Source organism: Erwinia sp. MYb416 (assembly GCF_037479575.1).
GTDB classification, from domain to species: domain Bacteria; phylum Pseudomonadota; class Gammaproteobacteria; order Enterobacterales; family Enterobacteriaceae; genus Erwinia; species Erwinia rhapontici.
In genome coordinates, this window is the sequence record NZ_JBBGYT010000441.1 from 362,200 (window position 1) to 419,870 (window position 57,671).

At 51.8% G+C, this 57,671-nt stretch carries 53 protein-coding genes (2 of these 53 only partly in view); 27 read left to right on the forward strand and 26 right to left on the reverse strand.

Annotated elements, in window-relative coordinates; genetic code table 11:
* The 3 genes in view from thrA to thrC are tightly spaced (at most 3 nt apart) and all read left to right on the forward strand, a layout consistent with a single transcriptional unit that may run on beyond the window.
* On the forward strand, positions 1 to 1,012 hold the end of the coding sequence (gene thrA, locus WH277_RS25150) for a bifunctional aspartate kinase/homoserine dehydrogenase I (protein WP_133842372.1). 1,451 nt of this gene lie to the left of the window's left edge; 1,012 of the gene's 2,463 nt are visible here — the last part of the coding sequence; its start codon lies beyond the left edge, outside the window; its stop codon occupies positions 1,010 to 1,012.
* Between the two features lie 2 nt (positions 1,013 to 1,014).
* Positions 1,015 to 1,944, forward strand: coding sequence for a homoserine kinase (gene thrB, locus WH277_RS25155; RefSeq protein WP_133842371.1), 930 nt, complete (start codon positions 1,015 to 1,017; stop codon positions 1,942 to 1,944).
* Between the two features lie 3 nt (positions 1,945 to 1,947).
* Complete coding sequence (thrC, locus tag WH277_RS25160) at positions 1,948 to 3,234, forward strand: threonine synthase (RefSeq protein WP_339507306.1); 1,287 nt, start codon at positions 1,948 to 1,950, stop codon at positions 3,232 to 3,234.
* Positions 3,235 to 3,286: 52 nt separating this feature from the next.
* Here the strand turns inward: thrC and yaaA are convergent, their stop codons facing one another.
* Complete coding sequence (gene yaaA, locus WH277_RS25165) at positions 3,287 to 4,057, reverse strand: peroxide stress protein YaaA (protein WP_339507307.1); 771 nt, start codon at positions 4,055 to 4,057, stop codon at positions 3,287 to 3,289.
* Positions 4,058 to 4,316: 259 nt separating this feature from the next.
* On the opposite strand from yaaA, the gene tal reads away from it, so the two are divergent.
* On the forward strand, positions 4,317 to 5,270 hold the full coding sequence (gene tal, locus WH277_RS25170) for a transaldolase (RefSeq protein ID WP_133842368.1): 954 nt from the start codon (positions 4,317 to 4,319) through the stop codon (positions 5,268 to 5,270).
* A 118-nt stretch (positions 5,271 to 5,388) separates the two neighbouring features.
* On the opposite strand, the gene WH277_RS25175 is transcribed toward tal, so the two are convergent.
* The 11 genes from WH277_RS25175 to WH277_RS25225 form a co-directional block, all read right to left on the reverse strand.
* Entirely contained in the window at positions 5,389 to 5,658 is a 270-nt protein-coding gene (locus tag WH277_RS25175; protein ID WP_227536418.1) for a colicin immunity domain-containing protein, read from the reverse strand.
* A 491-nt stretch (positions 5,659 to 6,149) separates the two neighbouring features.
* Positions 6,150 to 6,650 carry a YrhA family protein gene (locus WH277_RS25180; RefSeq protein WP_339507308.1) on the reverse strand — a complete coding sequence of 167 codons (501 nt, stop codon included), beginning with the start codon at positions 6,648 to 6,650 and terminating at the stop codon, positions 6,150 to 6,152.
* A 10-nt stretch (positions 6,651 to 6,660) separates the two neighbouring features.
* Positions 6,661 to 7,695, reverse strand: a complete 1,035-nt coding sequence (locus WH277_RS25185) for an HNH endonuclease (protein WP_339507309.1) — start codon at positions 7,693 to 7,695, stop codon at positions 6,661 to 6,663.
* A gap of 358 nt (positions 7,696 to 8,053) precedes the next feature.
* Positions 8,054 to 8,542, reverse strand: coding sequence for a hypothetical protein (locus tag WH277_RS25190; RefSeq protein WP_159336870.1), 489 nt, complete (start codon positions 8,540 to 8,542; stop codon positions 8,054 to 8,056).
* Positions 8,539 to 9,315, reverse strand: a complete 777-nt coding sequence (locus WH277_RS25195; RefSeq protein WP_339507310.1) for a hypothetical protein — start codon at positions 9,313 to 9,315, stop codon at positions 8,539 to 8,541. Before WH277_RS25195 ends, WH277_RS25190 begins: the two co-directional genes overlap by 4 nt.
* A gap of 988 nt (positions 9,316 to 10,303) precedes the next feature.
* Positions 10,304 to 10,552, reverse strand: a complete 249-nt coding sequence (locus WH277_RS25200) for a hypothetical protein (protein WP_133842365.1) — start codon at positions 10,550 to 10,552, stop codon at positions 10,304 to 10,306.
* A gap of 2 nt (positions 10,553 to 10,554) precedes the next feature.
* On the reverse strand, positions 10,555 to 11,151 hold the full coding sequence (locus WH277_RS25205) for a hypothetical protein (RefSeq protein WP_238337034.1): 597 nt from the start codon (positions 11,149 to 11,151) through the stop codon (positions 10,555 to 10,557).
* A gap of 708 nt (positions 11,152 to 11,859) precedes the next feature.
* Positions 11,860 to 12,741, reverse strand: coding sequence for a fimbrial protein (locus tag WH277_RS25210; protein WP_166653705.1), 882 nt, complete (start codon positions 12,739 to 12,741; stop codon positions 11,860 to 11,862).
* A 387-nt stretch (positions 12,742 to 13,128) separates the two neighbouring features.
* Complete coding sequence (locus WH277_RS25215) at positions 13,129 to 15,429, reverse strand: fimbria/pilus outer membrane usher protein (protein WP_339507311.1); 2,301 nt, start codon at positions 15,427 to 15,429, stop codon at positions 13,129 to 13,131.
* Positions 15,430 to 15,431: 2 nt separating this feature from the next.
* The gene (locus tag WH277_RS25220) at positions 15,432 to 16,121 is read right to left on the reverse strand and encodes a fimbrial biogenesis chaperone (protein WP_339507312.1); all 690 of its coding nucleotides are present in this window, start codon (positions 16,119 to 16,121) and stop codon (positions 15,432 to 15,434) included.
* A 34-nt stretch (positions 16,122 to 16,155) separates the two neighbouring features.
* A complete protein-coding gene (locus WH277_RS25225; RefSeq protein WP_133842358.1) occupies positions 16,156 to 16,752 on the reverse strand; it encodes a fimbrial protein in 597 nt (198 codons plus the stop codon).
* Positions 16,753 to 17,186: 434 nt separating this feature from the next.
* On the opposite strand from WH277_RS25225, the gene mog reads away from it, so the two are divergent.
* The 6 genes from mog to nhaA all read left to right on the forward strand — a co-directional run bounded on the left by mog (position 17,187) and on the right by nhaA (position 24,497).
* Positions 17,187 to 17,774 carry a molybdopterin adenylyltransferase gene (gene mog / locus WH277_RS25230; RefSeq protein ID WP_133842723.1) on the forward strand — a complete coding sequence of 196 codons (588 nt, stop codon included), beginning with the start codon at positions 17,187 to 17,189 and terminating at the stop codon, positions 17,772 to 17,774.
* A gap of 128 nt (positions 17,775 to 17,902) precedes the next feature.
* Positions 17,903 to 19,207, forward strand: coding sequence for an MFS transporter (locus WH277_RS25235; protein ID WP_133842357.1), 1,305 nt, complete (start codon positions 17,903 to 17,905; stop codon positions 19,205 to 19,207).
* 237 nt (positions 19,208 to 19,444) lie between these two features.
* Positions 19,445 to 21,358: a molecular chaperone DnaK gene (gene dnaK, locus WH277_RS25240; protein WP_133842356.1), complete on the forward strand. Its 1,914-nt coding sequence runs from the start codon at positions 19,445 to 19,447 to the stop codon at positions 21,356 to 21,358.
* A 107-nt stretch (positions 21,359 to 21,465) separates the two neighbouring features.
* Positions 21,466 to 22,608 (forward strand): molecular chaperone DnaJ, encoded by a 1,143-nt coding sequence (gene dnaJ / locus WH277_RS25245; RefSeq protein ID WP_339507313.1) that lies wholly within the window; start codon positions 21,466 to 21,468, stop codon positions 22,606 to 22,608.
* A 201-nt stretch (positions 22,609 to 22,809) separates the two neighbouring features.
* Positions 22,810 to 23,100, forward strand: coding sequence for a Bor family protein (locus WH277_RS25250; protein WP_133842354.1), 291 nt, complete (start codon positions 22,810 to 22,812; stop codon positions 23,098 to 23,100).
* A 221-nt stretch (positions 23,101 to 23,321) separates the two neighbouring features.
* Entirely contained in the window at positions 23,322 to 24,497 is a 1,176-nt protein-coding gene (gene nhaA, locus WH277_RS25255; protein WP_159336873.1) for a Na+/H+ antiporter NhaA, read from the forward strand.
* Positions 24,498 to 24,632: 135 nt separating this feature from the next.
* On the opposite strand, the gene rpsT is transcribed toward nhaA, so the two are convergent.
* Entirely contained in the window at positions 24,633 to 24,896 is a 264-nt protein-coding gene (gene rpsT / locus WH277_RS25260; RefSeq protein ID WP_133842352.1) for a 30S ribosomal protein S20, read from the reverse strand.
* Between the two features lie 316 nt (positions 24,897 to 25,212).
* Between rpsT and ribF the strand changes: the two genes are divergently transcribed.
* The 5 genes from ribF to ispH are packed head-to-tail and all read left to right on the forward strand — an operon-like array spanning position 25,213 to position 30,918.
* Positions 25,213 to 26,151 carry a bifunctional riboflavin kinase/FAD synthetase gene (gene ribF / locus WH277_RS25265; protein WP_133842351.1) on the forward strand — a complete coding sequence of 313 codons (939 nt, stop codon included), beginning with the start codon at positions 25,213 to 25,215 and terminating at the stop codon, positions 26,149 to 26,151.
* A gap of 36 nt (positions 26,152 to 26,187) precedes the next feature.
* Positions 26,188 to 29,004: an isoleucine--tRNA ligase gene (ileS, locus tag WH277_RS25270; RefSeq protein WP_167863353.1), complete on the forward strand. Its 2,817-nt coding sequence runs from the start codon at positions 26,188 to 26,190 to the stop codon at positions 29,002 to 29,004.
* The gene (gene lspA, locus WH277_RS25275) at positions 29,004 to 29,510 is read left to right on the forward strand and encodes a signal peptidase II (protein ID WP_171149331.1); all 507 of its coding nucleotides are present in this window, start codon (positions 29,004 to 29,006) and stop codon (positions 29,508 to 29,510) included. Before ileS ends, lspA begins: the two co-directional genes overlap by 1 nt.
* A 3-nt stretch (positions 29,511 to 29,513) precedes the next feature.
* Positions 29,514 to 29,984 (forward strand): FKBP-type peptidyl-prolyl cis-trans isomerase, encoded by a 471-nt coding sequence (fkpB, locus tag WH277_RS25280; RefSeq protein WP_159336875.1) that lies wholly within the window; start codon positions 29,514 to 29,516, stop codon positions 29,982 to 29,984.
* Positions 29,965 to 30,918, forward strand: a complete 954-nt coding sequence (ispH, locus tag WH277_RS25285) for a 4-hydroxy-3-methylbut-2-enyl diphosphate reductase (RefSeq protein WP_133842347.1) — start codon at positions 29,965 to 29,967, stop codon at positions 30,916 to 30,918. The genes fkpB and ispH overlap by 20 nt, the downstream gene beginning before the upstream one ends.
* Positions 30,919 to 30,998: 80 nt before the next feature.
* Here the strand turns inward: ispH and WH277_RS25290 are convergent, their stop codons facing one another.
* Entirely contained in the window at positions 30,999 to 31,418 is a 420-nt protein-coding gene (locus tag WH277_RS25290) for a hypothetical protein (RefSeq protein WP_133842346.1), read from the reverse strand.
* On the reverse strand, positions 31,412 to 32,032 hold the full coding sequence (locus WH277_RS25295) for a peptidoglycan recognition protein family protein (protein WP_259151819.1): 621 nt from the start codon (positions 32,030 to 32,032) through the stop codon (positions 31,412 to 31,414). Before WH277_RS25295 ends, WH277_RS25290 begins: the two co-directional genes overlap by 7 nt.
* A 269-nt stretch (positions 32,033 to 32,301) precedes the next feature.
* Between WH277_RS25295 and dapB the strand changes: the two genes are divergently transcribed.
* From dapB to WH277_RS25315, 4 genes are all read left to right on the forward strand, one after another.
* On the forward strand, positions 32,302 to 33,123 hold the full coding sequence (gene dapB / locus WH277_RS25300; RefSeq protein WP_133842345.1) for a 4-hydroxy-tetrahydrodipicolinate reductase: 822 nt from the start codon (positions 32,302 to 32,304) through the stop codon (positions 33,121 to 33,123).
* A 467-nt stretch (positions 33,124 to 33,590) separates the two neighbouring features.
* A complete protein-coding gene (carA, locus tag WH277_RS25305) occupies positions 33,591 to 34,727 on the forward strand; it encodes a glutamine-hydrolyzing carbamoyl-phosphate synthase small subunit (RefSeq protein WP_339507314.1) in 1,137 nt (378 codons plus the stop codon).
* Positions 34,728 to 34,745: 18 nt separating this feature from the next.
* On the forward strand, positions 34,746 to 37,970 hold the full coding sequence (carB, locus tag WH277_RS25310; RefSeq protein ID WP_167863355.1) for a carbamoyl-phosphate synthase large subunit: 3,225 nt from the start codon (positions 34,746 to 34,748) through the stop codon (positions 37,968 to 37,970).
* 205 nt (positions 37,971 to 38,175) lie between these two features.
* Positions 38,176 to 38,919, forward strand: coding sequence for an acid phosphatase (locus tag WH277_RS25315; RefSeq protein WP_133842342.1), 744 nt, complete (start codon positions 38,176 to 38,178; stop codon positions 38,917 to 38,919).
* Positions 38,920 to 38,993: 74 nt separating this feature from the next.
* On the opposite strand, the gene WH277_RS25320 is transcribed toward WH277_RS25315, so the two are convergent.
* Together WH277_RS25320 and WH277_RS25325 are read right to left on the reverse strand one after the other, a co-directional pair.
* On the reverse strand, positions 38,994 to 39,311 hold the full coding sequence (locus WH277_RS25320) for a helix-turn-helix domain-containing protein (protein WP_159336876.1): 318 nt from the start codon (positions 39,309 to 39,311) through the stop codon (positions 38,994 to 38,996).
* Between the two features lie 4 nt (positions 39,312 to 39,315).
* Positions 39,316 to 39,651, reverse strand: coding sequence for a toxin (locus tag WH277_RS25325; protein WP_339507315.1), 336 nt, complete (start codon positions 39,649 to 39,651; stop codon positions 39,316 to 39,318).
* 280 nt (positions 39,652 to 39,931) lie between these two features.
* On the opposite strand from WH277_RS25325, the gene WH277_RS25330 reads away from it, so the two are divergent.
* The 6 genes from WH277_RS25330 (at position 39,932) to WH277_RS25355 (ending at position 46,007) form a co-directional block, all read left to right on the forward strand.
* Positions 39,932 to 40,651, forward strand: a complete 720-nt coding sequence (locus WH277_RS25330) for a FadR/GntR family transcriptional regulator (RefSeq protein WP_133842339.1) — start codon at positions 39,932 to 39,934, stop codon at positions 40,649 to 40,651.
* Complete coding sequence (locus WH277_RS25335; protein ID WP_159336877.1) at positions 40,632 to 41,789, forward strand: PLP-dependent transferase; 1,158 nt, start codon at positions 40,632 to 40,634, stop codon at positions 41,787 to 41,789. Before WH277_RS25330 ends, WH277_RS25335 begins: the two co-directional genes overlap by 20 nt.
* A gap of 22 nt (positions 41,790 to 41,811) precedes the next feature.
* Complete coding sequence (locus WH277_RS25340) at positions 41,812 to 43,098, forward strand: ABC transporter substrate-binding protein (protein ID WP_244290449.1); 1,287 nt, start codon at positions 41,812 to 41,814, stop codon at positions 43,096 to 43,098.
* A 65-nt stretch (positions 43,099 to 43,163) separates the two neighbouring features.
* Positions 43,164 to 44,087 carry a carbohydrate ABC transporter permease gene (locus tag WH277_RS25345; RefSeq protein WP_133842337.1) on the forward strand — a complete coding sequence of 308 codons (924 nt, stop codon included), beginning with the start codon at positions 43,164 to 43,166 and terminating at the stop codon, positions 44,085 to 44,087.
* A gap of 10 nt (positions 44,088 to 44,097) precedes the next feature.
* Positions 44,098 to 44,925 (forward strand): carbohydrate ABC transporter permease, encoded by an 828-nt coding sequence (locus WH277_RS25350; protein WP_133842336.1) that lies wholly within the window; start codon positions 44,098 to 44,100, stop codon positions 44,923 to 44,925.
* Between the two features lie 5 nt (positions 44,926 to 44,930).
* Entirely contained in the window at positions 44,931 to 46,007 is a 1,077-nt protein-coding gene (locus WH277_RS25355; RefSeq protein WP_133842335.1) for an ABC transporter ATP-binding protein, read from the forward strand.
* A 51-nt stretch (positions 46,008 to 46,058) separates the two neighbouring features.
* Here the strand turns inward: WH277_RS25355 and WH277_RS25360 are convergent, their stop codons facing one another.
* Complete coding sequence (locus WH277_RS25360; protein ID WP_159336879.1) at positions 46,059 to 46,673, reverse strand: LysE family translocator; 615 nt, start codon at positions 46,671 to 46,673, stop codon at positions 46,059 to 46,061.
* A 189-nt stretch (positions 46,674 to 46,862) separates the two neighbouring features.
* Here WH277_RS25360 and folA point away from each other — a divergent pair, with 189 nt between their 5' ends.
* Entirely contained in the window at positions 46,863 to 47,345 is a 483-nt protein-coding gene (gene folA / locus WH277_RS25365) for a type 3 dihydrofolate reductase (protein WP_171149235.1), read from the forward strand.
* 43 nt (positions 47,346 to 47,388) lie between these two features.
* Here the strand turns inward: folA and apaH are convergent, their stop codons facing one another.
* From apaH to lptD, 6 genes are read right to left on the reverse strand one after another with little or no spacing between them, the layout of a single operon-like run.
* Positions 47,389 to 48,216, reverse strand: coding sequence for a bis(5'-nucleosyl)-tetraphosphatase (symmetrical) ApaH (gene apaH, locus WH277_RS25370; protein WP_133842333.1), 828 nt, complete (start codon positions 48,214 to 48,216; stop codon positions 47,389 to 47,391).
* Positions 48,217 to 48,230: 14 nt separating this feature from the next.
* Positions 48,231 to 48,608: a Co2+/Mg2+ efflux protein ApaG gene (apaG, locus tag WH277_RS25375; RefSeq protein WP_133842332.1), complete on the reverse strand. Its 378-nt coding sequence runs from the start codon at positions 48,606 to 48,608 to the stop codon at positions 48,231 to 48,233.
* Between the two features lie 2 nt (positions 48,609 to 48,610).
* Positions 48,611 to 49,432, reverse strand: coding sequence for a 16S rRNA (adenine(1518)-N(6)/adenine(1519)-N(6))-dimethyltransferase RsmA (gene rsmA / locus WH277_RS25380; RefSeq protein ID WP_133842331.1), 822 nt, complete (start codon positions 49,430 to 49,432; stop codon positions 48,611 to 48,613).
* A complete protein-coding gene (gene pdxA / locus WH277_RS25385; protein ID WP_339507316.1) occupies positions 49,425 to 50,417 on the reverse strand; it encodes a 4-hydroxythreonine-4-phosphate dehydrogenase PdxA in 993 nt (330 codons plus the stop codon). The genes rsmA and pdxA overlap by 8 nt, the downstream gene beginning before the upstream one ends.
* Positions 50,407 to 51,702, reverse strand: a complete 1,296-nt coding sequence (gene surA, locus WH277_RS25390) for a peptidylprolyl isomerase SurA (protein WP_133842329.1) — start codon at positions 51,700 to 51,702, stop codon at positions 50,407 to 50,409. The genes pdxA and surA overlap by 11 nt, the downstream gene beginning before the upstream one ends.
* A gap of 54 nt (positions 51,703 to 51,756) precedes the next feature.
* Positions 51,757 to 54,135, reverse strand: coding sequence for an LPS assembly protein LptD (gene lptD / locus WH277_RS25395; RefSeq protein WP_339507317.1), 2,379 nt, complete (start codon positions 54,133 to 54,135; stop codon positions 51,757 to 51,759).
* A 172-nt stretch (positions 54,136 to 54,307) separates the two neighbouring features.
* Between lptD and djlA the strand changes: the two genes are divergently transcribed.
* Positions 54,308 to 55,129, forward strand: coding sequence for a co-chaperone DjlA (gene djlA, locus WH277_RS25400; RefSeq protein WP_133842327.1), 822 nt, complete (start codon positions 54,308 to 54,310; stop codon positions 55,127 to 55,129).
* 93 nt (positions 55,130 to 55,222) lie between these two features.
* On the opposite strand, the gene rluA is transcribed toward djlA, so the two are convergent.
* Both rluA and rapA read right to left on the reverse strand, forming a co-directional pair.
* The gene (rluA, locus tag WH277_RS25405) at positions 55,223 to 55,876 is read right to left on the reverse strand and encodes a bifunctional tRNA pseudouridine(32) synthase/23S rRNA pseudouridine(746) synthase RluA (protein ID WP_159336881.1); all 654 of its coding nucleotides are present in this window, start codon (positions 55,874 to 55,876) and stop codon (positions 55,223 to 55,225) included.
* 40 nt (positions 55,877 to 55,916) lie between these two features.
* Positions 55,917 to 57,671: the 3' portion of an RNA polymerase-associated protein RapA gene (gene rapA / locus WH277_RS25410; RefSeq protein WP_167863360.1), read on the reverse strand. 1,152 nt of this gene lie beyond the right edge of the window; only the last 1,755 of its 2,907 coding nucleotides appear in the window; its start codon lies beyond the right edge, outside the window — the gene reads right to left on this strand; its stop codon occupies positions 55,917 to 55,919.

The following is a 57,671-nucleotide window of genomic DNA, read 5'->3' on the forward strand; positions in this document are numbered from 1 at the left end:
GCATCGTCAGCAAACCTGGCTGAAGAACAAACATATTGATCTGCGGGTATGCGGCATTGCCAACTCGCGCGCATTGCTGACCAACGTCCACGGCATTCCGCTGGGCAACTGGCAGGATCAGCTAAAAGCTGCGAAAGAGCCGTTTGATCTGGGTCGTCTGAATCGTCTGGTGAAAGAGTATCATCTGCTGAACCCGGTGATCGTTGACTGTACGTCAAGCCAGCAGGTCGCCGATCAATATGCCGATTTCCTGGCTGACGGTTTCCACGTTGTGACGCCGAACAAAAAGGCCAATACCTCGTCTTACAACTATTACCAGCAAATGCGTGCCGCCGCGGCGAAATCGCGTCGTAAGTTCCTCTACGATACCAACGTCGGGGCCGGTTTACCGGTGATCGAGAACTTGCAAAATCTGCTTAACGCCGGCGATGAGCTGATTAGCTTCTCCGGTATTCTGTCCGGTTCACTGTCGTTTATATTCGGCAAACTGGATGAGGGGGTGTCACTGTCCGATGCCACCCACATGGCGCGTGAGATGGGCTTTACCGAGCCGGATCCGCGTGAAGACCTTTCTGGGCTGGACGTGGCACGTAAGCTGCTGATCCTGGCGCGTGAAGCGGGCTATCAGCTGGAGCTGAGCGATATTGAGATCGAAGCCGTATTGCCACCAGAGCTGACGGCGATTGCGGATGTGGAAACGTTTATGGCACGCCTGCCGGAACTGGATGCGGAGTTTGCCGCGCGTGTTGCCAGCGCCCGTGAGGCGGGTAAAGTATTACGCTTCGTGGGAGCGATTGAAGAGGGCGGAGCGTGTAAAGTGAAAATCGATGCCGTTGACGGTAACGATCCGCTGTATAAAGTGAAAAATGGTGAGAATGCGCTGGCGTTCTACAGCCGCTATTACCAGCCGATTCCGCTGGTGTTGCGCGGTTACGGTGCCGGTAATGATGTGACCGCGGCGGGCGTGTTTGCCGATCTGTTACGTACTCTGTCGTGGAAGTTGGGAGTTTAATCATGGTTAAAATTCATGCCCCTGCCTCAATTGGCAACGTCAGCGTTGGCTTTGACGTCCTGGGGGCTGCGGTGTCGCCGGTTGATGGCACCCTGCTGGGCGACTGTGTGACCGTGGAAGCCGCCGACGAATTTAGTCTGCACAATGAAGGCAGTTTTGTTAGCAAGTTGCCGGCAAACCCACAGGATAATATCGTTTATCAGTGCTGGGACCGTTTCTGCGAAGCGATTGGCAAGCGCGTGCCGGTTAAGATGACACTGGAAAAAAATATGCCGATTGGCTCCGGCCTCGGTTCCAGCGCTTGCTCGGTGGTGGCTGGTTTGATGGCGATGAACGAACACTGCGGTAAACCGCTGAATGATACGCAGCTGCTGGCGTTGATGGGCGAGCTGGAAGGGCGTATTTCCGGCAGCGTACATTATGACAATGTGGCCCCTTGCTTCCTGGGCGGCATGCAGTTGATGCTGGAAGAGAACGGCATTATCAGCCAGGAAGTGCCAGGCTTTGATGACTGGTTATGGGTGATGGCTTACCCGGGAATTAAAGTGTCCACCGCCGAAGCCCGTGCGATCCTGCCTGCGCAGTATCGTAAAGAGGACATTATCCGGCACGGTCGCTATCTCGGCGGCTTTATTCACGCCTGCCACACGCAGCAGCCCTTGCTGGCCGCCAAACTGATGCAGGATGTGATTGCGGAACCGTACCGCACCAAATTGTTACCGGGCTTCAGTGAAGCCCGTCAGGCCGCTGCGGATATCGGCGCACTGGCCTGCGGTATTTCTGGCTCTGGCCCAACGCTGTTTGCAGTGTGCAATCAGCTGGATACCGCACAACGTATGGCAGACTGGCTCCGCCAGCACTATCTGCAAAATGATGAAGGCTTCGTCCATATTTGCCGTTTAGACACGGCAGGCGCACGCAAACTGGGATAACGCATGAAACTCTATAATCTTAAGGATCACAATGAGCAGGTCAGCTTCGCCCAGGCGGTGAAGCAGGGGCTGGGTAAACAGCAAGGCCTGTTCTTTCCACTGGAATTACCTGAATTCGAACTGACTGACATCGATGCGATGTTGGAAATGGATTTCGTGACCCGCAGCAGCAAAATCCTGTCGGCTTTTATCGGCGATGAGATCGACGCTCATCAGCTGCATGAGCGCCTGAAAACGGCATTCACCTTCCCGGCACCGGTCGTAGACGTCACTGACGATATTGCCGCGTTGGAGCTGTTCCACGGCCCGACACTGGCGTTCAAAGACTTCGGCGGTCGTTTTATGGCGCAGATGCTCTCTTATGTCAGCGGTGCGGATGAGAAAATCACCATTCTGACGGCAACCTCGGGTGATACCGGCGCTGCTGTGGCTCATGCCTTCTACGGTATGGAAAACGTGCGTGTGGTGATCCTCTATCCTCAAGGCAAAATCAGCCCGTTACAGGAAAAGCTGTTCTGCACCCTGGGCGGCAATATTCAGACCATCGCGATTGACGGCGATTTCGATGCCTGTCAGTCACTGGTTAAGCAGGCATTTGACGATGAAGAGCTGAAGAAGGCCATTGGCCTCAACTCCGCAAACTCCATCAACATCAGCCGTCTGCTGGCGCAGATTTGTTACTACTTTGAAGCCGTGGCGCAACTGCCTCAGGAAAAACGTAATCAGCTGGTGATCTCTGTGCCAAGCGGTAACTTTGGCGACCTGACAGCTGGTCTGCTGGCGAAGTCACTTGGCCTGCCAGTGAAACGTTTTATTGCTGCCACTAATGCCAATGACACCGTGCCACGCTTCCTCGTCAATGGTGAATGGGCGCCGAACATGACCGTTGCCACCTTGTCGAATGCGATGGATGTCAGCCAGCCCAATAACTGGCCGCGAGTGGAAGAGATCTTCCGTCGCAAAATCTGGCGCTTACAGGATCTGGGTTACGGTGCCGTTGATGACGAAACCACCAAAGCCACTATGCGCGAGCTGGCCGACCTTGGCTATCTGTCTGAGCCTCATGCGGCGATTGCTTATCGCCTGCTGCGCGATCAGCTTCAGGACGGTGAGTTTGGTCTGTTCCTGGGGACGGCGCATCCAGCGAAATTTAAAGAGAGCGTGGAAGCGATCCTTGATCAGAAGCTGCCTTTACCGGAAGCGCTGGCCGAGCGCGCGGATCTGCCGCTGTTGTCGCACAACATGAAAGGTGAGTTTGCGGATCTGCGTGAGTTCTTACTGAAGAAATAATTCGATACGCAGGGGCGAGGCATGCCTCGCCCTGGGTCAGGCGTGCCTGACCCTACTCGTGACGTTTAAACACCAGCTCATTCCCTTTGCTCGCATCCGCGTCAAAGGCATATCCGTCCACATCAAACTTCTTCAGCTGTTCAGGCTGGGTCAGCTCATTTTCAATGATGTAACGGCTCATCAGTCCTCGTGCCTTTTTGGCATAGAAGCTGATCACTTTAAACTTGCCGTTCTTCTCATCGAGGAACACGGGTTTGACGATCTCAGCGTTCAGCAGCTTCGGCTTCACGGCTTTGAAGTATTCATCGGATGCGAGGTTAATCAGCACCGAATCCCCTTGCTCTGCCAGTGCGGCATTCAGCGCATGAGTCAGCTTATCGCCCCAGAAGCTGTAGAGGTCTTTGCCTACCGGGTTGGCCAGTTTAATCCCCATTTCCAGACGATAAGCCTGCATCAGGTCCAGCGGGCGCAACAGGCCATACAGGCCGGAGAGCATACGCAGATGCTGCTGGGCAAAATCAAATGCGGCTTCGCTAAAGGTTTCTGCCTGTAATCCGGTATACACGTCACCTTTGAAGGCAAGGATCGCCTGGCGGGCATTGTCCGGGGTGAAGTCAGGCTGCCAGTCATTAAAGCGTTCAGCGTTCAGTACGGCCAGTTTGTCACTGATATGCATCAGCGAGCTGATATCAGCCGGAGAGAGTTGACGCGCCACGGCGATCAGCTTCTGCGACTCGTCCAACAGCATGGGCTGGGTATAACGTGTTGTCGCCAGCGGGCTTTCAAAGTCCAGCGTCTTCGCCGGAGAAATTACCATTAACATGCTCGCGTCCTTGTATTTCATTATCGGAAAAAGAATCTGCGCCTACTGTAGCAAAAAAGTGAGGTCGGGTGACGAATCGCTGCCATTGGTGACTGATGACGACCGGACAATCCCCAGAGAAAAAAGGGCTTTATGACGGCAGTTTTATCCGGTTGTGGCGTGATGATTTACGCCCCTTGCATGGTGAGGTACGCGTGCTATCATCCGGGGCAGACATTTTCAACACCCTGACAAATCAACTTTGATGAGAATGACAACTATGACGGACAAATTATCTTCCCTGCGTCAAGTCACTACCGTTGTTGCTGATACTGGCGACATCGCAGCGATGAAACTCTACAAACCGCAAGATGCAACCACCAACCCTTCTCTGATCCTTAGCGCTGCACAGATTCCTGAATACCGTAAGCTGATCGACGAAGCGGTGGTATGGGCGCGTGAGCAGACCAGCAACAAAGAAGAGCAGGTGTCTTACGCTGCCGATAAGTTGGCTGTGAACATCGGCCTGGAAATTCTGAAACTGGTCCCTGGCCGTATCTCTACCGAAGTGGATGCCCGCCTGTCTTACGACACCGAAGGCAGCATCGCGAAAGCACGTAGCCTGATCAAACTGTATAACGATGCGGGTATCAGCAACGATCGCATCCTGATCAAACTGGCCTCCACCTGGCAGGGGATCCGTGCTGCAGAACAGCTGGAAAAAGAAGGCATCAACTGTAACCTGACGCTGCTGTTCTCCTTCGCTCAGGCGCGTTCTTGTGCCGAAGCGGGTGTGTTCCTGATTTCTCCGTTTGTAGGCCGTATCCTCGACTGGTACAAAGCCAACACCGATAAGAAAGAATATGCGCCTAACGAAGATCCAGGCGTGGTGTCGGTGACCGAGATTTACGAATACTACAAACAGCACGGTTATGAGACTGTGGTGATGGGTGCGAGCTTCCGTAACGTTGGCGAGATCATTGAGCTGGCGGGTTGCGATCGTCTGACCATCTCTCCAGGCCTGCTGAAAGAGCTGGCTGAGACTGAAGGCAGCGTTGAGCGTAAGCTGGCCTACAGCGGTGAAGTTAAAGCCCGTCCGGCTAAAATGACCGAATCTGAGTTCCTGTGGCAGCACAACCAGGACCCAATGGCAGTACAGAAACTGGCTGAAGGCATCCGTAACTTTGCCATCGACCAGGGCAAACTCGATAAGATGATTGCCGATCTGCTGTAATTGATCGCGTGGCCGGGAAACCGGCCACTGTTTTTGTTTTTGATCTCTATATGAATGCTTAACACATCAACCTTAATATTGATGGCGATAACAATTTTTAACCAATATTGATCCCTTATTATGTAATCAAATTTCCTGATTGAAGTTTTAGTCTGGCGACCTCTTCAAGCAATTCTTTTTCAGTTAAATCACCAGCGTCAATAAGTTCGGGATCAGAGCAGTACGCATCTACTGCAGAAAAAACAGAATCAAAATAGCGTTGCGTGTTTTCATCTGATTTTTTAACGTTGTCAGCATCTCTGTAGCATCGCCATTCTTTTAGATAACTCACTTCGAAATCTGATGCTGAAATATTCCTGGAGAGAAAAGAATCAATCAGCGCAATCATCTTCGATTCATATTGATTAAAAAAATTGCTATTTCCTTTAAGGTCAATACGTTGCTGAGTGGATAGCTTCCATCCTGAAATGAATGAGCCATCTGGTTTGTATATAACATCAAGGTTGGTTTCAGTATTATAGTCATAATTCCTTCCCAAATGGGGGGAGAGATTAAGTTTCGAATGAGTTATTAATCGGGGTGTTTTTCAGAAATATATCTTAAAAGAGAAGATGTTTTTTTAGGTTATAATCGGTAAATTTTTCCTTTCTTTTAGCTTTCAATAGTTTCTTATAGTCATCTTCCAACTGGAAAATATATAGCTGTGTTGGTTTATTATATGGGCTGTAAATAGAATCTGATGGAATGTTCCAGTGAAAATTCGCTTCCAAAGGGGAGCTATCTACACCTATTTTTTTAACTCCCCAAGGGTAGTTTTAATAATTTCTTCTAGTTTATAAAATTCTATATTCATGTAATCCATTTCAGATTATTATCTCTCTACTTCACCGTTTCTATAATTTCATTTAGAAAATTATAAAAATTATCATGGCTGCTATAAATGTTTTCTGTCCCGATTCTGTCGCGGATTTGAAATTGATTTTTTGAGGTGTCGTAGGTGAAGACGGAGGTGCCGTCCTCGCCCAGTACTAGTCTTTCCGCAAGATCGGGGTTGATGAAGTCATCATTGTGTCGATAAAAATCATTTATTATAAAAAAATTCTGTGATGAAGGTTCAATATTATTGAAACCATATAAAATCATTCCACTAAATTCAAAACCATCCATTATCTTCAGGAAATCTACAAAGTCAGGATGGGATTTCAGGAGTTCAGCCGCTTCATCAATCAACTTCTTCATTTCTTTTGATAGATGATCGTGAGAGGTATGATTGATTAAATCGTTAAGGAAAATGGGATCAATCGGAGATGCAGCTGGAAAATTAAACTTGGCCATCAGGAGTTGTAAGTTTTTTACTAATGCAGTCGTCTTTTTATTCATGATAGTGTTCTCAATGGTTTAGATATATTATACCCGAAGGTATAACCCAGGAAACGATCTTACTTTCTCCTGGTTTTATCCCTCTTGTGGTAGATGTTTGTAAGTTTGTTAATACCTTATGATAAGGTTCATTTTTAATCAAAATTAAGTTTTCAAAGTTATTGGAACCACTATCATCTAAAGGATACTTATGATGGACTTGCCATCCTTTGGGAACAGTGCCGTTTTTTATTGCTTCAAGTTCAGCACCAGAAAATTTTTTTAATAATTCAGGTCTGCTTGATATTTCGCTGAGGAATTTTTTCCTTATTGTTTGATTGAATTCTTTTCTTAATAACATTGTTTCATCTGGGCTTCTTTTTGTATATTTTATTTCTATTTTGTTTATGTTTTCCAGTACACTGACTTCCCCTCTTAATTTACCTGAGTAACTATTCAGTTTTTCGAGTGTTTGGGAGGTACGTGCCTTTTTAGCTAATAGAACAGACGCAGCTGCAATCATTGAACCTGACGTTTTTTCGTTCAGTATCTGGTCATATCCCTTAACCGCATCGCCCCCCAGCTGCTCTGCCGTTTTCCTGAATCCTGCGACATTTCCATTATACACACCACCGGCGGCCAGCAGTCGCCCGGCTGCTTTGCTGTTGAGCATTTTCCCCGGTGGGGATTGCTGGCCGGAGTCACCGATATAATGCTTTTTCAGGGTGGGGGCGGGTTTTGTGCCGTGATGACGTTTCAGACACTGTTCATAGGCTCTCCTGACTGCCTGCTCGAACGGTGAGTCGCGGAGATCCCTGGAACCGCCATAAACCAGATTGCTCTCTGCATCGAAATAGAATGGATGGTAAAAAGCATCCCAGCGTTCTGAAGTATCAATGCCGATAATACGACCCCTATTGAGGTCGCACTCTGTGGCATTATAAATAGGATCGTAGCCACTTATGCCTGAGTATTTGTCGGAAGGGTTAAAGCGATCGTTATTGGCGGATTTCCGCTGCGGGAGATCGCCTGATACGTCTTGTCTCTCATAGCGCCGATAATCCATTTCATAATAAATCCGGGCATTGTCGAATTCTACACGGGGCGTCTGAACGAACTGAAAATCCCGTGGAGAAAGTCGCCTTCCGGCATCCTGTGCCTGATATAAACAGAACATGCATCCTCGCTTGTTTATCCATAAACAATGCAGGAATGTTCATCTATTTTGTGTACGAAAAGCAATCGCCTTTTATCCATTCTATGTTCCTGCGGCAGCACCACCAGGCCCCAACAGCATTACAGAAACGAGTTAAAGGGATTCGTAATGTCCTTAGCTAAATAGCTGCTCTCTCTAATGAAGATACATAACATTTAAACATCTAATGAAGTTATCGCTCTATCACTTTGCCCATAGCTTTCTTACATTAAAGATCAAGAATAAACAAACCTGATAATTTAATTATGCTGTTTACCTCTTCTAGTAAATGGACTTTGTTTTTTAACATGTAAAAAGAATGTGTTAGGTCATATCCCGTCATAACATATAAACCTAAATTATAAAATAAAAAACCACATAACGGTTTTTCCTTCATAGCATTAGATAATGCTAAATTATATTTTCCATCGGAAACCTCGTCCTGTATCACTCCATCTATCAAAATGGAAATATTTCCGACTGATAAAATATACAACCGATTGTATAACTCAAAAAATTTGCTACTGATACTATTGAACTTTTTTTCTTTCATTGGGTCATTTTTTACATCCGAGTAACAAATGAGATCTTCATTATTATATTCATCAGGAGTCAAATAATGATCGAAATTCGACACGTTAAATGTGAAAAATAACTCTTGTATTGCAATGTTATCATCGAAATCGATTTTTTTAATTACTTCACTTAAATGTCTCATTTTCTTAACACACTCCCATTTTTGTCTAACGTCGCAATTCTGTTACCATTTTTATCTAACAACTTCCAAGAACTTCCGCCGTATGAATTATTACCTGCTCTATCTGGAGATATTTTCCAGCCAGTTTTCGGATCGACAAATTCCCCTTTGCTACCTGAAACAGCCTTACGTTGATTAAACGTACTAAGATCTATCTGGTCACCTTTTTCAAGTTCAGACTTGTAATCTTTTTTAGGTTCTTCTGGCTCAAAACCACCCGGCGTTCCAGTTCTCGAACCACCAATCGCTGCTTTCTCCGCATCAGTCAGATCTTTCGCCACATTCGGGGCTTGGGATTTCTCTGCCTTGTTCCGCGCTTCAACGATTGAAGGGCCATCAGTGATAACATCCGTATCGACCCCAACCTCTGGGCCTTTCAAAGCTTTATCAAGTTCAGACGTTAACTTAGTGTTAGCATCCTGAACAATTTTATCCCCTGGACTTAGCGGCAACCCTCGGGATGGCACCAGGACAGGTTTTTGTAAAAGAAGGCTGTTTTTATCGACTAAAGAGCTGTTTAATTTCCCTCGTGTTAGAGGACTACGGGCCGTTTTAGCTAAAAGGACAGACGCAGTTGCAATCATTGAACCTGAGGTTTTTTCGTTCAGTACCTGGTCATATCCCTTAACCGCATCGCCCCCCAGCTGCTCTGCGGTTTTCCTGAATCCTGCGACATTTCCATTATACACACCACCGGCGGCCAGCAGTCGCCCGGCTGCTTTGCTGTTGAGCATTTTCCCCGGCGGGGCTTGCTGGCCGGAGTCACCGATATAATGCTTTTTCAGGGTGGGAGCGGGTTTTTTGCCGTGATGACGTTTCAGACACTGTTCATAGGCTCTCCTGACTGCCTGCTCGAACGGTGAGTCGCGGAGATCCCTGGAACCGCCATAAACCAGATTGCTCTCTGCATCGAAATAGAATGGATGGTAAAAAGCATCCCAGCGTTCTGAAGTATCAATGCCGATAATCCTGCCCCATTTGAGGTTCCGTTCGGTGGCATCATAAATCGGATATATCCGTCATACTTCAAGTTGCAGGTGCGTTGGCTGCACTCAGTCACCCGAATCACTTACTCGAGTAAGCTCATCGGGATTCCTTCCCTTGCCGCCTTCCTGCAACTCGAATTATTTTGGGTATAGTAGCGACTATTGCCTGAGTACTTATTGGATGGGTTAAAGCGATCGTTATTGGCGGATTTCCGCTGCGGGAGATCGCCTGATACGTCTTGTCTCTCATAGCGCCGATAATCCATTTCATAATAAATCCGGGCATTATCGAACGCTACACGGGGCATCTGAACGAATTGAAAATCCCGTGGATAAAGTCGCCTTCCGGCATCCTGTGCCTGATATAAACAGAACATACATCCTCGCGTGTTTATCCATAAACAACGCAGGGATATTTATCTATTTAGTGTACGAAAAGCAATCGCCTTTTATCCATAACGTTGCTATCTAATCATAAACAAAATTCACTACCGCATTTGTCCTGACGATCCCACAGGAGAGTGCAATTCGGTTATAGATGTAGTACCAGGCATTCATCGGAATCGACAGTTTCTGATCTAATGGCTGATAGACTGGTAAGAAAACAGCGGGGTGGCAGTGCCCTGAGCGGTGGGTCAAAGGCTAAAAGCGTGAAGTTAGTTCCTGTGTCGGCAAACAATTTACTGTAGGCCAGACGGTAGCTCTGGCCACTATTTAAGGATTTTGCAATGTAATTTTACGATGTGGAATCGGATTTATTATACTCATCGCCGACAAGTTTTTGTTCAGCCTTTGATATTGCATCTCGAACCCATTCGACGTCCAGGACCTTTATCGTTGGAGAGAACTCAATTTTGAGCTTATCCTTCCCCTCTTCTTGTTGGACAAGAGCAATATACTCATCATCGCAATATATCTCAGCAATCAGATGCTCGTAGTCAACATCACTGGCAATAATGATTTTCAATCTACTGTTGTTTTCCATGATCATGGCTCCAAAAAACCTCTAAAACTTCCGTTTGAATCGAAGCGGCTTCCCTTCCCATCGGCTGATATAATATCAAAGCCACCAAAGCGATTACCTTCTTTTACAGTTGTACTAGGTGATTTTATGATTGAGTCTAGTATTTTCTTTCCCTGCTCATTCATTTGAGCGGGAGCGCCCCGGGCTACAGGAAATGCGCTATCTGGACGACTTCCGTGCTTCTGAAGTGCTCTACCTGCTACCGTCAGGTTACCCGACTTAACTGATGGATCAATTCGGCTTCCTGATTGAGATAATGCTTCAATAGCGAACTCTTTCCCATTGACCAAATATGCGAGTTTAGACGAGTAATTTTCTGTTTTAACAGCTTTTTCAGTTTTTACTGTTCCTTTTAAAGAATTTAATCTCGCTTTACCCAAGCCCCCTGCAATCGAAGCAACAGCAATCGCAGCGCCTTTGGTCGTCTCGTTCAGTACCTGGTCATATCCCTTAACCGCATCGCCCCCCAGCTGCTCTGCGGTTTTCCTGAATCCTGCGACATTTCCATTATACACACCACCGGCGGCCAGCAGTCGCCCGGCTGCTTTGCTGTTGAGCATTTTCCCCGGCGGGGCTTGCTGACCGGAGTCACCGATATAATGCTTTTTCAGGGTGGGGGCGGGTTTTGTGCCGTGATGACGTTTCAGACACTGTTCATAGGCTCTCCTGACTGCCTGCTCGAATGGTGAATCGTGGAGATCTCTGGAACGTTCATAAACCAGATTGCTGTCTGCATCGAAATAGAATGGATGGTAAAAAGCATCCCAACGTTCTGAAGTATCAATGCCGATAATCCGACCTCTTTTTAGGTCATGCTCGGTGGCATCATAAATGGGATATACCCGTCATACTTCAAGTTGCAGGTGCGTTGGCTGCACTCAGTCACCCGAATCACATACTCGAGTAAGCTCATCGGGATTCCTTCCCTTGCCGCCTTCCTGCAACTCGAATTATTTTGGGTATAGTAGCGACTATTGCCTGAGTACTTATTGGATGGGTTAAAGCGATCGTTATTGGCGGATTTTCGTTGCGGGAGATCGCCTGATACGTCTTGCCTCGCATAGCGCCGATAATCCATTTCATAATAAATCCGGGCATTGTCGAATGCTACACGGGGCGTCTGAACGAACTGAAAATCCCGTGGAGAAAGCCGCCTTCCGGCATCCTGCGTCTGATATAAACAGAACATACATCCTCGCGTGTTTATCCATAAACAACACAGGGATATTTATCTATTTAGTGTACGAAAAGCAATCGCCTTTTATCCATTAGTCATAGACAAAATTCACCACGGCCGTGGTTCTGACGGAACCGCTGGAGAGCATCTGCTTGTTGTAGACGTAGTACCACGCATTCATCGGTAGCGATAGTTGCGAAGGTAATGCCTGGCTGGCGGTGTATGAGAACAGCGTGGTGGCATTTCCCTGCGTGGTTTCCGACGAACTAAAGGTGAGCGGGATATTATCGCTGGCTTTTGCCACCCGGATACCCACCCCTTTTGCACCGCCGGTGACGGGGGAGGTCAGCGTGGTACTATCGGATGCAAGAAGGTTATTGCTGCTCATAAATGCCCGAAGATTACGCCCGGCGATACCATTTTTCATGCCGTCACAGCTGAAATTAAGGGTAAACGCCTTTTTCCCATTCATTGCCCCGCTGGCGAGTGAGGCGATATCGATATTGTTTAGCACCACGGTTTTATTATCATCATCGAAGCTGCAGGTGGTCACGCGCTTCACGAACCTTATCTGCAGGGCTTTGTAGTAAATATCGTAATTATGTTTTGGCCAACTCCAGTGGAAAATAAAATAGGCGAAGTCGCTGAGCATCCGGGCAATATTCTGCAGGAAAGTCAGTCCGGTACTGTCCTGAGCAAGTACAATTGGATTGATAGTGGCGATGTCACCATTAATGACCATCACGTTTTTGGTGGGAATATTGGCCAACAGCTTCAGGTTAACGGTAAAGGTGGAATCAATAGCTGAACCGTTGTTGGTACCCACTTTGGGATGAAACTCTTGCGGTGTGGGCTGCGTGACATTGACGCTGACATAAGCATCGCCGGGAAATTTTAAGTAGAGCGTGTTCTGGGAGTAGGGCGTTGAGTTATCAACCGTGTTCTTGCCACCAATAATCCCCCATGCCGGCATGCTACAGCTAAAAGTACCCGGATAAGCCGTTGTGGATGAAAACGATGCCCTGCCCGAGAGGTTTAACGCGCTGGTAGCATCGTAATACAAAAAGGGAGCATCCACGGGGGCATTCTGTATACAGTTAGCTCCTGCCCAGGAGGGTAAGAACAGTATCAAACTCAGGGTAACCACCTTGCCCGCTCTCTTGATACATCGGATGTGCGGTAGCATTTTCATTATTCTCTTCCCTGATTAGTGACAGTGATTCACATCACTGCCCAGATTGGTTTTCGGCTGGGTAATGCTGCATGTACTGTTGTCTTCCCCGGAAAAATGAACGATTACCCTGTCGGGTAGTTTTTAACTGTGGACAAACACCACGCTGCCCTGCCCGACATAACCAATTTAATTATTTTTGCTATCAGTGACCAGAGCCCCAAAGGGTAGGGGGGCGCTGTTACGATCTACCGCATGGAAAATGAAGCTTTTGCGCTGATCTGTTTCAAATTTCACATAGCTGATGGACCCGGCGTAAGGCACAACATCTTTACGGTTGCCCAGCAGCTGCACGTTATCACCGAGATTGGTGGTATCCAGCGTCATCGCATTCTTACGATAAGGTGACATGTAGGGAACCAGTGCTTTCCCCTGACGGTTAGTGATGATGGTCGCATCGCTATTAACCGCTGCATTGGCCACACCAGGAGCATCAATAATGGCAAAGGTGCTACCAACTTGATTGGCAAACAGCACGCCGCCCTGGTATGCCACCAGACTTCCCGTCATCCCCAGCCCTTCCTGGCTAAAGTTCGACGACTGGCTCCATGAAGCATTCATGGTAGTGGCCGAGGCACGATAGCCGACATTGGCATTGGTTGTGGTATTGCCGCCCCGACTGTTAGCCACGTCAACGTTATAGTTCCACTGGTTGGCCTTACCTGCGGTTCCACTCAACCCGATATCACTGTTGCTATAGTGATTCTGTGTGAAGGATGAGTTAGTCGACAGATAGATAGGGGAGTCGAATACGCTGAAGGGGACGGAGAAACCAAGGTAGTAACGCATCTCTTCACGGTTATCATTATTTCGGGTACGGCTGGCGGAAACGTTGAAGGTGACGTTAGAGAGGGTATTCGAATAGCCTACTTGATACTCCTTGTTGCTGTTTGCCTCTCCCCAATAGTTCCTTAATGTACCAGATAGGAACAGCGATCCTGCCGAGCCACCGAGGTTCTGATTCACATTGAAGTTAAAGCTGTTTTTCTGATTAATGGTACCGCTATTGGTAATCGTGTTTTTCCCGCCGTTACTTTCCCTCTGCGCCGAATCTTCCATAGTCAAAAAGCCGCTGGTTGAGTAACGGTAAGCTGCCAGCGCAAAGTTGGTTCCGGTATCGGTGAAAAATTTGCTATAAGCAAGCCGATAACTCTGCCCGCTACTGCTATCCACGTGTCTGTATGAAGCCTGACGTGCCTGAGTAACATCAAAGGACAGTGCCCCTACAGGCAGGTTCAGCCCGGTCCCTACCAGTACTGAACCGTAGTGGCTGCTCCAGATCCCTCCTGCATAGGCAGTAAAGAGATTTGTCATCCCCCTGCGCCAGGTCCCCTGTATAAAGTCGGGGTGAACGCTGATCTGAGGTATCCGCACCTGGCCCATCGCCAGGTTATAGACGTTAACGCCGGGTTTTAGCATGCCGGGAACGGAGGAATAAGGTACGGTAAAGCGTTGAATGCGCCCATCGGCCTCGTCAACTTCAACGTTAAGATCGCCCCCGGAGCCGGTTGGTAAAATATCATTAATCGCAAAGGGTCCCGGGGAGACGTTTTGCTGATAAATCGTCACGCCATTCTGAATGATTTTAACCAGGGCGTTGGTCTGCGCCACGCCGTGAACGATGGGGGCGAATCCCTGCATCGCGTCAGGAAACATCCGGATATCTGTCCCCATGCTCACGCCACGAAAGCGATAAGAGTCAAAGAGGTCAGAAGGGGTATAGCTGTCGCCGATACGTAACTGGGAGTTGATGGTGCTGATATTTCGTTGCAAATAGCGGGTGTTATTTTGCCAGTCAGACTTACCCGTTCGTGAATAGTTATAGGAGCTGTTATCACGCAGCTGCCAGTTGAGCAGATTCAGTCCGGTATTTAATGAAATATAACCATTATCTTCATTCTGATGATTGTTAGAGGCCGAATGATAGTAGTTTGCCTGATAGGAGAGTGTCAGGCCTGGGATGCCTTCACTCCAGAATTTAGGATCGATATACCCCTGCCATTTTGTGTCCATCTCCTGCTGTGGAACACTCAAATCCAGTCTCATCTGACTGGCATCAAAACTGCTTTTTATTCCCGTTGAAAGAGCATAAACGTTAAGGAATTCATTCTTTACATTTTTCGGGTTATCAATAACTTTTCTTAATCCCATTCGAGTGAATTCCTTAACGTTTATACGGATGTCTGTTAGGCTGCTAACTACTTTTGCATCATACTTCCCCTTCCAGTCGCCATTGACGTAAATGTCAATGTCATAGTTGCCTGACGGTAAATCACTGTTTGTATAAAATCGTGACAAATCAGCATGGCTGGATTTCCCTGCCAAAAAATCAGTGTTAAACGTGAGTGCATAAGAGATGTGTTGCTTTAACAGGAGGGAGCACATTAACATCAAGTGTAATGTGACCCGGTTTATTTTAAATTTAGGCATTTTTACTGAATTTTTTTCCGCGATTCAATGCTGGCGCCATAATCATTGATATAGACGATGGAGACGGAGTTTTCGCTGGAAATAGGTGCGTTTGCTTTCAGTGATTTCTGAGAAAAGGGTTCCATCATCAGACCTTTTTTTAATATATTTCCTCCCTGGTTAACTCGTACGCCTGATAATGTTAAGTAATAGGGGCTGGCATTATGAAGCGTGATGCTATCCTTCTCATGAGTAAATGTCAGTTTATCTATTATGTTTTTAGGCTTTACTTTCAGTCCGGTGGGCCGGAAAAAAAGCTTAATACGGGACCGTATTGCCAGTTGCATTACGCTTTTTCCCTTAAGGTTCTCAGGGACGGGGGTAATATCCATTATATTAATATAAAAAACCGACTCGCGATCGACTGGCAAATTCCCACCCATATAGCGCACCTTTAGCTGTTGCCCGCTATGCGCGGACACCTTTACCACCGGTGGCATTAACAGAAACGGTACTTTTGCTGTCTCAGGGGTTGAGTCAGGATCGCCATTATCAATCCATGCCTGTACCAGTGAGGGGTCAGAACCGTTATTGAGCAATTGAACTGAGATCTCTTTCCTGTCGGAAGGGTAGATCTCACGCGTCGCACTGATAATGACATTCGCGTGACACAAAAAAGGTAATAATGCAGTTAACAGTAAAATTATTCTCATGAAACAATCGCTCAATAATAGGACTTATTGAAAATTAAAGATAAGTGACGCTATACGTTACCATCGTTCTGACCGTGCCGGCCTCCGCAGGCTGAGTTCCTACTTTGTAATATTTAGCATAGAAGTTCAGCGTTTCTGGTGATGATGATGTGCCTCCCAGTTTGGTATCCAGTATCTGATTAAGTGGGATAGGCTGCGTTTCCGTATTTTGTAAAACAATAGCGACACCCACATTTCGAGGATTACCCTGAGGATCATTTTCCTGGTTGATCAGGTATTTCCCATCATTAGATATGGTGTTAGGTGATGAGAACTGCATTTGAAGATTGGGCGTCGTTGGTGTTTCCCCATTGCCCGTATTCACTATATTTGCTGATGAACAGTTGGAGAAGTCCAGTGAAAATGCTTTCTTACCAACATCAATTAACCCTTCTGACGTTCCTGCCTGTTCGGTACTTATCGGATTGAGCACGACGGAAAGGTCGGCAGAATTATTACCATTGATAGTACAGGTTGCATCTGTCACTGCACCTGTAAAATTAATGGTTCCGCCTGAAACGCTGGTTTCGGAATAGCACATTGAACTGAATATTAACGTGGGTAGTACAGTGCCAATAATGACCTTTTTCATTTTTTCCTCTGTAAGTTTTCTATTGATAAATAATCGGGTTTTTTAATTGCACAGGCCGTCCATCCTCGATTTTTCTCGTGGCTGTCGGTTGGCGATAGTTAATGCAGGGGGCGTTTATAGCAGGTGTTTAACGATAATTACTTCCTTGTGCCTGATGAGATTTCGCGAATTCTAGTGGTTTTTACTAGTTATAAATTCACAAAAAAAGCGAAATAAAATGAGTCCTGTTTTTTCTTAAATATGATGAGCCTGTGATTTTTAATCTATAGTGTGTGATTGTTCTGTTTTATTTTTCATTCTATTTCCGTTGTCATCATTAGCAAAATGTCTGTTTGCCTCTTTGCCAATATTCCTGAATTCAGTGTATTCTTGTGAAAACACGCTTACCCCCACCGGCCGTACTGATGTTGCCGGGTATGAATGGCGAGAACATAATGAATACATTACGCATAGGTTTGATTTCCGTTTCGGATCGCGCCGCAAATGGCATCTATCAGGATCAGGGATTACCGGCCCTTGAGGCGTGGCTGTCTGAGGCGTTAACTACGCCATTTGAAATTGAAAAACGTCTGGTGCCTGATGAGCAGCCGATGATTGAGCAGGCGATCTGTGAACTGGTCGATGAGTTGTTCTGCCATTTGGTGCTTACCACCGGGGGAACCGGCCCGGCCCGGCGCGATGTCACACCGGATGCGACGCTGGCGATTGCTGACCGGGAAATGCCGGGGTTTGGTGAACAGATGCGACAGATTAGCCTTAACTTTGTACCCACCGCGATCCTTTCACGCCAGACGGCAGTAATCCGTAAACAGTCGCTGGTGATCAACCTGCCGGGACAACCTAAGTCGATTCAGGAGACGCTGGAAGGTCTGAAAGACAGCGAGGGTAATACGCAGGTACATGGCATCTTTGCCAGTGTCCCGTACTGTATTCAGCTGCTGGAGGGGCCCTACATGGAGACTGATCCGAAGGTCGTAGCAGCATTTCGTCCTAAAAGCGCACGGCGCGAAACAAACAACTAAAAAATCGTTTTTTCAGGCATAAGATCCAGCGTCCACTGCTGTGGCAGAAAATTGACGGTATAGTCATCTCAGCTTTACAAACGTTAACTATACGGCTTTCTTCTGACTCTGGATTTTCGTGAATAATTATGTCCCATGATCATGCGCGTCACCTCAACCGGCACGACTACAAGACGTTAACTCTGGCTGCGCTGGGTGGCGCACTCGAATTTTACGACTTTATTATCTTCATTTTTTTCGCCAGCGTGATCGGCGACCTGTTTTTCCCTTTAGGTCTCCCTGACTGGTTGCGTCAGTTTCAGGCCTATGCGATTTTTGCTGCCGGTTATCTTGCCCGCCCGCTGGGCGGCCTGATTATGGCGCACTTCGGGGATAGCCAGGGACGCAAGAAAATGTTCAGCCTGAGCATCTTGATGATGGCATTGCCCACGCTGGCGATGGGGTTGCTGCCCACCTACGCCTCCATCGGTATTGCTGCGCCGATACTCCTGCTACTGCTGCGTGTGTTGCAGGGGGCTGCCATTGGCGGTGAAGTACCGGGTGCCTGGGTGTTTGTCGCCGAACACGTGCCGGAGAAACGGATTGGTTTTGCCTGCGGAACGCTGACCGCCGGCCTGACCTTCGGTATTCTGTTGGGGTCGCTGGTGGCAACATTGATTACCACCACCATGAGTGCGCAGGCCGTCGCTGAAACCGGCTGGCGTATTCCCTTCCTGCTGGGCGGCGGCTTTGGCCTGCTGGCGATGTACCTGCGCCGCTGGCTGCATGAAACGCCGGTCTTTCTCCAGATGAAGCAGCGTAAAACGCTTTCAGCCGAGCTGCCGTTGATCACGGTGTTATTCCGTCATAGCCATGGCGTGGTGGTGTCGATGCTGCTGACCTGGCTATTGTCGGCCTGTATTGTCGTGGTCTTGCTGATGGCACCCGCATTACTGCAAAAGTTACATGGCCTGCCCGCCGCGTTGACGCTTCAGGCGAACAGCCTGGCAACGGTGATGCTGATTTTTGGCTGTATTATTGCCGGGGCCTTGGTGGACCGTATCGGTGCTGCCACTACCCTGATAGTGGGAAGCCTGTTAATGGCCGCTTCCAGTTGGGCGTTTTTCCATGTGGCTGCGCAGTCGCCGGAATATCTCTTTATTGCCTATGCGGTCGCCGGGTTGTGTGTCGGTGTGGTGGGCGTGGTGCCGTTCGTGATGGTGAGTGCGTTCCCGGCAAAAGTGCGTTTTACCGGTATCTCCTTTTCTTATAATTTCGCCTACGCCTTTTTCGGCGGACTGACGCCGATGGCGCTGACGCTGATGCTGAAGCTGTCACCAATGTCACCTGCTTACTATGTGCTGGCACTGGCGGGGATAGGCGTTCTGGTCGGCTGCTGGCTGCGAGGTGAAGCCGGGCAACAGGCGCTATTAAAGCAGATCAGCGCACAATAACGCGCAATCATAGCGTTTTACGGGTCAGCTCAGGCTGGCCCGTTGTCTTTTTAGGGCAAAGTGAAAATTTTTTTCTCTCTCCCCCTTGATGCCGCGTTGCCCGGCCCCATCTTAGTTGGCATCCGAAGCTACGGACCTGGAAAAAAAAGCGTAGGGCGAGCAGTTGAAACTGTAAAAAATGCCCGCATTAATGGTTCATAAGCTGATTTGAATTGAATTTAAGTGGGAGATGTTTAAATGGGTAAGATTATTGGTATTGACCTGGGCACAACGAACTCTTGTGTAGCTATCATGGATGGCGGCAAAGCGCGTGTACTGGAGAATGCAGAAGGCGATCGTACAACACCTTCGATTATTGCTTACACCCAGGATGGTGAAACGCTGGTAGGTCAGCCTGCTAAACGTCAGGCCGTGACTAACCCGCAGAATACTCTGTTTGCGATTAAGCGCCTGATTGGCCGTCGCTTCCAGGATGAAGAAGTGCAGCGTGACCTGAAAATCATGCCATTCAAAATCGTGGGTTCTGAAAACGGTGATGCATGGCTGGACGTGAAAGGCCAGCGCGTGGCTCCGCCACAGATCTCAGCAGAAGTGCTGAAAAAAATGAAGAAAACGGCTGAAGACTATCTGGGTGAACCAGTGACTGAAGCGGTTATCACTGTACCGGCATACTTCAACGATGCACAGCGTCAGGCAACTAAAGATGCCGGTCGTATCGCTGGTCTGGAAGTAAAACGTATCATCAACGAACCAACCGCAGCGGCTCTGGCCTACGGTCTGGATAAAGGTCAGGGTAACCGCACTATCGCGGTATATGACCTGGGTGGTGGTACTTTCGATATCTCTATCATCGAAATCGATGAAGTTGATGGCGAAAAAACCTTCGAAGTTCTGGCAACCAACGGTGATACCCACCTGGGTGGTGAAGACTTCGACAGCCGTATGATCAACTACCTGGTGGCTGAGTTTAAGAAAGATCAGGGCATCGATCTGCACAACGATCCACTGGCGATGCAGCGTCTGAAAGAAGCGGCAGAAAAAGCGAAGATCGAGCTGTCTTCTGCCCAGCAAACTGACGTAAACCTGCCGTACATCACTGCTGATGCGACAGGTCCTAAACACCTGAACATCAAAGTGACCCGTGCGAAGCTGGAATCACTGGTAGAAGATCTGGTTGCTCGTTCTATCGAGCCGTTGAAAGTTGCTCTGCAAGATGCAGGTCTGTCCGTCTCTGAGATCAACGATGTGATCCTCGTTGGTGGCCAGACACGTATGCCAATGGTTCAGGCGAAAGTGACCGAGTTCTTCGGTAAAGAGCCACGTAAAGACGTGAACCCGGACGAAGCTGTTGCTGTTGGTGCAGCGGTTCAGGGTGGCGTATTGGCGGGTGAAGTAAAAGACGTTCTGCTGCTGGACGTTACCCCGCTGTCGCTGGGTATCGAAACCATGGGCGGTGTGATGACGTCGCTGATCACTAAGAACACCACTATCCCAACCAAGCACAGCCAGGTGTTCTCAACAGCTGAAGACAACCAGTCTGCCGTGACCATCCATGTTGTGCAGGGTGAGCGTAAACGTGCAGCGGATAACAAATCTCTGGGTCAGTTCAACCTGGACGGTATCCAGAGCGCACCACGTGGTATGCCTCAGATCGAAGTGACTTTCGACATCGATGCCGATGGTATCCTGCATGTGTCAGCGAAAGACAAGAACAGCGGTAAAGAGCAGAAAATCACCATCAAGGCCTCTTCCGGTCTGAACGACGAAGAGATCGAAAAAATGGTGCGTGATGCGGAAGCAAATGCTGAATCTGACCGTAAGTTCGAAGAACTGGTTCAGGTACGCAACCAGGGCGATCAGCTGTCACACAGCACACGTAAGCAGCTGGACGAAGCGGGCGACAAACTGCCAGCGGATGACAAAGCGCCTATCGAAGCCGCATTGACCGAACTGAACGCGGCGCTGAAAGGCGAAGATAAAGCGGATATCGAAGCCAAGATCCAGGCTCTGATGGAAGTGTCCAGCAAGCTGATGGAGTTCGCTCAACAGCAGCAGGCCGCTGGCGGCGCAGCAGATGCGACCGATGGTGCGAAGAAAGACGATGATGTTGTCGACGCTGAATTTGAAGAAGTGAAAGACAACAAAAAATAATCGCCCTTGAGCGGGCAAGGTGGCGCGTCATGCGCCATTGATTACCAGCACGGGCGTCGGAGAAATCCTACGCCCGTGCATGCATGTTAAGGGCAGGATCAATAACAATGGCGAAGAGAGACTATTACGAGGTTTTAGGCGTTTCCAAATCAGCGGAAGAGCGTGAAATCAAAAAGGCTTATAAACGCCTGGCAATGAAGTTTCACCCCGATCGTAACCAGGGTGAAGGTGCCGAAGAACAATTTAAAGAGGTCAAAGAAGCCTACGAAATTCTGACCGATGCGCAGAAACGTGCGGCTTACGATCAGTACGGCCATGCAGCCTTTGAACAGGGCGGTATGGGCGGTGGCGGTCATGGCGGCTTCGGCGGCGGTGGCGGTGCTGACTTCAGTGATATCTTTGGCGACGTATTCGGCGATATCTTTGGCGGAGGCCGCCGTCAACAGCGTGCTGCACGCGGCGCAGATTTACGCTACAACATGGAGCTGTCGCTGGAAGAAGCGGTACGCGGCGTGACCAAAGAGATCCGCATTCCAACGCTGGAAGAGTGTGATGTTTGCCACGGTAGTGGCGCGAAAGTCGGTACCAAACCGCAAACCTGTTCAACCTGTCACGGTGCTGGCCAGGTACAGATGCGTCAGGGATTCTTCACCGTACAGCAAGCTTGTCCGACCTGTCATGGTCGTGGCTCGGTGATTAAAGATCCGTGTAACGCCTGCCGCGGTCATGGCCGGGTTGAGCGTTCGAAAACCCTGTCGGTGAAAATTACGGCGGGTGTGGATACCGGTGACCGCATTCGTCTGACCGGCGAAGGGGAGGCGGGTGAGCACGGCGCGCCATCAGGCGATTTGTATGTTCAGGTTCAGGTGCGTAAGCACAATATCTTTGAGCGTGAAGAGAACAATCTGTACTGCGAAGTCCCGATCAACTTTGTGATGGCTGCGCTGGGTGGAGAGATTGAAGTACCGACGCTGGACGGCCGCGTGAAGTTGAAAGTACCTGCGGAAACGCAGACGGGCAAACTGTTCCGTATGCGCGGTAAGGGTGTGAAATCAGTACGTGGTGGTGCGCAGGGTGACCTGTTATGCCGCGTGGTGGTGGAAACGCCAGTCAGCCTGAGTGAGAAGCAGAAATCGCTGTTACGCGAACTGGAAGAGAGCTTCGGCGGCCCATCCGGTGAGAAGAACAGCCCGCGTTCTAAAAGCTTCTTCGATGGCGTGAAGAAGTTCTTTGACGATCTGACCCGTTAATCGCAACGGCTCCCTGGTCATTCAGGGAGCCGAAACATCAATAAATCCCCTGTATTTTTCCACTTTTCAGCTCTTTTATCTCTCTTTCAGGAAAATTTTTGGTGGAATCTCTTTGAAAGTATCAATGTTGTTTCTTAATATTGCATTGAGTATCTGATTGTTATTAGATGTCGCTTCAATTTATCTAATGGAATTGGGTTCATGAAAAAGATTCTGGCAATTGCCGCCTTCGCTGTTCTGCTTTCTGGTTGTGCTCAACAAACTTTCCAACTGAAACATAATCAGGTTGCTGCGCCTAAGCAGGTGACCACTCACCACTTCTTCGTGTCGGGTATCGGTCAGAAAAAAACGCTGGATGCTGCGGCAATTTGTGGCGGTGAGGATAAAGTCGATCGCGTTGAAGTTCAGCAGACTTTCGTCAACGGCCTGCTGGCTGTAGTGACTTTCGGTATTTATACCCCACGTGAAGCACGCGTTTACTGCGCACTGTAAGTTGTTATCAATGTGCCAAGAAAGCCGCTTCGTGCGGCTTTTTTTACGTCCTTAGCCTGCCTGATATTCGCATTTTCCTGCTCCTTATTTTTCATTTCATCTCAATAATTCTTCAATATCGAGGTGTCGGGAGGGCATAAACTGTTTTTTTCCAGCGGTTTAAACACGTATGCTATCGGTCATCTGAAGCTTATTCACTGAGATTAACAGCGGAGTCTGTCATGAACCTCTTTTTCAAAAAACTCTTAAAAAACGATGCCACGGGCGGTGTGGTGCTGATTATCGCCGCTGCCGTCGCTATGTTCCTCGCCAATAATGCCAGTACTCAGCAGGCTTATCAGGCCGTTCTGGCAATGCCGGTGCAGTTCCGTTTCGGTGCCCTGGATATCAATAAAGATCTGCTGTTATGGATCAATGATGCATTAATGGCACTGTTTTTCCTGATGATTGGCCTGGAAGTGAAACGCGAACTGATGATGGGGTCGCTGAAGGGCCGGGAGCGCGCGATGTTCCCGTTGATTGCCGCCTTAGGCGGTATGTTGGCCCCGGGACTGATCTATGCGGCTCTGAATCATAATGACGCGCTGGCGATCCACGGCTGGGCGATACCTGCTGCCACCGATATTGCTTTTGCGCTGGGTATTCTGGCGCTACTGGGTAGCCGCGTGCCACCGGCGTTGAAAATGTTCCTGATGGCATTGGCCGTCATCGATGATTTGGGTGCCATTGTCATTATCGCTTTCTTCTACACCAGCGATCTGTCATTGGTCTCACTGGGGGTTGCTGCAGCGTCTATCGTTGCTCTGGCCCTGTTGAACCTGTGTGGTGTGCGTAAAACCTCAGTCTATCTGCTGGTCGGAATGGTGCTGTGGGTGGCAGTGCTGAAGTCGGGCGTGCATGCCACGTTGGCGGGGGTGATTGTCGGTCTGTTTATTCCGCTGAAAAAACAGGATGGACACTCGCCGTCGATTGAACTGGCGCATGGTCTGCACCCCTGGGTGAGCTGGCTTATCCTGCCGCTGTTTGCCTTTGCCAATGCCGGTGTTTCCCTGACGGGTGTCTCAGTTGAAGGATTGTTCTCGATGGTACCGCTGGGGATTATTCTGGGTCTGCTGGTGGGTAAACCGTTGGGGATCACGCTGATTTGCTGGCTGTCGGTGAAGCTGAAGATTGCCGTGTTGCCGGAAAACACCAAGATGGTGGATATTGCCGCTGTGGGTGTGCTGTGTGGCATCGGCTTTACCATGTCTATCTTTATCGCTTCACTGGCATTTGACGCCGCGCATGAGGAGATGGTCACGCTGGCCAAGCTGGGGATTCTCACCGGATCTGTACTGTCTGCTGTGGTGGGATATAGTCTTCTGCGGGTTAAATTGCCTGCACAATCATCGCATTAATGACGTAGTGATTGATGGAAAGGTAGGGGCGGCCTTTTTCAGGTCGCACCTGCTTGCGGGGTGTACCCTCAAAAAAAAGACATAAAAAAACCGCCGGAGCGGTTTCTTTATCAAAGCTCGATTAACACGCTGACATTAAGCCAGTTTGCTGATCTGTGCAGCCAGATTTGCTTTATGACGTGCAGCTTTGTTTTTGTGGATCAGGCCTTTAGCTGCCTGACGGTCCACAATTGGTTGCATGTCATTAAATGCATTCTGCGCAGCTGCTTTATCGCCAGTAGCGATAGCCGCGTAAACTTTCTTGATGAAAGTACGCAACATTGAGCGACGGCTAGCGTTGTGCTTGCGACGGTTCTCAGATGTTACGGCGCGTTTCTTAGCTGATTTGATATTAGCCAAGGTCCAACTCCCAAATAGTTCTATGAGGACAATTCAAAGGCCGAGGAATATGCCCTTTTCGCCTTCGGTTGTCAATGGATTTGTGCAAATAAGCGCCGGTCAAACAGTGGCACTTGATTACGTTTCGATGGCGCAAGATTCTACCAGCTTCATCCAGGCGAATACAGCTTATTCACAAGAAAAATATCATACCACGCTGGATCAGCACCCTACAGAGCGAAATGGGGAGAAGAAAGCATGAAAGCCCGAATTCGTGGGTTAACCTTCACGGCTGTACAAGGTATAATCCGCCGATTTCCACAAATTTGAGCCAGCCATGAAGTTTATCCGCGGCATACATAACCTTAGAGAGCAGCATCGCGGCTGCGTACTGACTATCGGGAATTTCGATGGCGTACATCGCGGTCATCAGGCGCTGCTAGCGCAACTGTGCAAAGAAGGGCGTCAGCGCAATTTGCCAGTGATGGTCATGCTGTTTGAACCTCAGCCGCTGGAACTGTTTGCGGCGGAAAAAGCCCCTGCGCGGCTGACACGCCTGCGGGAGAAAGTGCGTTACCTCGAACAGGCCGGCGTCGATGCCGTGCTGTGCGTGCGTTTTGATCGCCGTTTTGCGGCCAGGACGGCACAGAGTTTTGTCGCCGATCTTCTGGTTGATAAGCTGGGCGTTGAGTTCCTGGCTGTTGGGGATGATTTCCGCTTTGGCGCTGGTCGCCAGGGCGATTTCCTGTTATTACAGAATGCAGGTGTCGAGTATGGCTTTGATGTCATCAGTACCCAGACATTCTGCGATGACGGAAAACGCATCAGCAGCACGGCGATTCGCCAGGCGCTGGCAGAAGATAACCTGTCGATGGCCAATGCCCTGCTGGGGCGTCCTTTCAGCATTTCTGGCCGTGTAGTGCATGGCGATGCGCTGGGCCGCACCATTGGTTTCCCTACGGCTAACCTGCCGCTGCGGCGCACCGTCTCCCCGGTCAAAGGGGTGTATGCCGTGGAGGTTTTGGGGCTGGGTTCACATCCGTTAGCCGGTGTGGCAAATATCGGCACCCGACCTACCGTTGCAGGGCTGCGTCAGCAGCTGGAAGTACATCTGCTGGATGTCTCTATCGACCTTTACGGGCGCCATATTGAAGTGGTACTGCGTGATAAAATACGTAACGAGCAGCGCTTTGCCTCGCTCGACGCACTGAAAGAACAAATTGCAAACGATGTGGTGACTGCCCGAACTTTTTTTGGGCTGAAGACATCGGTTTAAGTTTACATAGAACCGACATACGGAACCGAGAATCTGATGAGTGACTATAAATCTACCCTGAATTTGCCGGAAACGGGGTTCCCGATGCGTGGCGATCTGGCCAAACGCGAACCGGGCATGCTGCAACGTTGGTATGATGACAAGCTGTACGGCATCATTCGCGAAGCCAAGAAAGGGAAAAAAACCTTTATTCTGCATGATGGCCCTCCCTACGCGAACGGCAGCATTCATATTGGTCACTCCGTTAACAAGATTCTGAAAGACATTATCGTTAAGTCGAAAGGCATGGCGGGCTATGATTCGCCGTACGTTCCAGGCTGGGACTGTCACGGTCTGCCTATCGAGCATAAAGTTGAGCAGATGATCGGTAAGCCGGGCGAGAAAGTCAGCGCATCCGAATTCCGTGCTGCCTGCCGTAAATATGCCGCCGAGCAGGTGGAAGGGCAGAAAGCCGACTTTATCCGCCTCGGAGTGCTGGGTGACTGGGATCGTCCGTATCTGACGATGAACTTCCAAACCGAAGCCAACATCATCCGTGCCCTGGGTAAGATCATCGGCAACGGTCACCTGCACAAGGGCGCAAAGCCGGTGCACTGGTGCCTGGACTGCCGCTCTGCGCTGGCTGAAGCGGAAGTGGAGTATTACGACAAAACCTCCCCGTCTATCGATGTGATGTTCAATGCCGTCGATAAAGACGCGGTGCAGGCGAAATTTGGCGCAGGCCACGTTGATGGCCCGATTGCCCTGGTGATCTGGACTACCACGCCGTGGACGATGCCGGCTAACCGCGCCATCTCTCTGCATCCTGAATTTGACTACCAGCTAGTGCAGATTGAGGGCCGTGCCCTGATCCTCGCTAAAGACATGGTCGAGAGTGTGATGAAGCGTGTTGGCATGGCTGCATGGACCGTGCTGGGTGAAGCGAAAGGCGCTGACCTCGAACTGATGGGCTTCCAGCATCCTTTCCTCAGCCACACCTCTCCGGTGGTGCTGGGTGAGCACGTGACGCTGGAAGCCGGTACCGGTGCCGTTCACACTGCGCCTGGCCACGGCCCGGACGACTATGTGATTGGCCAGAAGTACGGTATTGAAGTCGCTAACCCGGTCGGCCCGGACGGCAGCTTCCTGCCAGGCACATACCCGACGCTGGACGGCGTTAACGTATTTAAAGCCAACGATATGATCGTTGAGTTGCTGCGCGAGAAGGGCGCTCTGCTGCATGTTGAGAAACTGCATCACAGCTACCCACACTGCTGGCGTCACAAAACGCCGATCATCTTCCGTGCAACTCCGCAGTGGTTTATCAGCATGGATCAGAAAGGCCTTCGTGCGCAGTCGCTAAAAGAGATCAAAGGCGTGCAGTGGATCCCGGACTGGGGCCAGGCGCGTATTGAGTCGATGGTGGCTAACCGCCCTGACTGGTGTATCTCCCGTCAGCGTACCTGGGGCGTGCCGATGGCGCTGTTCGTCCACAAAGACACTGAGCAGCTGCACCCGGATTCTCTGGAACTGATGGAGAAGGTAGCGAAGCGGGTTGAGCAGGACGGTATCCAGGCATGGTGGGATCTCGATGCCCACGATCTGATGGGTGCTGATGCTGACAACTACGTTAAAGTGCCGGATACCCTGGACGTATGGTTCGATTCAGGATCGACCAGTTACTCGGTGGTTGATGCGCGCCCTGAGTTTGGCGGTAACGAACCTGATTTATATCTGGAAGGTTCGGATCAGCACCGTGGCTGGTTTATGTCCTCGCTGATGATCTCCACTGCGATGAAAGGCAAAGCGCCATACCGCCAGGTACTGACGCACGGCTTCACCGTTGATGGTCAGGGCCGCAAGATGTCCAAATCCTTGGGCAACACCGTCAGCCCACAGGACGTGATGAACAAGTTGGGTGCCGATATCCTGCGTCTGTGGGTGGCATCGACCGATTACTCCGGTGAAATTGCTGTCTCTGACGAAATCCTTAAGCGTTCTGCCGACAGCTATCGTCGCATCCGTAACACCGCGCGTTTCCTGCTGGCGAACCTCGCCGGTTTCAACCCGGAAACCGATCTGGTGAAACCGGAAGAGATGGTCATCGTTGACCGTTGGGCTGTGGGCCGCGCACTGGCCGCACAGAATGATATCGTCGCTTCTTACGAAGCCTACGATTTCCATGAAGTGGTACAGCGTCTGATGCAGTTCTGCTCGGTTGAGATGGGTTCATTCTATCTGGATATCATCAAAGATCGTCAGTACACCGCGAAGTCAGATGGCCTGGCGCGTCGTAGCTGCCAGACCGCGCTGTGGTACATCGTGGAAGCGCTGGTGCGTTGGATGGCACCAATCATGTCCTTTACCGCCGATGAAATCTGGGGCTATCTGCCGGGCAAACGCAGCCAGTACGTGTTTACCGAGGAGTGGTTCGACGGGTTGTTCAGCCTGGAAGACAACCAGCCAATGAATGACAGCTACTGGGCTGAACTGCTGAAAGTACGCGGTGAAGTCAATAAGGTGATCGAGCAGGCGCGTGCTGATAAGCGTATCGGTGGTTCTCTGGAAGCCAGCGTAACGCTGTACGCTGATGCTGACCTGGCAACCAAGCTGACCAGCCTGGGTGAGGAACTGCGCTTTGTGCTGCTGACCTCAGGGGCTAAGGTCGCTGACTATGCACAGGCAACCGACGATGCGCAGCAGAGTGATGTGGTGAAAGGTCTGAAAATTGCTCTGCAGAAAGCAGAAGGTGAGAAATGCCCACGCTGCTGGCATTACACTAGCGATATCGGCCAGAACGCCGAACACGCTGATGTCTGCGGTCGTTGTGTCTCTAACGTCGCGGGCAGCGGCGAACAGCGTAAGTTTGCATGATGAGCAGACCTGTTCTCTCAACCGGATTGCGCTGGCTGTGGCTGGTGCTGGTGGTGATTGTCATTGATTTCGGCAGCAAGCAGTGGATTATGAATAATCTGATGCTGCACGAATCGATGCCAGTGATGCCGTACTTTAACTTCTTTTATGCTCACAACTACGGCGCGGCGTTCAGCTTCCTCGCCGATAAAGGTGGCTGGCAGCGCTGGTTCTTTGCCGGTATTGCCATTGCCATTGTCGTGGTGCTGCTGGTGATGATGTACCGCACCAGCGCGAGCAATAAACTGAATAACATCGCCTATGCGCTGATTGTGGGTGGCGCAGTGGGCAACCTGTTTGACCGGTCATATCATGGCTTTGTGGTGGACTTCATCGATTTCTATGTCGGTGACTGGCACTTTGCCACGTTTAATATTGCCGACTGCGGTATCTGTATTGGTGCCGCGCTGATCGTGCTGGAAGGGTTCCTGAGCCCGAACGGCAAACAGGCTAAGAATAAAGGGTAAGGCATGACCGATTCTGTACAGCGTGACAGCGAAGTGCTGGTGCATTTCACCTTAAAACTGGCGGATGGTTCCACAGCGGAATCCACGCGCAGTCACGGTAAACCGGCGTTGTTTTGCCTCGGCGATGGTAGCCTGTCAGAAGGGCTGGAAAGTCATCTTCTCGGACTAAAAACGGGTGAAGCGTGTGCTTTTTCGCTGGACGCAGACGATGCGTTCGGCGGTATCAGCCCGGACCTGATCCAGTATTTTTCGCGCCGTGACTTTGTGCAGGCAGGAGAACCGGAAATTGGTGCCATCATGCTGTTCAGCGGCATGGATGGTAACGAGATGCCTGGTGTGATCCGTGAAATCTCTGGTGATTCGATCACCGTTGATTTCAATCACCCACTGGCCGGGCAGACCATTCACTTTGACGTAGAAGTTCTGGAGATTGATCCGGTACGGGAGACGAGCAATGCAGATCCTGTTGGCTAACCCGCGCGGTTTCTGCGCAGGCGTTGATCGCGCTATCAGCATTGTGGAGCGTGCGCTGGAGATGTATGGCGCACCTATCTACGTGCGGCATGAAGTGGTGCATAACCGTTATGTGGTCAACAGCCTGCGCGAGCGCGGGGCGATCTTTATTGAAGAGATTGCTGAAGTGCCGGATGGTTCTATCCTGATCTTCTCTGCACATGGCGTGTCTCAGGCCGTTCGTGCTGAAGCCAAAGCGCGCGAGCTGACCATGCTGTTTGATGCCACCTGTCCGCTGGTCACCAAGGTGCATATGGAAGTGGCGCGTGCCAGTCGAAAAGGAACGGAAGCGATCCTGATTGGTCATGCGGGCCACCCGGAAGTGGAAGGGACAATGGGCCAGTACAACAACCCGAAAGGGGGGATGTATCTGGTGGAAGCGCCAGCAGATGTGTGGAAACTTCAGGTTAAAGATGAAGACAATCTGTGCTTTATGACGCAAACCACGCTGTCCGTCGATGACACCTATGAAGTGATCGATGCGCTGCGTGCCCGTTTCCCCAAAATTGTTGGTCCGCGTAAAGACGACATCTGTTACGCCACCACTAACCGGCAGGAAGCGGTGCGTACGCTGGCCCGTGACGCTGATGTAGTGCTGGTGGTCGGTTCGAAAAACTCTTCGAACTCAAACCGTCTGGCAGAGCTTGCACAGCGTGCCGGCAAGCTGGCACGTCTGATCGACTCCGCTGATGATATTCAGGAAGAGTGGGTCAGAGGTGTGGGATGTGTTGGCGTCACCGCAGGTGCTTCGGCACCGGATATCCTGGTGCAACAGGTGATCGAACGGCTGAACTCACTGGGTGGCGTCGATGCCATCGAGCTGATTGGTCGCGAAGAGAACATTGTGTTTGAAGTACCGAAAGAGCTGCGCGTGGAAGTTCGTCAGGTCGAGTAGGGCGCATTTTCTTCTGTCTGGGGCGACCTTTTTTTCCGGTCGCCTTATTCCCTTAAGTCATGCAATTCCAGTTATTTCAATTACTTATCATCATATCCACCCTCATTCGGATCGTACCATGTGTTGTGTTCATAAAAGAGGTTAACTGAGTTTTCATCGTTCAGAACCAAAGTCGCAATCCCACTTGAATATAACATCCATTTTCCAGGTAGCTGGTCGCCATATTTGATGTCGCCTTGTGCGTAGCAGGATGAGTAGCGGGTATCTATAGCGAAATGATTATCAACCGGATAGGCGTGATTAAAGAAGTTGATCACCTGCTCTGTGGTTGGTGTGAACTTTTTACAGGCCTTAATTTCACTGGGATTGGTGACTGCTTTCAGCGTCTGCCCACTACTGACGATGCTGACGGATGTGACCGGATTGGCGTAGCTGGAGCCGATAAGAAACAATGAGACCAGCAAGATGCCAGTATTTAAGCAAAAGGGTTTGATTACCATTTGGCTGAACTCGCTTCAGTGATATTTTTTCTGGCAATTTCAGGATGCCTGAAGATTTCACTCGTACTAATCTTCAACGTGCTTTTTAATTCTCTGACTAGCCACTCAAGTGATTCTGACTGGTGCTGATTTACGGCCTCAAAAATTCTACCATCAGGATATTCCTTTAAATCCTCTGTCTTGAAAGCCTCTCCAACAATCTCAATACCAATTGCATCCGTGTTTGCCGGAAAGCGGTCGGGCCATGGCTTTTGCCTCTCCCTGTCTGATATTTCTTTGGTGCGCCAGGCGTTTTCCAGTTGAGTGGCTTTTTTGAGTTCAGCGGGTTCACATTTTTGCGTGATCAGGCAGCGCGATTTCATCCTGCCAACATGGTAAGTCATTTTGAACAGCGAGGCCGTCTGATAAATGGTGCCATCTTTATCAATGATAAAATGGGCCCCGTTGGCATTGGCGTGCTGGTAGCTGTTAAAGGTACTTTGTAACGTTGCGGCCCCGGTCTGATGAACGACAATGCCGTTAACATGGCCCATGTCACCGTGATGAAGGGAGTGAAAAATCTTTTTGGTAATCCTGACCGCATCGATATAGCCATTGGCATCGATATACAGCATGGTTCATCCTTGGTTTGATTAACAATCAGCTTTTGTAGGTTATATAGCCAGTTCTGCTTGAGCAAGGATGCCTGCCAATTTTCGTAGTTTATCCACTCAACGGCCATCCCATTTCCCTTCCCCAATCCTTACAAAATCTGTTTTACTGATAATCCTCACGCGCTGGCGTAAAATTCTTATTATCTGGTTTTAATTGTGGCGCAGACGTTAACCGCTGGTTAATCTGTATGCGGCTTGAATGAATAGAAATCTGTCAGGAATGAATAAATATGAGTAATACAGAAATCCGTATCGCCATTGTGGGAGCCGCAGGGCGTATGGGGCGTCAGCTAATTCAGGCAACGGTTCAGTCTGAAGGTGCGCGTTTGGGCGCCGCGCTGGTGCGTTCAGGTTCGTCGCTGACGGGCGCAGATGCCGGAGAGCTGGCTGGTTGTGGCGCACTGGGCATTAAAGTGACGGATAACCTTGATGCGGTGGTGAATGATTTCGATGTGTTGATCGATTTCACCCGCCCGGAAGGCACGCTGCATTATCTGGAATTTTGTCGTCAGCATAAAAAAGCGATGGTTATTGGTACCACCGGATTCGATGAGGACGGTAAAGCCGCCATCAAAGCCGCTTCTGCTGATATCGGCATCGTGTTTGCCGCCAACTTTAGTGTGGGCGTTAACCTGGTGCTGAAACTGCTGGAGAAAGCCGCCAAAGTGATGGGTGACTACGCGGATATCGAGATCATCGAAGCGCATCACCGTCATAAAGTTGATGCACCATCGGGTACCGCGCTGGCGATGGGGGAAGCGATTGCTGATGCGATGAACTGGAACCTGAATGAGCATGCGGTCTATAGCCGTGAAGGTTACACCGGTGAGCGTGAAGCACAGACCATCGGTTTTGCCACTGTACGTGCCGGAGATATCGTCGGTGAGCATACAGCGATGTTTGCAGATGTTGGCGAGCGGGTAGAGATAACCCACAAGGCTTCAAGCCGTATGACCTTCGCTAATGGCGCAGTTCGTGCAGCAATATGGTTGAAAGCGCATAAAACAGGGCTTCATGATATGCGCAGTGTCCTGAATCTTGATGATTTATAAGTGTTGTGTACCATCGTGATGTGGTTATTTCAATCATAACTTTTTGATTGGATGGGCAATAATTTTATTGCCCTTTTTATTTTGTATAAATAGCCATTTAAGTTATTTTTTTATAGGTTCAACTTATAAGTTGATATTATCTCTGTTTTTCACCCTCCGTAAGCGCTATTTTTGACCATTTGGTCCACTTTTTTACTCCCCACCCCCTGAAATTATGCACAAGCGCTCAGGCAACCGATTTTATGACCAGGATGTGTCATGCTTTCAGGGTAAATCTTCCGGATTTACGCTCAGTTAGTTAAAAAACGCAGAAAAACATCCTCGCAGGGTAGACAATAGAGAGGGCGATCATTAGAATGCGCCCAATTTGCCAAAAACTGAGCAGTCAGGCAGTTTTTGCATTGATTTTGGGGTCATTCCTGAATTAATATGCATATATTGTGACTGTTTATTCCCTGGAGGATGTTTTGATTAAGTCAGCGCTATTGGTTCTGGAAGACGGAACCCAATTCCACGGTCGGGCCATCGGGGCAACCGGGTCGGCAGTGGGAGAAGTTGTTTTCAACACGTCAATGACCGGTTATCAAGAAATCCTCACTGATCCTTCCTATTCCCGCCAGATCGTCACTCTTACTTATCCCCATATCGGCAATGTCGGCACCAACTCCGCTGACGCAGAATCTTCTCAGGTACATGCATCGGGCCTGGTTATCCGTGATTTACCGCTGATTGCCAGCAACTACCGTAATGAAGAAGGCCTGTCTGATTACCTGACTCGCCACAACATTGTCGCTATTGCCGATATCGATACGCGTAAGCTGACCCGTCTGCTTCGCGAAAAAGGGGCACAGAATGGCTGTATCATCGCGGGCGATGCGCTGGATGCCGCTGTAGCACTGGAAAAAGCCAAAGCGTTCCCGGGCCTGAAAGGCATGGACCTGGCGAAAGAAGTGACCACTAAGGATGCGTATCAGTGGCTGCAGGGGAGCTGGGCGCTGGAAGGTGAGCTGCCTGCGCCGAAGACTGATGCAGACCTGCCGTTCCATGTTGTCGCGTATGATTACGGCGTGAAGCGTAACATCTTGCGTATGCTGGTGGATCGCGGCTGCCGTCTGACCGTTGTTCCGGCGCAGACTTCCGCGGAAGACGTGCTGAAGCTGAATCCGGACGGGGTGTTCCTCTCTAACGGTCCTGGCGACCCGGAGCCGTGTGACTACGCGATTACGGCGATCAAACGCCTACTGGAAACCGACATTCCGGTGTTCGGTATCTGCCTCGGCCACCAGTTACTGGCGCTGGCCAGCGGTGCCAAGACCGTGAAGATGAAACTGGGCCACCACGGTGGTAACCACCCGGTGAAAGATCACGATAACAATACCGTGATGATTACCGCCCAGAACCACGGTTTTGCCGTTGACGACAGCCAGCTGCCTTCTAATCTGCGTGTGACCCATACTTCACTGTTTGACCATACGGTACAGGGTATTCACCGCACCGATAAAGCCGCTTTCAGCTTCCAGGGGCACCCGGAAGCCAGCCCAGGCCCGCACGATGCTGCGCCCTTGTTCGATCATTTTATCGAACTGATTAAAAAAGCTATTTAAGGTCGGGAGAGAAAGACAATGCCAAAACGTACAGACATAAAAAGTATCCTGATCCTCGGTGCTGGCCCGATTGTTATCGGCCAAGCCTGCGAATTTGACTACTCGGGTGCGCAGGCGTGTAAAGCGCTGCGTGAAGAGGGTTACCGCGTTATCCTGGTGAACTCCAACCCGGCCACCATCATGACCGACCCGGATATGGCCGATGCGACCTATATCGAACCTATCCACTGGGAAGTCGTGCGCAAAATCATTGAGAAAGAGCGCCCGGATGCCGTGCTGCCAACCATGGGCGGCCAGACTGCGCTGAACTGTGCGCTGGAGCTGGAACGTCAGGGCGTGCTGGCTGAATTTGGTGTCACGATGATCGGCGCCACCGCTGATGCGATCGATAAAGCGGAAGACCGTCGTCGTTTCGACGTTGCGATGAAGAAAATCGGCCTCGATACCGCACGTTCCGGTATCGCACACACGATGGAAGAAGCGCTGGCGGTTGCCGCTGACGTGGGCTTCCCGTGCATTATCCGTCCGTCATTCACCATGGGTGGCACAGGTGGCGGTATCGCTTACAACCGCGAAGAGTTTGAAGAGATTTGCGAGCGTGGCCTCGACCTGTCACCGACTAATGAGCTGCTGATTGATGAGTCGCTGATTGGCTGGAAAGAGTACGAGATGGAAGTGGTGCGTGATAAAAACGACAACTGCATCATTGTCTGCTCGATTGAAAACTTCGATGCCATGGGCATTCACACCGGTGACTCCATCACGGTTGCGCCAGCACAGACGCTGACCGACAAAGAGTACCAGATTATGCGTAACGCCTCGCTGGCGGTACTGCGTGAGATCGGTGTGGAAACCGGCGGTTCAAACGTACAGTTCTCAGTAAATCCGGAAAATGGTCGCCTGATTGTCATTGAGATGAACCCGCGCGTATCACGTTCTTCAGCGCTGGCATCCAAAGCGACCGGTTTCCCGATTGCGAAAATCGCCGCCAAGCTGGCCGTCGGTTTTACGCTGGATGAGCTGACCAACGACATCACCGGTGGCCTGACTCCGGCCTCCTTCGAGCCGTCCATCGACTACGTTGTGACGAAGATCCCTCGCTTTAACTTCGAGAAATTTGCCGGTGCCAATGATCGTCTGACCACACAGATGAAATCTGTGGGTGAAGTGATGGCAATTGGTCGCACCTTCCAGGAATCGATGCAGAAAGCCCTGCGCGGTCTGGAAGTGGGCGCCCATGGTTTTGACCCGAAAGTGGGCCTTGACGACCCGGAAGCGCTGACGACCATTCGTCGCGAGTTGAAAGATGCTGGCTGCGACCGCATCTGGTACATCGCTGATGCCTTCCGTGCTGCGATGAGCGTGGAAGATGTCTTCGCGCTCACCAACGTTGACCGCTGGTTCCTGGTGCAGATTGAAGAGCTGGTGAAGCTGGAACAGCAGGTAGCAGACCAGGGCATTAACGGCCTGAACTATGACTTCCTGCGTGCCCTGAAGCGTAAAGGTTTTGCCGATGCACGCCTGGCCGATGTGGCCGGTGTCTCTGAAGCCGAAATCCGTGCGCTGCGTGAGCAGCATAACCTGCACCCGGTCTACAAACGTGTTGATACCTGTGCGGCAGAGTTCTCCACCAATACCGCCTACATGTACTCCACTTATGAAGAGGAGTGCGAAGCGAACCCTAACCAGGACCGTGACAAAATCATGGTGCTGGGCGGTGGTCCAAACCGTATCGGCCAGGGCATTGAGTTCGACTACTGCTGCGTACACGCCTCACTGGCGCTGCGCGAAGACGGGTTCGAAACCATTATGGTCAACTGTAACCCGGAAACCGTCTCTACCGATTACGACACCTCCGACCGTCTGTACTTCGAACCGGTGACCCTGGAAGATGTGCTGGAAATCGTGCGCATCGAGAAGCCTAAGGGTGTGATCGTACAGTACGGTGGCCAGACGCCACTGAAACTGGCGCGTGCGCTGGAAGCCGCAGGCGTGCCGGTTATCGGTACCAGCCCGGATGCCATTGACCGTGCAGAAGATCGTGAGCGTTTCCAGCAGGCAGTTGATCGCCTCGGCCTGAAACAGCCGGCTAACGCCACCGTGACGGCCATTGAAATGGCCGTCGAAAAAGCAGCACTGATTGGCTACCCACTGGTGGTGCGTCCGTCTTACGTGCTGGGCGGCCGTGCGATGGAAATCGTATACGACGAAATCGACCTGAAGCGTTACTTCAACACGGCGGTTTCCGTCTCTAATGATGCGCCGGTTCTGCTGGACCGTTTCCTGGATGACGCCGTCGAAGTTGACGTAGATGCCATCTGTGACGGTGAGCAGGTGCTGATTGGCGGCATTATGGAACACATTGAGCAGGCGGGCGTTCACTCCGGTGACTCAGCCTGTTCACTGCCAGCGTATACGCTGAGCCAGGAAATCCAGGATGTGATGCGCGACCAGGTGAAAAAGTTGGCCTTTGAACTGGGCGTACGCGGTCTGATGAACGTGCAGTTTGCAGTGAAAGACAACGAGGTTTACCTGATTGAGGTGAACCCACGTGCTGCGCGTACCGTACCGTTTGTTTCTAAAGCGACCGGGATGCCGCTGGCGAAGGTTGCCGCACGCGTGATGGCGGGCAAAACGCTGGCTGCTCAGGGTGTGACGAAAGAGATCATCCCACCGTATTACTCCGTGAAAGAAGTCGTGCTGCCGTTTAACAAGTTCCAGGGTGTTGACCCTATCCTTGGCCCGGAAATGCGCTCCACCGGGGAAGTGATGGGTGTGGGCCGTACCTTCGCAGAAGCTTTCTGCAAAGCGATGCTGGGCGCACAGAGCAACATGAAGAAGAGCGGTCGTGCGCTGCTGTCAGTGCGCGAAGGCGATAAGAAACGCATCGTTGAGCTGGCTCGTCGCCTGCAGGATTCTGGTTTTGAACTGGATGCTACTGCGGGTACTGCTGAGGTGTTGAAAACTGCCGGGATTGAGGTGCGCCAGGTGAATAAGGTGCATGAAGGTCGTCCGCATATTCAGGATCGGGTGAAAAACGGCGAGTACGCCTATATCGTTAACACCACCGCAGGCCGCCAGGCGATTGAGGATTCCAAACTCATCCGCCGCAGTGCGTTGCAGTACAAGGTGCACTACGACACCACACTGAATGGTGCTTTCGCCACCACCACGTCACTGAATGCCAGCGCCACTGAGCAGGTGATCTCCGTGCAGGAAATGCACGCGCAGATCAACGCTTAACGCCGGTCATCGTGACAGCAACAAACCCCGCCTCGGCGGGGTTTTTTTTGGGGCGCGATTCGGCAAAAGTCGTTTCTGATTATCGGTTTTGTGATCGCACAGGTTGCAGCATTGTCAGGGTTCGTTAGGATGACTGGCGCTGGGTTTTACATTATGTATTGAAAAACAGCCACTTTTTACACCAATGATTATAGGGAAATTAACCATGAAAAGAATTGTTCTGGCGATGCTGGTTGGAGCGGTAATGGCTCAATCTGCGTATGCGGCCAAAGATGTCACCACGCAACCTGACGTTTACTTTCTGAAAGAATCACAGTCCATCGACAGCCTGGCGTTGCTGCCACCCCCTCCGGCGATGGACAGCATCGAGTTTTTGAATGATAAAACCCAGTATGACGTGGGTAAAATGCTGCGTGACACGCCAAGAGGCAAGCAGGCCTGGAAAGATGCTAACGTTGAGGGCGATGGCGTAGCAGAGGCATTCTCCGAGGCTTACGGCATGGAAATTACGCTGGAGAAAACGCCGGAACAGTATCGACTGGTGAAGAAAATGCGCGAAGATGCGGGCGACCTGGCCACACGCAGCGCCAAGCAACACTACATGCGCATCCGTCCTTTTGCTTTCTATCATGAAGCCACCTGCCGTTCCGATGACGAAGGCAAGCTCTCAACCAATGGCTCCTATCCTTCAGGCCACACCACCATTGGCTGGGCCACTGCGCTGGTGCTGGCTGAGATCAATACCGACCGCCAGGGGCAAATTCTGCAACGTGGCTATGAGATGGGCCAGAGCCGAGTGATTTGCGGTTATCACTGGCAGAGTGACGTCACCGCGGCTCGCGTGGTGGCCTCGGCGATTGTGGCACGTCTGCACGCTGAACCGACCTTTGTCAGCCAGCTGCAAAAAGCCAAAGATGAATTCAAGCGTCTGAAAGGCAGCGCGCTTTAAACGAATAGCCCCCCGTAGTGGGCGACCTTTTTTACGGTCGCCCTTTGAGAGATTCTTTTCCAGTTACACTTTTCTTAAGCCAGTTTTGCCAGTATTTCCAGCGTAGTAGACTCATTTTCAATTAAGCGGATCAGCAAAATGGCCTGTTTATTCGGCTTTGCCCGCCCCTGCTCCCAGTTCTGATAGGTGGTTAATCCGGTCTGTAAGTACTGTGCGAAGACCGCCTGAGAAAGCTGTAAGTTTTCACGGATAGTGCGCAATTCCTCCGGGGCAAGTACCACCTCAGCTTTTGCCGCCAGGCGATGCGTCTTCAGCGTTTTCTTGCCCTGGTGATGTTCAGCCAGCGCGGTAAACCCCTCGACCAGTTCATGGTAAAGATCGCGTTTTTCCATAAAATCACCCTCCTTTAGTCAGGTTTGCCAGCAGCGAACGTAAGCTGTCGCGCTGTGCCGGGGAGAGATCGCTTGCCTCTCCTTTGCTGTAAACAGTGAACAGCAGAAAGTGTGCCTGTTCCTGCCACCAGTAATAAATCACCCGTGAACCTCCGCGTTTTCCCTTATGGCGATGGGCATCGCCTACTCTGAGTTTACGCAGCCCTCCGGTGTGCTGGATAACATCACCGCAGGTGGGACAGAGCATTAACAGATTCTGCAAACTGCGAAATGCATCGTCATAAAAATAATCGACACGGTGACGTGCGAAAGGCGGAAGTTCAATAAAGATAGCATCCACTGCTGTATCTCCTGATGGGCTTAAACTATCCCCAATAATGAGTTAGTTCAAGTGAATTTTGTTGGTTTTTTGAACCTGATGATTTTGCCTCCTTCCTGCTGATATGTCCCATGACTTGCTCATTCCCTGCGCAACGCCTCGCAAATCTGCACTGTTAACGCTCAGAAGATTTGCTTATTTCTCAGTTAAAATCATTTGAATCAATAGCTTGATTTTTTGGCATCAAAATTGCGTTACCTGAAAGAGGTTGAGTTGTTGGGCCAATTTATCAGGGGGCAGGATGTCATCATTAAACGCCAGTTTGTCGCCGATTGCGGTACAGCACAGCGATGTGTTGGTGCTGGACGCGTTGACGCGCTATGTGGCGCAGTCCGGGACTCAGATTGGTGAACGTTTGCCGCCAGAGCGTGTACTGGCAGAGCAACTGGGGGTGAGCCGTAACACGGTACGTGAAGCGCTGAAACGCTGGGAGGCACTGGGCATTATTGTGCGCCGCAAAGGCAGCGGCACCTTCCTGCATGCCGAAGTCACCAGCAATGACAGTTTCCTCTCCCTACGCTTTAAGAACGACTCACAGAACATGCTGCATGCGCTGGAGGTGCGACGCATCATCGAGGCCGAATCCTGTGGCCTGGCGGCGATCCGCGCCAGCCGTGAAGACCTGCTGCTGATAGAACAGCGGCTGGTGGAGATGGAGCGGGTACATCTGTCCATAGGTTCTGCCGGGGCCGAAGACTGGGCGTTTCACGCCAGCATCTATCAGGCCGCCCATAACCCGTTACTGCTACATATGGTGGTCGGTTTATACGACACCCTGCACGCGTTCTTCGAATCTCCCCCCGAACAGGCACTGTTCAGCGACTCCTTTCCGCTGCACCGCACGCTGTTCGAAGCCATTGCACGCCGTGATGCCATTGAGGCGACGCGCGTCAGCCATTTAATTCTCGATATCACCGAACGTGACATGAAGGACGTGATCCATGCAGCCAGAAAAATATAAAGACCAGACCCAGCTAACGCACGATGTCCGCCATGATAAAGGCGCGGTATCGCCACCGATTTACCAGTCGTCGTTGTTCAGCTTCAGCGACTACGACAGCATGATCGCCCGTTTTCGCGGTGACAGTGACCAGCCGCTCTATTCACGCGTGGACAACCCAACGGTCAAAGCGTTGCAGGACAAAGTGGCCTTGCTGGAACAGGGGGAAGCCTGTCTGGCCTTCAGTAGCGGGATGGCGGCCATCAGCAACGCCATTCTCAGCGTGGTGTCACCGGGCGATAAAGTGGTGTGTATCAACCACGTTTATCCGGATACCTACCGCTTTCTACGTGGCTTCTGCCAGCGTTTTAACATCAACAGCGAGTTTGTAGACGGTGATTCTCTCGCGGCGGTAGAAGCCGCGCTGCCGGGGGCAACGCTGCTCTATCTTGAAAGCCCGAGCAGCTGGGTGATGGGTGAGCAGGATCTGCGTGCGCTGGTCGCTCTGGCCAAACGTTATGGCGTGACCACGATGATTGATAACAGTTGGGCATCGCCGCTGTTCCAAAAACCGCTGACCCTGGGCGTGGATATTGTGGTGCATTCTGCCTCGAAATATATCAGTGGCCACAGCGATGTGGTGGCCGGGCTGGTGATTGCCAGCCGTGAGCACATCATGGCCATTACCCGCGGCGTCAGCCCTTTCCTCGGCGGTAAGCTCTCTGCCAACGAAGCCTGGCTGCTGATCCGCGGCCTGCGCACGTTGCCACTGCGTATGCGCCAGCACCATCACAGCGCCCTGACGATTGCGCAGCAACTGCGGGATCATCCACAGGTCATCCGGGTTTATCACCCAGGGCTGGACCCGCAGCCCTTCTCAACACTGAGTGGTTACAGCGGCCTGTTCTCCTTCGAACTCGATGACTCGGTGGATATCCCGCGTTTCTGTAATGCCCTGAATCTTTTCCATATGGGCGTCAGTTGGGGCGGCTTCGAGAGCCTGGTGATGCCGGCTATTTCGGTGCTGAATCAGGCCGGAGAGTTTAACTCAGCGCGCGATTTTGGCGTGTCTCCGCGCGTTGTCCGTATTTCTATCGGCCTGGAAGAGACCGATGACCTGTGGCTCGACTTGCAGCAGGCGATCGCTGCTGCCCGCTAACTTCACCCGACAAGAGGACAGTATGATGCAACATCCTTTGCGCTCTGCATTATTCAAAAGCGTGGTATTGACCCTGGGAATGACCACCGCCTTCGGCAGTATCGCCGCCACTAAGCTGACGCTGGTGGAAGTGATCACCAGCCCGGCGCGGACAGCCGTGCTGCAAACCATGCTGACGGAGTATAAAAAACAGCATCCGGATACGGAAATTGAAGTGATCTCGCTGCCGTGGGGCCAGGCGTTTGAAAAACTGGGCACCATGCTGCAAAGCGGGCAGGTGCCGGATGTGGTGGAGATGCCGGATACCTGGCAGGGATTGTATGCCAGTAACAATATGCTGGAGGATCTTGAGCCACGCCTGAAAAGCTGGCAAAGCACGCCAGAGCTGACGGATAAAGCGCTGACGATGGCGCGTGCCGCCAACGGTAAAGCCACGATGGTGCCGTACGGTTTCTATCTGCGCGCCATGTTCTGGAACAAGAAGCTGTTCCAGCAGGCCGGGCTGAGCGAAGCACCGAAAACCATGGATGAGTTCGTCGCGGACGCGAAGAAAATTACCGCACTGGGTAATGGCATCAGCGGCTACTGCATGCGTGGTGGCGTTGGAGGCACCAATGCCTGGATGATGTTTATGGCAGCGATGAACGGCTCTCCAGACTTCTTCGATAAGCAGGGTAACAGTACGCTCACCCAGCCTGGTGCACTGAAGGGCGCACAGCTGCTGGTGGATTTGTACAAAAGCGGCGGCGCACCGAAAGACAGTGTGAACTGGGGCTTTAACGAGATCGTATCCGGGTTCTACTCGGGTAAATGCGCGATGCTTGACCAGGATCCGGATGCGCTGATCGCAATTAAAAACAGCATGCCAGCGGACGATTTCGCGGTAGCACCGATGCCGGTAGGGCCATCGGGTAAAGCCTTCCCGACGATAGGTTATACCGGCTGGTCGGTGTTTAAGCAGGCGAAACAGAAGGATCAATCCTGGCAGTTGATCCAGTTCCTCAGTAACAAAGAGAACAACCTCACCTGGTCGAAGTTCGTCGGTACGCTGCCCATCTATAAAGGCGCAGAAAGCGACCCTTACTACCATTCACCGCAGTTCGCAGGCTGGTTCGCCGAACTGAATGACCCGAAATATGTGCCGCTGACCATGCCGACCCATCTGAAAGGCTGGGGCTACTTTAACTCGGTGATCGTCAAAGAGAGCAGCCAGGAAACATTACTCGACCAGAACGATACCGAATCGATGGTTCAGGACTGGGCGAAGTATCTGACAAAAGAGCAGAAAGCCTGGCTGGCTGCGCAATAACCTGGTGATCGGGCCGATCGGAACAGACGATCGGCCCCCCGCCAACCTCATACCGGAGACGCCCTATGATGCTTGACGCCACCACCGAACCCGCCGATCGAGCGCCACGCTTTTTGCGCCTGCGTATGCTGGCGGAACCCTGGCTTTACCTCACCCCAACGCTGGTGTTGATAGGGCTGTTTATTTTTGTACCAATGATGATTGGCATCTCGTATGCCTTCCAGAATATCCAACTGCTGAACCCGATGGACAGTGGCTGGGTCGGTCTGGATAATTTCCGCACTATGTTCGATGACCGACGTTTCTTTAAGGCGCTGGGCCATACGGTGAACTGGACGCTGACCTCGCTGACGTTGCAATTCTTCCTTGGTCTGGGGTTGGCGCTGCTGCTAAACCGCGAATTCCCGTTACGGCGCTGGGCACAGGCACTGGTATTCCTGCCGTGGGCGGTGCCTGCGTTTCTCTCCGGTCTGACGTGGTCATGGTTGCTGAATCCGGTGATCGGTATTCTGCCGCACTGGATGGTGGATCTGCATCTGATCAGCGAACCGTACAACATCCTGTCCGATCCCACCCTCGCGTTATACGGCCCCGTGATTGCTAACGTCTGGTTTGGTATTCCGTTTTTTGCCATCACCCTGCTGGCAGCGTTGCAATCCATTCCAAAAGATCTCTACGAGGCGGCATCCATGGACGGTGCCAGCGGCTGGCAACAGTTTAAGCGCGTCACGCTGCCATTTCTTGCACCGATGATTGCGATTACCGTCATGCTGCGCACCATCTGGATTGCCAACTTTGCCGACCTGATCGTGGTGATGACCGACGGTGGCCCTGCGGGATCCACCTCGATTCTCTCCAGCTACATCTTTACCACTGCCTACCGCAAGCTCGACTTTGGTTACGCCTCAGCGATGGCGGTGTTCCTGCTGGTACTGATGACCTGTTATGCATTGGTGTTACTGCGTATTCGCCATCAGTTGTTGAAATAAGGAGAGGTCGATGAACGCACTGTTACGTTTGATTGGGCACCGCGCCGGTATCCTGTTCTACCTGCTGTTTGCGCTGTTCCCGCTCTACTGGGTGATTAAAATTGCCTTTACGCCCGACGCGTTGTTGTTCAGCGAAGGGGTGACAATGTGGCCGGCTGCGCTGACTCTTGACCATTTTAAACGCGTGCTGGTGGAGAGCGATTTCCCGACCTTTTTTACCAACAGTCTGATTGTGTCGTTTGGCACCGCCGGTTTGTCGACTGTGGTGGCAGCGGCTGCGGGCTACGCGTTTTCACGCTTTGGTTTCCGTGGAAAAACGGTGATGGCGGCGCTGCTGCTGTTTACGCAGATGTTCCCGCTGGTGATGATCCTGGCCCCAATCTACAAAGTGATGGCACCGCTCGGGCTGACCAACAGCCTGCTGGGCCTGATCCTGGTCTACAGCGCATTTAACGTGCCGTTTGCCACTTTTTTGATGCAGTCATTTTTCGATGCAATCCCGAAAGATCTGGAAGAGTCCGCCATGCTGGAAGGCTGCACACGTTTTCAGGCGCTGTACCGCGTACTGGTGCCACTGACACTGCCGGGCATGGCCGCCACGCTGGGATTTGTCTTCACTGCCGCGTGGAGTGAGCTGCTGTTCTCACTGATGCTGATCAACCAAAACGATGTGATGACCTTCCCGGTAGGATTGCTGAGCTTCGTGTCGAAATTCGCCGTTTCCTGGGGAGATATGATGGCTGCCGCCGTGCTGGCACTGATCCCCGCGTGTCTGTTTTTCGCCTTCATTCAGCGCTACCTGATCCAGGGGCTGACGGCTGGCGCAGTAAAAGGATAATCCTGATGGCTCAAATTTCTCTGCGACAAATCCAGAAGCAGTACGGCAATGTTGAAGTGCTGCGTGATATTAACCTGACCATCGCCGATGGTGAGTTTGTGGTGCTGGTGGGGCCTTCGGGCTGCGGGAAGTCGACGCTGCTGCGTACCATCGCCGGACTGGAACTGGCGAGCAGCGGTGACATCCGTATTGGCACGCGGCTGATGAATGAGGTGGCACCGAAAGATCGTGATATTTCCATGGTGTTTCAGAGCTATGCGCTCTATCCGCACCTGACCGTGGCGCGCAATATGGGCTTCAGCCTGGAAGTGCAAAAGCGGCCCAAAGCAGAAATTGAGGCCGCGGTGCAGCGTGCGGCGGAGATCCTCAGCCTGACGCATTTACTCGACCGGCGGCCAAAAGAGTTATCCGGTGGCCAGCGCCAGCGCGTGGCGATGGGGCGGGCGATTGTGCGGCAGCCGCAGGTCTTTTTGTTCGATGAGCCGCTGTCGAACCTTGATGCCCAGCTGCGCGGTCAGATGCGCGTGGAGATCAAAAAGCTGCATCAGCAGATGAATAATACCATTGTTTATGTGACCCACGATCAGGTCGAGGCCATGACGCTGGCGGATCGCATTGTGGTGCTCAATCACGGTGTGATCCAGCAGGTAGGCAGTCCGCTGGAGCTGTATGACACACCGGCGAATAAATTCGTCGCCAGCTTTATCGGTTCACCGCCGATGAACTTTATCAGCGGTACCGTGCGTGCCGGGGATCGTGGTCCTTGCGTCGAGGTTAGCGCACCGCTGGTGCTGCCCTTGAGCGATCGCGGCTTGCTGCCACAGGGGAAGGCGGTGACGTACGGCATCCGCCCGGAAAATATCACGTTATGCGATCTGGCGGATGAAGGGGCGTTGCCGTTGCAGGTGTCGCTGATCGAACCGACAGGGCTATCCGAGCTGATCCACGGAACCCTGTACGGTGAGCCGGTGATGATCTACAGCACTTTGCGTTCGGATTGCCGGGCGGGGGAGACGGTGGGCATGAAGATCGATGTGGATCGCGTGCTGCTGTTTGATGCGGACAGTCAGGTGCGGCTGTAGGGGCGGGCTATGGCTATATATAGCCCGCACCGGGTCAGGCGTCCCTGACCCCTACGACAGTGCGACTTTAATTCCCAGCGCAATCAGTACGCCACCCAGTAGTTTGTCAACGATGCGTTGGGCTTTGGCCAGGCCACGACGTACCGGGGCGCTCTGGATCAGTACCACTAATAGCGGCCACCACAGCGTCGACAGGCCGAGGATAATACCCGCATACAGCAGCTTTTCATGCACACTGGAGCCAACGCTCAATACCTGGGTAAAGATCGACAGGAAAAACAGCGTAGCTTTGGGGTTCAGCAGGTTGCACAGATAACCCTGCATAAAGGCTTTCTTCAGCGAGGTGTGCTCAGGGGCCACGTTACTGAGATCCATTTTACTGCTGCCACGGGAACGCAGTGCCTGGATACCGATATAAATCAGGTAACCGGCACCGGCATATTTCAGCAGCATAAACAGCCACGGCGTGGTGGTGATCACCACGGCCAGCCCGGCAACGCAGTAAGCCATATGCGTGGCAACGGCGCAGTTCACGCCCATCGCGGTCATCATGGCCGCGCTGCGGCGGTAGCGGGCAGCATTTTTGATAATCAGGAAAAAATCAGGGCCGGGAGAAAGCATCCCGAGCGCCGCAATGGTGGCGACAAATAAACTGGTTTCTAACATAACGAAGGTCTGTAGCTGAACGAGCCGAGAATTCTATCATGCCTCTGGGGTTAATGTGGGGGAAAAACAGGCAGAAGGTGACGCAACCGATACCCTGTAAACCTTTACTGAATATCCTCCGGTTAGCTATCGACGAAAGTTTCGCCTTTCCGTATGATGGCGCCAATTTTACCCCCTGCTGAGTTTTATATGATGATTAGCCTGATTGCGGCCCTTGCGGCCGACCGTGTGATTGGGATGGAAAATGCCATGCCATGGCATCTGCCGGCCGACCTTGCATGGTTTAAGAAGCATACTCTGAATAAACCCGTGATCATGGGCCGCCGTACCTGGGAGTCCATTGGACGCCCGTTGCCAGGTCGCCTGAATATTGTGATCAGCAGCCGTAAAGGGGATGCCGACGGTGTGACCTGGGTGACTTCTATTGATGAGGCGTTAAAAACCGCAGGTGATGTGGAAGAGCTGATGGTGATTGGCGGCGGGCGCATTTATGAGCAGATGCTGGCACGTGCTGACCGTTTGTATCTGACGCATATTGATGCCGAAGTGGAAGGGGATACGCATTTCCCGGACTACGAGCCGGATGAGTGGCAGTCAACCTTCAGCGAGTTCCATGATGCTGATGAGAAAAACTCGCACAGTTTCTGCTTTGAGATTTTAGACCGTCGTTAAAATAATACGGGTCGGGCATGCCCGACCCGAACAACGGTGTCTTTTACAATATTTCGCTTTTCCGGTTCGATACCTGCACAAACACCCGCTTGTCTTCCCAGCGTAGCATTGTCAATGTTCCTCCCCAGCAACAACCGGTATCCAGGGCGAGAATCCCTTCCGGCGTTCCTTTTCCTTCCAGCGATGCCCAGTGACCAAACGCAATGGTGTAATCATTCGATACCGGTCCGGGAATGGTGAACCAGGGTTTTAGCGGTGGGGGAGCGCTGTCCGGGGCTTCTTTCGCGATCATATCCAGCTGACCATTTGGAAAGCAGTAACGCATTCGCGTCAGGGCATTGGTACTGAAGCGTAAACGCGCCAGACCGCTGAGCTCCGGTGTCCAGTTATTGGGCATATCGCCATACATCGCATCCAGAAACAGCGGATACGTATCGCTGCTGAGGACCGATTCCACTTCACGCGCGCAGCTTTTCGCTGTCTCGATATCCCACTGCGGAGTGATCCCGGCGTGGGCCATCACCAGCTTTTTTTCTTCATCAACCTGTAACAGCGGCTGGCGGCGTAGCCAGTTGATCAGCAGGTCAGCATCAGGGGCTTCCAGCAGCGGTGTAATGCGATCTTTAGGTTTATTGCGACTGATACCGGCGTAGACCGCCAGCAGATGCAGGTCATGATTGCCCAGCACCATTTTTACGCAGTCCCCGAGGTAACGAACATAACGCAGAACTTCAAGCGAAGCTGGCCCACGCGCGACCAGATCGCCGGTCAGCCAGAGCTGATCAACCTGAGGATCGAAGGCGACCTGGTTAAGAAGCGATCGCAATTCTTCGTAGCAACCGTGGACATCACCGATTAAATAAGTGCTCATGCAAAAAGGCCGGATTAGTGAATATGGGTGGCAATCGCCAGGCGGAAGACCGGGATATCAACGGTGAACGGTTCGCCGTTGGCATCGATCATCTGATAGTGACCCTGCATGGTGCCCATCGGGGTTTCAAGAACGGCCCCGCTGGTGTACTGAAACTCGCCGCCAGGCTCGATGTGCGGCTGTTCACCAACCACACCTTCGCCCTGAACTTCGGTTTCACGGCCGTTACCGTTAGTGATGAGCCAGTAACGGCCAATGAGCTGAGCCGGGATACGCCCCAGATTACGTATCGTGATGGTGTAAGCAAACACATAACGTTCTTCTTCAGGTGCAGACTGTGACGCAATATAGGCACTTTGTACCTGAACACAGACTTTGGGCGTATCGTTCATACTCAGTTCTCCTGCGGCTGAGGATGCGCAGTCAACCAGTTCGCCATACGGCAATATTGTGCAACGCTGATATTCTCTGCACGCAACGTCGGGTCAATCTCCATTTCTGCCAGTGCTTCCGCAGAGAAAAGATGGCCGAGGCTGTTGCGCAGGGTTTTACGGCGTTTACCGAAGGCTTCCGTGGTGATGCGGCTCAGGGCACGAATGTCGTCAACCGGGTGTGGGATCTGTGCATAAGGCATCAGACGCACCACGGCAGAGTCGACTTTCGGTGCCGGGGTAAAGGATTCGGGTGGCACTTCCAGCACCGGGATCACCTGGCAGTAATACTGTGCCATGACGGTCAGACGACCGTAGGCTTTGCTGCCAGGCCCGGCAACCAGGCGGTTAACCACTTCTTTTTGCAACATAAAGTGCATGTCCTGAATGGCACCGGTATAGCTAAACAGATGGAACATCAGGGGAGTGGAGATGTTATACGGCAGATTACCGAACACACGCAGCTTTTGACCTTTTTCCTGCGCATAGGCGGCGAAGTCAAAGGCCATCGCATCCTGCTGGAAAATGGTCAGTTTTGGGCCAAGGAACGGATGAGTTTGCAGACGCGCGGCAAGATCGCGGTCAATCTCAATCACTGTCATGGCGTCCAGACGCTCGCCTACCGGCTCGGTAAGTGCAGCAAGGCCTGGGCCGATTTCGACAACCGCCTCGCCCTTTTGTGGGTGGATGGCATTGACGATGCTTTCGATAATGTACGGATCGTTAAGGAAGTTCTGTCCAAAACGTTTGCGGGCGAAGTGGCCCTGGTGAACGCGACTATTCATTACTGCTCTTAATCATGGTAATGGCGAGGTTAAGCGCCGTCTTAAAGCTGCCCGCATCAGCCTGGCCGCTTCCAGCCAGCTCGAGAGCTGTGCCGTGGTCAACAGACGTACGGATAAATGGCAGACCGAGGGTGATATTCACCGCCCGACCAAACCCCTGATATTTTAGCACTGGAAGCCCCTGATCGTGATACATCGCCAGCACCGCATCAGCATGTTGCAGATATTTGGGCTGGAACAGGGTATCCGCTGGCAGAGGTCCAGTCAGTTGTATACCGCGCTGGCGGAGTTCATCCAGCGCCGGGATAATCACATCGATCTCTTCACGGCCCATATGGCCGCCTTCGCCTGCGTGGGGGTTCAGACCGCAAACAAAGATATGCGGTGAAGCCAGACCAAACTTGCTTTGCAGGTCGGCGTGGAGGATGGTGATCACTTCATGCAGGCTGTTGTGGGTAATGGCGGCCGCCACATCTTTCAGCGGCAAATGGGTGGTCGCCAGCGCAACACGCAGCTCCTCCGTTGCCAGCATCATCACCACGCGCTCACAGTCAGCGCGCTCGGCGAAGAACTCGGTATGCCCGCTAAACGGGATGCCGGCATCGTTGATGACACCCTTGTGCACCGGTCCGGTGATCAGGGCGGCGAATTCGCCGCTCAGACAGCCGTCACAGGCGCGTGCAAGGGTTGCCAGTACATAGTGACCATTATCCACGCAAAGCTCGCCTGCAACCGCTGGCTGGGCCAGCGGCACGGGCAGAACGGTGAGCGTTCCTGCCTGCTGGGATTGCACCGGGCTTCCCGGTAGATACTCGCGCAGGGTCAGTGGTAAATGCAAAGCTGCCGCGCGGGTGCGCAGCAGCTCGGGGTCAGCACAGACAACCAGTTCAACCGGCCAGGCAAGCTGTGCCAGTTGAACGATTAAATCGGGACCAATCCCGGCGGGTTCGCCGGGGGTGATCACCACACGTTGATTACTGAGCATTCGCATCCAGAATTTTCACGTAGGCAGCAGCACGTTGTTCCTGCATCCAGGTTTGTGCTTCTTCCGAGAATTTACGGTTGAACAGCAGGCGGTAAGCACGCTCTTTTTTCGCCGCATCAGTTTTATCCACCTTGCGGGTATCCAGCAACTGGATCAGATGCCAGCCGAAGGAAGAGTGAACCGGGCCGCTCACCTGGCCTTTTTGCAGACGCAGCAGGGCATCACGGAAAGCAGGATCGTACACTTCCGGTGAGCTCCAACCCAGATCGCCGCCCTGGTTCGCTGAACCCGGATCCTGCGACAGTTGTTTAGCAGCGTCGGCAAAGGTCAGCTTGCCACTTTTGATCTCAGCGGCCACTTCTTGCAACTTCTGACGGGCCTGATCGTCAGTCATGATCGGGGATGGTTTGAGCAAGATATGGCGTGCATGTACTTCAGTGACTGAAATGCTCTGGTTATCACCGCGCATATCGTTCACTTTCAGAATATGGAAACCCACACCGGAGCGGATCGGACCAATGATATCGCCTTTTTTCGCTGTAACCAGCGCCTGAGCAAACAGGGATGGCAGCTCCTGAATACGGCCCCAGCCCATGTTGCCGCCCTTCAGCGCCTGTGGGTCAGCAGAGTAGGTGATAGCCAGTTTACCGAAATCCGAACCGGATTTGGCTTCACCTGCCAGCTGTTTTGCCAGGCTTTCCTGATCGTCAACCTGCTGCTGGGTCGGGTTTTCCGGCAGTGGCAACAGGATGTGGCTGAGGTTCAACTCAGTGCCAGCATCATTCTGCGATGCCATCTGCGTTGCCAGCTGATCCACTTCCTGAGGCAGGATCGTGACACGACGACGCACTTCGTTGTTACGGACTTCTGAGGTGATCATCTCTTTGCGGATCTGCTCGCGGTAGGTGGCATAGTTCATGCCATCGTACGCCAGACGGCTACGCAACTGATCAACACTCATTTTGTTCTGCGCGGCGATGTTACCAATCGCCTGATCCAGCTGCGCATCACTCACCTGAATTCCGGCCTGTTTGGCCATCTGTAGCAGGATATTATCCATCACCAGACGTTCAACGATCTGGTGACGCAGGGTTTTATCATCCGGTAACTGCTGGCCGGCTTGCTGCGACTGGCCTTTCACGGACTGCATCATGCCGTCCACGTCACTTTCTAACACTACGCCGTTATTCACGATGGCGGCAACTTTATCAACAACTTGCGGGGCTGCGAACGCAGTGTTGGCTGTCAGGGCTGCACCGAGGATCAGCATTCTCCAGTTCTTCATACTTTTTCCATTCTTCTATCCGCACTGCGGGTTTGCATACCAAACATTACAACATCAGAAAGCGCGTTGATAAGGCAGGATGCCCTGACGCAGCATTTGACCGGTGCCTAAGCCATAGCTTGGGCTGAGGCCACGCAGTTCAATGTTGAACGAGATTTTATTGTCATATTTACTGCTGTCGTTTTCCCAGCTGGTGATTTTACGTTCATAGCCCAGACGGAGTGCATAACAACAGGAGCTGTACTGTACACCGAGCAGTTGATCGGCAGCCTGGTTTGCTTTGGTATCGTAATACCATGCACCGACCACTGACCATGCATCAGCGATAGGCCAGCTTGCTGTTGCACCAACCTGCGAAATTCCTTTCTGGTACAACGCATTGTTGTACTGGGTCAGCGTTTGCTGAACATACTCCTCGCTGGTATAGCGGTAGTTCAACTGCACCATACGGTCAGCATCACGACGCCATTCCAGCACGGCGTTACCCTGAGAAACGTTATTCAGACGGGTGTCGTATTGCAATCCACCGCGTGCTGACCAGTTGTCACTCACCCTCCAGTAAGTGTCGCCAGCCCACACCAGGCTGCCGCGGTCGTCGTCATCCGTGTTGTTCAACCCGGTACGAGCAGGGGTGAACGAGTAGATTTGACCAATGGAAGCATTAAAACGTTCAACCAGATCGTTATCAAAAATTCGCGAGGTCACACCGGTAGTGACCTGGTTGGCTGAAGCGATGCGATCCAGGCCGCTGTAGGTACGGTCCCGGAACAGGCCAGTGTAGTCACTTTGCAGCAGCGTGGAGTCGTAGGCGCGGATGTCGCTCTGATCACGATAAGGCGTGTAGAGGTACTGCACGCGCGGTTCCAGCGTCTGCATGTAACCCGGTGACCAGTTCATATCCCGGTCAAATACCATCTTGCCGTCGACTTTAAACTGCGGCATGACGCGATTCACCGAGTCTTTCAGCTGATTATCGCTACTGGTGCTGAGCGAGTTGTAATAATCAATGTCGTTCTGCTCGTAATGCGTGGCCAGCAGTTTGGCTTCGGTATTGATGCTACCCCAGCCGTTGGAGAGCGGCAGGTCAATGGTGGGTTCAAGATGCAGACGCGTGGCATCTGGCAAACGTTCATCCACATTGGTAAATTTCACTGCCTGCGCATAGACGTGCGTATCGAACGGTCCGATATCATTATTGTAATAATTGAAGTCGAACTGCGGTTCGGCACGATACACATCGTTAGTGGCGTTGGTGGAGAAAATCTGGAACTGTTTGGTCGACAGCGTGGCATCCCAGTTTTGTTCCGCATACCCAATGCTGAACTTCTGCGTAACGTAGCCATCAGTGGTTGAACCATACACCGAGTCGAGATCGGTGAAATAGTAAGGATCGCTGACTTTGGTGTAATCGGCGTTGAACCGCCAGTGCTGATCGTAAACGCCAGAATGACGCCAGTAGAACAGCCAGCGATTGGCGTCTTTATCATCCGGATGATCGCTGTTATAGACGCGGTCTGAATTCAGATAGTCGAACTCCACCAGACCTGTACCTGCGCCAGTCAGATAACGGAATTCATTCTGCCACTGCATGCCACGGCGGCTGATATAGTGCGGTGTCAGCGTGGCATCGGCCTGCGGTGCAATGTTCCAGTAGTACGGCAGCATAAACTCGAAGCCGCTGTTACTGCCGTATTTTGCATTCGGGATCAGGAAGCCGGAACGGCGCTTATCGCCCACCGGGAGCTGTAAATAAGGGCTGTAGAATATCGGCACCGAGCCCAGTTTGAAGCGGGCGTTCCAGATTTCAGCCAGCTGTTCATCGCGGTCATGAATAATTTCAGAGCCGACCACGCTCCAGCTATTCTGACCCGGCAGACAGGAGGTAAACGTGCCGTTTTCCAGAATGGTGTAGCGGTTATCATCACGCAGTTTCATCTGGTCAGCATCACCGCGCCCCTGGCGGCCTACCATCTGGTAGTTACCATTCCACACGTTGGTGTCTTTGGTATTCAGGTTTGACCAGGCTTTCGGACCTTTCAGGATGACCTGGTTGTCATCGTAGTGCACATTACCCAGTGCATCGACGGTACGCGTTGGCGTTGTCTGCCCACTGAGCATTTTTTGATGCAACTGAACTTCGTCGGATTGCAGACGGCTATTGCCCTGACGAATATCCACATTACCGGTAAAGACTGCATCATCGGGATAATTGCCTTTGGCACTATCGGCATCAATCGTTACGGGTAATTGGTTGGTTGCCTTTCCCTGTACCAGCGGACGGTCGTAACTGGGCACCCCGAGCATACATTGGGATGCGAGGTCATCAGCCAGCCCTTGATGGCTGTAGAGTGCTGAACCAATCAAGGTGGCCAGCAACGTAGGTAGTCTTTTATTCATACGCGGTATCGAGAATTCCGTAATCACTGGCATCATGCCGACAAACGGTCAGAGACTAACGTACTCAACTGCATTGCGCTAGTCATACCCTGCATCTTTTATGACAGGTATACTTCTGGTTGTCTGGCCGCGTACCAATAGGCTGTGAGAGAAATGACAGGTATGATAATGCAATTTTTAGCCTTCAGCATGGCGAATTGAGGAGTATATGCGCTATTGGGGAAAAGTATTGGGTCTTGTGCTGGGTTTCTTATCGGGTGCGGGCTTCTGGGGTGTGCTTTTTGGCCTTGTGGCCGGGCATCTGATAGATAAAGCACGTTCGCCGGCACGGCAGGGCTATTTTGCGAATCAACAGACGCGTCAGGCGCTGTTTTTCCGCACCACCTTCCAAGTGATGGGGCATCTGACAAAGTCAAAAGGCCGGGTGACGGATGCCGACATTCAGATGGCATCGCTGCTGATGGATCGTATGCAGTTGGACAGTAACGGCCGTATTGCCGCGCAGCAGGCTTTCCGCGAAGGCAAGGAGGGCGATTATCCTCTGCGGGACAAGCTGCGTGAGTTGCGTAGCGCCTGTTTTGGCCGTTTCGATCTGATCCGTATGTTCCTGGAAATTCAGATTCAGGCTGCGTTTGCCGACGGTTCACTGCATCCCAATGAGCGCCAGGTGCTGTATGTGATTGCCGAGGAGCTGGGCATTTCGCGCGCGCAGTTCGATCAGTTCTTACGGATGATGGAGAGCGGTCAGCAGTTTGGCGGTGGTTCGCACTATAGTGGATCGTCTCAGGGCGGATTTACGGGGGCGCAGCGTGGACCCACGCTGGAAGATGCCTGTAGCGTGCTGGGGGTGAAAAGCACTGACGATGGCACCACCATCAAACGCGCTTATCGCAAGCTGATGGGGGAGCATCACCCGGATAAGCTGGTGGCGAAAGGCTTACCGCCAGAGATGATGGAGATGGCGAAGCAGAAAGCGCAGGAGATTCAGGGCGCGTACGATCTCATCAAACGCGAGAAAGGGTTTAAATAGTTATCAGGCTGGCTGGCCGGGCATGCCCGGCCACTACGAAACACACATTGTAGGGGGCGGCCAGCCCGCCCCGTGCAGATGAATGGCAATAAATCAGAAATCCGCCGGTTGCCTGAACGTCATCGGCGTACCGAACTGTGGATGGGTAATGCTCAGGCTCTCGGCGTGCAGCTGCAGGCGAGGAGCCATCGCTTTTGCCTCGTCGTGCGCATAGAAGTTATCACCGAGGATCGGATGGCCAAGCGCCAGCATATGCACGCGTAGCTGGTGCGAGCGCCCGGTAATCGGTTTTAACTGTACGCGGGAACTGTTATCACTGGCGTAATCCAGCACCTGATATTCCGTTTGTGCAGACTTACCGGTTTCAAAACAAACTTTCTGCTTCGGCCGGTTCGGCCAGTCACAAATTAACGGTAGATCGACCAACCCTTTTTCTGGCTGCGGATGTCCCCAGACGCGCGCCACATAGGTTTTCTGCGGTTCACGTTCGCGGAACTGCCGCTTCAGCTCACGCTCGGCGGCTTTTGTCAGTGCCACCACAATCACACCGCTGGTGGCCATATCCAGGCGATGGACCGATTCCGCCGCTGGATAATCACGCTGTACGCGCGTCATTACGCTGTCTTTGTGCTCTTCCAGACGACCGGGAACGGAAAGGAGTCCACTGGGCTTATTCACCACCATGATGTGGTCATCCTGATAGAGAATATGCAGCCAGGGTTCTTGTGGTGGGTTGTAGGGTTCCATAACTCTCTCGTAAGGGCCGGCGTGCGCCGGCCCTGTCTCGTTACTGATGTGTGACAACGATCAGGCGCAGCGCGTCCAGGCGCCAGCCCGCTTCGTCCAGATTCGCCAGCACCTGCTCACGGTTGTTTTCCAGCGCATCCATTTCATCCTGGCGGATGTTTGGGTTGACGGCGCTTAATGCTTGCAGACGTGACAGTTCGGCACTCAGTTTCTCATTCGCTTCTGCGCGTGCTGCATCGATCAGCTTGCGGGCTTCGACGGCCGCCTCATCTTCCGACAGTTTGATGATCTCATGGACATCCTGCTGTACGGCATTGACCAGCTTGCTGCCGGTGTGGCGGTTGACCGCGTTAAGCTGACGGTTGAAGCTTTCGAATTCCACCTTCGCGGCCAGATTGGTGCCCTTGCGGTCAACCAGCATGCGCACCGGCGTAGGCGGCAGGAAGCGCGTCAGTTGCAGATGCTTCGGCGCCTGAGCTTCCACCACGTAGATCAGCTCCAGCAGCAGGGTACCAACCGGCAGCGCTTTGTTTTTCAGCAGTGAAATCGCGCAGCTGCCGGTATCACCGGAGAGGATCAGATCCAGACCGTTACGGATGATCGGGTGCTCCCAACTGACATACTGGGCATCTTCACGTGACAGCGCCTGATTACGGTCGAAGGTGATAGTACAGCCATCTTCTGGCAGGCCAGGGAAGTCTGGCACCAGCATATGATCGCCTGGGGTCAGGATAATCAGGTTATCGCTGCGATCTTCCTGATTAATGCCCACGATATCGAACAGGTTGAGTGCGAAGTTCACCAGCTCAATATCGTTATCCTGCTCGGCGATCAGGTTCGCCAGCGCCTGAGCTTTTTCGCCGCCGTTGGAGTTCAGTTCCAGCAGGCGATCGCGGCCATGCTCCAGCTGTATTTTCAGGGCATCATGCTGTTTACGGCACTGATGGATAAAGTCATCCAGCCCTTCGGTATTTTCCGGCGCGGCCAGGTACTCAATCAGGGGCGCATAAACGCTGTCGTAAACGGTACGGCCGGTCGGGCAGGTATGCTCAAACGCATCCAGCCCTTCGTGATACCACTGTACCAGCACCGACTGCGCGGTTTTTTCCAGATAAGGGACGTGGATCTGGATATCGTGTGCCTGACCAATACGGTCAAGACGGCCGATACGCTGCTCCAGCAGGTCCGGGTTAAAGGGCAGGTCGAACATCACCATCTGGCTGGCGAACTGGAAGTTACGGCCTTCTGAACCGATTTCCGAACACAGCAGCACCTGAGCGCCATCTTCTTCCGAGGCAAACCATGCCGCTGCGCGGTCACGTTCGATGATCGACAAACCTTCGTGGAACACGGCGGCACGAATACCTTCGCGCTCACGCAGTACCTGCTCCAGTTGCAGGGCGGTGGCTGCCTTGGCGCAAATCACCAGCACTTTTTTGTCGCGGTTGCTGGTCAGGAAGCCCATCAGCCACTCTACACGCGGGTCGAAGTTCCACCAGGTGCCGCTGTCGCCTTCAAATTCCTGATAAATCTGCTCCGGGTAGAGCATATCGCGTGCGCGCTCATCCGCTGATTTACGGGCGCTCATAATGCCGGAGACTTTGATTGCCGTCTGATACTGCGTCGGCAGTGGCAGACGGATCTGATGCAGTTCGCGTTTCGGGAAGCCTTTCACACCGTTACGGGTGTTACGGAACAGCACGCGGCTGGTGCCGTGGCGGTCCATCAACATGCTGATCAGCTCCTGACGAGCTTCCAGCTTGCCTTCACGGTCGCTGTTGGCGGTTTGCAGCAG

Coding starts and splice junctions, on each gene's coding strand:
- WH277_RS25350 (WP_133842336.1), top strand. CDS start 44,098: ATGAACGCACTGTTACGTTTGATTGGGCACCGCGCCGGTATCCTGTTC.
- dnaK (WP_133842356.1), top strand. CDS start 19,445: ATGGGTAAGATTATTGGTATTGACCTGGGCACAACGAACTCTTGTGTA.
- WH277_RS25195 (WP_339507310.1), bottom strand. CDS start 9,315: ATGCTCAACAGCAAAGCAGCCGGGCGACTGCTGGCCGCCGGTGGTGTG.
- WH277_RS25250 (WP_133842354.1), top strand. CDS start 22,810: ATGAAAAAGATTCTGGCAATTGCCGCCTTCGCTGTTCTGCTTTCTGGT.
- WH277_RS25205 (WP_238337034.1), bottom strand. CDS start 11,151: ATGCTCAACAGCAAAGCAGCCGGGCGACTGCTGGCCGCCGGTGGTGTG.
- dapB (WP_133842345.1), top strand. CDS start 32,302: ATGAGTAATACAGAAATCCGTATCGCCATTGTGGGAGCCGCAGGGCGT.
- tal (WP_133842368.1), top strand. CDS start 4,317: ATGACGGACAAATTATCTTCCCTGCGTCAAGTCACTACCGTTGTTGCT.
- djlA (WP_133842327.1), top strand. CDS start 54,308: ATGCGCTATTGGGGAAAAGTATTGGGTCTTGTGCTGGGTTTCTTATCG.
- WH277_RS25185 (WP_339507309.1), bottom strand. CDS start 7,695: ATGGATTATCGGCGCTATGAGAGACAAGACGTATCAGGCGATCTCCCG.
- rluA (WP_159336881.1), bottom strand. CDS start 55,876: ATGGAACCCTACAACCCACCACAAGAACCCTGGCTGCATATTCTCTAT.
- apaH (WP_133842333.1), bottom strand. CDS start 48,216: ATGAGCACTTATTTAATCGGTGATGTCCACGGTTGCTACGAAGAATTG.
- WH277_RS25200 (WP_133842365.1), bottom strand. CDS start 10,552: ATGGAAAACAACAGTAGATTGAAAATCATTATTGCCAGTGATGTTGAC.
- surA (WP_133842329.1), bottom strand. CDS start 51,702: ATGAAGAACTGGAGAATGCTGATCCTCGGTGCAGCCCTGACAGCCAAC.
- WH277_RS25320 (WP_159336876.1), bottom strand. CDS start 39,311: ATGGAAAAACGCGATCTTTACCATGAACTGGTCGAGGGGTTTACCGCG.
- WH277_RS25345 (WP_133842337.1), top strand. CDS start 43,164: ATGATGCTTGACGCCACCACCGAACCCGCCGATCGAGCGCCACGCTTT.
- WH277_RS25190 (WP_159336870.1), bottom strand. CDS start 8,542: ATGAGACATTTAAGTGAAGTAATTAAAAAAATCGATTTCGATGATAAC.
- WH277_RS25315 (WP_133842342.1), top strand. CDS start 38,176: ATGAAAAGAATTGTTCTGGCGATGCTGGTTGGAGCGGTAATGGCTCAA.
- ileS (WP_167863353.1), top strand. CDS start 26,188: ATGAGTGACTATAAATCTACCCTGAATTTGCCGGAAACGGGGTTCCCG.
- lptD (WP_339507317.1), bottom strand. CDS start 54,135: ATGATGCCAGTGATTACGGAATTCTCGATACCGCGTATGAATAAAAGA.
- ribF (WP_133842351.1), top strand. CDS start 25,213: ATGAAGTTTATCCGCGGCATACATAACCTTAGAGAGCAGCATCGCGGC.
- WH277_RS25295 (WP_259151819.1), bottom strand. CDS start 32,032: ATGCTGTATATCGATGCCAATGGCTATATCGATGCGGTCAGGATTACC.
- WH277_RS25175 (WP_227536418.1), bottom strand. CDS start 5,658: ATGATTGCGCTGATTGATTCTTTTCTCTCCAGGAATATTTCAGCATCA.
- mog (WP_133842723.1), top strand. CDS start 17,187: ATGAATACATTACGCATAGGTTTGATTTCCGTTTCGGATCGCGCCGCA.
- yaaA (WP_339507307.1), bottom strand. CDS start 4,057: ATGTTAATGGTAATTTCTCCGGCGAAGACGCTGGACTTTGAAAGCCCG.
- WH277_RS25340 (WP_244290449.1), top strand. CDS start 41,812: ATGATGCAACATCCTTTGCGCTCTGCATTATTCAAAAGCGTGGTATTG.
- WH277_RS25360 (WP_159336879.1), bottom strand. CDS start 46,673: ATGTTAGAAACCAGTTTATTTGTCGCCACCATTGCGGCGCTCGGGATG.
- WH277_RS25235 (WP_133842357.1), top strand. CDS start 17,903: ATGTCCCATGATCATGCGCGTCACCTCAACCGGCACGACTACAAGACG.
- nhaA (WP_159336873.1), top strand. CDS start 23,322: ATGAACCTCTTTTTCAAAAAACTCTTAAAAAACGATGCCACGGGCGGT.
- WH277_RS25220 (WP_339507312.1), bottom strand. CDS start 16,121: ATGAGAATAATTTTACTGTTAACTGCATTATTACCTTTTTTGTGTCAC.
- carB (WP_167863355.1), top strand. CDS start 34,746: ATGCCAAAACGTACAGACATAAAAAGTATCCTGATCCTCGGTGCTGGC.
- rsmA (WP_133842331.1), bottom strand. CDS start 49,432: ATGAATAGTCGCGTTCACCAGGGCCACTTCGCCCGCAAACGTTTTGGA.
- WH277_RS25330 (WP_133842339.1), top strand. CDS start 39,932: ATGTCATCATTAAACGCCAGTTTGTCGCCGATTGCGGTACAGCACAGC.
- WH277_RS25210 (WP_166653705.1), bottom strand. CDS start 12,741: ATGCCGGCATGGGGGATTATTGGTGGCAAGAACACGGTTGATAACTCA.
- WH277_RS25225 (WP_133842358.1), bottom strand. CDS start 16,752: ATGAAAAAGGTCATTATTGGCACTGTACTACCCACGTTAATATTCAGT.
- WH277_RS25335 (WP_159336877.1), top strand. CDS start 40,632: ATGCAGCCAGAAAAATATAAAGACCAGACCCAGCTAACGCACGATGTC.
- WH277_RS25355 (WP_133842335.1), top strand. CDS start 44,931: ATGGCTCAAATTTCTCTGCGACAAATCCAGAAGCAGTACGGCAATGTT.
- thrB (WP_133842371.1), top strand. CDS start 1,015: ATGGTTAAAATTCATGCCCCTGCCTCAATTGGCAACGTCAGCGTTGGC.
- WH277_RS25180 (WP_339507308.1), bottom strand. CDS start 6,650: ATGAATAAAAAGACGACTGCATTAGTAAAAAACTTACAACTCCTGATG.
- WH277_RS25215 (WP_339507311.1), bottom strand. CDS start 15,429: ATGCCTAAATTTAAAATAAACCGGGTCACATTACACTTGATGTTAATG.
- lspA (WP_171149331.1), top strand. CDS start 29,004: ATGAGCAGACCTGTTCTCTCAACCGGATTGCGCTGGCTGTGGCTGGTG.
- thrC (WP_339507306.1), top strand. CDS start 1,948: ATGAAACTCTATAATCTTAAGGATCACAATGAGCAGGTCAGCTTCGCC.
- pdxA (WP_339507316.1), bottom strand. CDS start 50,417: ATGCTCAGTAATCAACGTGTGGTGATCACCCCCGGCGAACCCGCCGGG.
- WH277_RS25290 (WP_133842346.1), bottom strand. CDS start 31,418: ATGGTAATCAAACCCTTTTGCTTAAATACTGGCATCTTGCTGGTCTCA.
- folA (WP_171149235.1), top strand. CDS start 46,863: ATGATGATTAGCCTGATTGCGGCCCTTGCGGCCGACCGTGTGATTGGG.
- dnaJ (WP_339507313.1), top strand. CDS start 21,466: ATGGCGAAGAGAGACTATTACGAGGTTTTAGGCGTTTCCAAATCAGCG.
- ispH (WP_133842347.1), top strand. CDS start 29,965: ATGCAGATCCTGTTGGCTAACCCGCGCGGTTTCTGCGCAGGCGTTGAT.
- apaG (WP_133842332.1), bottom strand. CDS start 48,608: ATGAACGATACGCCCAAAGTCTGTGTTCAGGTACAAAGTGCCTATATT.
- fkpB (WP_159336875.1), top strand. CDS start 29,514: ATGACCGATTCTGTACAGCGTGACAGCGAAGTGCTGGTGCATTTCACC.